This window comes from Skermanella stibiiresistens SB22 (assembly GCF_000576635.1).
Lineage (GTDB): Bacteria > Pseudomonadota > Alphaproteobacteria > Azospirillales > Azospirillaceae > Skermanella > Skermanella stibiiresistens.
Window position 1 is genome coordinate 1 of the sequence record NZ_AVFL01000025.1, and the last position, 57671, is coordinate 57671.

At 66.4% G+C, this 57671-nt stretch carries 53 protein-coding genes and 1 other RNA gene (1 of these 54 running past the window's edge); 45 read left to right on the forward strand and 9 right to left on the reverse strand.

Translation table 11 applies throughout. The annotated features are described in order from the left end of the window. Positions 1-3169, reverse strand: a 3169-nt coding sequence (locus N825_RS36955; protein WP_051513151.1) for a PAS domain S-box protein, incomplete at its 3' end; no start/stop codon positions are given. A gap of 349 nt (positions 3170-3518) precedes the next feature. Between N825_RS36955 and fumC the strand changes: the two genes are divergently transcribed. The 3 genes from fumC (at position 3519) to N825_RS26165 (ending at position 5980) form a co-directional block, all read left to right on the forward strand. Next, entirely contained in the window at positions 3519-4919 is a 1401-nt protein-coding gene (gene fumC / locus N825_RS26155; RefSeq protein WP_037458601.1) for a class II fumarate hydratase, read from the forward strand. A gap of 75 nt (positions 4920-4994) precedes the next feature. Next, positions 4995-5255: a ribbon-helix-helix domain-containing protein gene (locus tag N825_RS26160; RefSeq protein ID WP_051513194.1), complete on the forward strand. Its 261-nt coding sequence runs from the start codon at positions 4995-4997 to the stop codon at positions 5253-5255. Beyond that, positions 5255-5980, forward strand: a complete 726-nt coding sequence (locus N825_RS26165; protein WP_037458755.1) for a DUF599 domain-containing protein — start codon at positions 5255-5257, stop codon at positions 5978-5980. Before N825_RS26160 ends, N825_RS26165 begins: the two co-directional genes overlap by 1 nt. Positions 5981-5982: 2 nt before the next feature. Here N825_RS26165 and N825_RS26170 read toward each other — a convergent pair whose 3' ends face one another. Further along, on the reverse strand, positions 5983-6552 hold the full coding sequence (locus N825_RS26170; RefSeq protein WP_051513153.1) for a GNAT family N-acetyltransferase: 570 nt from the start codon (positions 6550-6552) through the stop codon (positions 5983-5985). 278 nt (positions 6553-6830) lie between these two features. Here N825_RS26170 and N825_RS26175 point away from each other — a divergent pair, with 278 nt between their 5' ends. The 22 genes from N825_RS26175 to lpxC all read left to right on the forward strand — a co-directional run bounded on the left by N825_RS26175 (position 6831) and on the right by lpxC (position 32409). After that, the gene (locus tag N825_RS26175; RefSeq protein WP_037458607.1) at positions 6831-7568 is read left to right on the forward strand and encodes a TerB family tellurite resistance protein; all 738 of its coding nucleotides are present in this window, start codon (positions 6831-6833) and stop codon (positions 7566-7568) included. A gap of 103 nt (positions 7569-7671) precedes the next feature. Further along, a complete protein-coding gene (locus N825_RS26180; protein ID WP_037458610.1) occupies positions 7672-9504 on the forward strand; it encodes an ATP-binding cassette domain-containing protein in 1833 nt (610 codons plus the stop codon). Continuing rightward, positions 9501-10376 (forward strand): DMT family transporter, encoded by an 876-nt coding sequence (locus tag N825_RS26185; RefSeq protein WP_037458611.1) that lies wholly within the window; start codon positions 9501-9503, stop codon positions 10374-10376. The genes N825_RS26180 and N825_RS26185 overlap by 4 nt, the downstream gene beginning before the upstream one ends. Then, a complete protein-coding gene (locus N825_RS26190; RefSeq protein WP_037458613.1) occupies positions 10373-11098 on the forward strand; it encodes an N-acetylmuramoyl-L-alanine amidase in 726 nt (241 codons plus the stop codon). The genes N825_RS26185 and N825_RS26190 overlap by 4 nt, the downstream gene beginning before the upstream one ends. Before the next feature lie 79 nt (positions 11099-11177). Further along, positions 11178-11597, forward strand: an RNA gene (rnpB, locus tag N825_RS36975) — RNase P RNA component class A. A 689-nt stretch (positions 11598-12286) separates the two neighbouring features. Continuing rightward, positions 12287-12613 carry a division/cell wall cluster transcriptional repressor MraZ gene (locus tag N825_RS37565; protein ID WP_198038908.1) on the forward strand — a complete coding sequence of 109 codons (327 nt, stop codon included), beginning with the start codon at positions 12287-12289 and terminating at the stop codon, positions 12611-12613. Positions 12614-12622: 9 nt separating this feature from the next. After that, entirely contained in the window at positions 12623-13582 is a 960-nt protein-coding gene (gene rsmH, locus N825_RS26200; RefSeq protein WP_037458619.1) for a 16S rRNA (cytosine(1402)-N(4))-methyltransferase RsmH, read from the forward strand. Continuing rightward, the gene (gene ftsL, locus N825_RS36965; RefSeq protein ID WP_051513158.1) at positions 13579-14004 is read left to right on the forward strand and encodes a cell division protein FtsL; all 426 of its coding nucleotides are present in this window, start codon (positions 13579-13581) and stop codon (positions 14002-14004) included. The genes rsmH and ftsL overlap by 4 nt, the downstream gene beginning before the upstream one ends. A gap of 23 nt (positions 14005-14027) precedes the next feature. Beyond that, complete coding sequence (locus tag N825_RS26210; RefSeq protein ID WP_245613237.1) at positions 14028-15815, forward strand: peptidoglycan D,D-transpeptidase FtsI family protein; 1788 nt, start codon at positions 14028-14030, stop codon at positions 15813-15815. Next, on the forward strand, positions 15802-17259 hold the full coding sequence (locus N825_RS26215) for a UDP-N-acetylmuramoyl-L-alanyl-D-glutamate--2,6-diaminopimelate ligase (RefSeq protein ID WP_037458622.1): 1458 nt from the start codon (positions 15802-15804) through the stop codon (positions 17257-17259). The genes N825_RS26210 and N825_RS26215 overlap by 14 nt, the downstream gene beginning before the upstream one ends. Further along, on the forward strand, positions 17259-18740 hold the full coding sequence (locus N825_RS26220) for a UDP-N-acetylmuramoylalanyl-D-glutamyl-2,6-diaminopimelate--D-alanyl-D-alanine ligase (RefSeq protein ID WP_037458625.1): 1482 nt from the start codon (positions 17259-17261) through the stop codon (positions 18738-18740). The genes N825_RS26215 and N825_RS26220 overlap by 1 nt, the downstream gene beginning before the upstream one ends. A gap of 12 nt (positions 18741-18752) precedes the next feature. Further along, positions 18753-19838 carry a phospho-N-acetylmuramoyl-pentapeptide-transferase gene (mraY, locus tag N825_RS26225; protein WP_037458629.1) on the forward strand — a complete coding sequence of 362 codons (1086 nt, stop codon included), beginning with the start codon at positions 18753-18755 and terminating at the stop codon, positions 19836-19838. Positions 19839-19842: 4 nt separating this feature from the next. Then, positions 19843-21270, forward strand: coding sequence for a UDP-N-acetylmuramoyl-L-alanine--D-glutamate ligase (gene murD, locus N825_RS26230; RefSeq protein ID WP_051513160.1), 1428 nt, complete (start codon positions 19843-19845; stop codon positions 21268-21270). Then, the gene (gene ftsW, locus N825_RS26235) at positions 21267-22391 is read left to right on the forward strand and encodes a putative lipid II flippase FtsW (RefSeq protein WP_037458632.1); all 1125 of its coding nucleotides are present in this window, start codon (positions 21267-21269) and stop codon (positions 22389-22391) included. Before murD ends, ftsW begins: the two co-directional genes overlap by 4 nt. Then, positions 22388-23548, forward strand: a complete 1161-nt coding sequence (gene murG, locus N825_RS26240) for an undecaprenyldiphospho-muramoylpentapeptide beta-N-acetylglucosaminyltransferase (protein ID WP_063833935.1) — start codon at positions 22388-22390, stop codon at positions 23546-23548. Before ftsW ends, murG begins: the two co-directional genes overlap by 4 nt. After that, positions 23548-24972: a UDP-N-acetylmuramate--L-alanine ligase gene (gene murC, locus N825_RS26245; protein WP_037458634.1), complete on the forward strand. Its 1425-nt coding sequence runs from the start codon at positions 23548-23550 to the stop codon at positions 24970-24972. The genes murG and murC overlap by 1 nt, the downstream gene beginning before the upstream one ends. Then, positions 24969-25925, forward strand: coding sequence for a UDP-N-acetylmuramate dehydrogenase (murB, locus tag N825_RS26250; protein WP_037458637.1), 957 nt, complete (start codon positions 24969-24971; stop codon positions 25923-25925). Before murC ends, murB begins: the two co-directional genes overlap by 4 nt. Beyond that, positions 25922-26842, forward strand: a complete 921-nt coding sequence (locus N825_RS26255; RefSeq protein ID WP_037458640.1) for a D-alanine--D-alanine ligase — start codon at positions 25922-25924, stop codon at positions 26840-26842. The genes murB and N825_RS26255 overlap by 4 nt, the downstream gene beginning before the upstream one ends. Then, positions 26830-27738, forward strand: a complete 909-nt coding sequence (locus tag N825_RS26260; RefSeq protein ID WP_051513162.1) for a cell division protein FtsQ/DivIB — start codon at positions 26830-26832, stop codon at positions 27736-27738. The genes N825_RS26255 and N825_RS26260 overlap by 13 nt, the downstream gene beginning before the upstream one ends. 137 nt (positions 27739-27875) lie before the next feature. Then, positions 27876-29144, forward strand: coding sequence for a cell division protein FtsA (gene ftsA, locus N825_RS26265; RefSeq protein ID WP_037458642.1), 1269 nt, complete (start codon positions 27876-27878; stop codon positions 29142-29144). 181 nt (positions 29145-29325) lie between these two features. Further along, positions 29326-31179, forward strand: a complete 1854-nt coding sequence (gene ftsZ, locus N825_RS26270; RefSeq protein ID WP_037458645.1) for a cell division protein FtsZ — start codon at positions 29326-29328, stop codon at positions 31177-31179. A 309-nt stretch (positions 31180-31488) separates the two neighbouring features. Then, entirely contained in the window at positions 31489-32409 is a 921-nt protein-coding gene (gene lpxC / locus N825_RS26275; RefSeq protein WP_037458647.1) for a UDP-3-O-acyl-N-acetylglucosamine deacetylase, read from the forward strand. Between the two features lie 82 nt (positions 32410-32491). On the opposite strand, the gene N825_RS26280 is transcribed toward lpxC, so the two are convergent. Then, positions 32492-33166, reverse strand: a complete 675-nt coding sequence (locus N825_RS26280; protein ID WP_084165080.1) for a sugar transferase — start codon at positions 33164-33166, stop codon at positions 32492-32494. A gap of 406 nt (positions 33167-33572) precedes the next feature. On the opposite strand from N825_RS26280, the gene N825_RS40460 reads away from it, so the two are divergent. The 4 genes from N825_RS40460 (at position 33573) to N825_RS26300 (ending at position 36082) form a co-directional block, all read left to right on the forward strand. Then, a complete protein-coding gene (locus tag N825_RS40460; RefSeq protein WP_281174382.1) occupies positions 33573-33761 on the forward strand; it encodes a type II toxin-antitoxin system RelE/ParE family toxin in 189 nt (62 codons plus the stop codon). Positions 33762-33815: 54 nt separating this feature from the next. Further along, the gene (locus tag N825_RS26290) at positions 33816-34121 is read left to right on the forward strand and encodes a helix-turn-helix domain-containing protein (RefSeq protein WP_037458649.1); all 306 of its coding nucleotides are present in this window, start codon (positions 33816-33818) and stop codon (positions 34119-34121) included. A gap of 181 nt (positions 34122-34302) precedes the next feature. Then, entirely contained in the window at positions 34303-34887 is a 585-nt protein-coding gene (locus N825_RS26295; protein WP_037458651.1) for an NADPH-dependent FMN reductase, read from the forward strand. A gap of 85 nt (positions 34888-34972) precedes the next feature. Then, entirely contained in the window at positions 34973-36082 is a 1110-nt protein-coding gene (locus N825_RS26300) for an S-(hydroxymethyl)glutathione dehydrogenase/class III alcohol dehydrogenase (protein ID WP_037458653.1), read from the forward strand. Positions 36083-36159: 77 nt separating this feature from the next. Here the strand turns inward: N825_RS26300 and N825_RS26305 are convergent, their stop codons facing one another. Beyond that, the gene (locus N825_RS26305; RefSeq protein ID WP_037458655.1) at positions 36160-36498 is read right to left on the reverse strand and encodes a hypothetical protein; all 339 of its coding nucleotides are present in this window, start codon (positions 36496-36498) and stop codon (positions 36160-36162) included. Positions 36499-36672: 174 nt separating this feature from the next. Here N825_RS26305 and N825_RS26310 point away from each other — a divergent pair, with 174 nt between their 5' ends. Continuing rightward, the gene (locus N825_RS26310) at positions 36673-37116 is read left to right on the forward strand and encodes a hypothetical protein (protein WP_037458657.1); all 444 of its coding nucleotides are present in this window, start codon (positions 36673-36675) and stop codon (positions 37114-37116) included. Between the two features lie 43 nt (positions 37117-37159). On the opposite strand, the gene N825_RS26315 is transcribed toward N825_RS26310, so the two are convergent. From N825_RS26315 to N825_RS26325, 3 genes are all read right to left on the reverse strand, one after another. Further along, positions 37160-38170: a Tim44 domain-containing protein gene (locus N825_RS26315; protein WP_037458659.1), complete on the reverse strand. Its 1011-nt coding sequence runs from the start codon at positions 38168-38170 to the stop codon at positions 37160-37162. Positions 38171-38232: 62 nt separating this feature from the next. Then, positions 38233-38568, reverse strand: a complete 336-nt coding sequence (locus N825_RS26320; protein ID WP_037458661.1) for a hypothetical protein — start codon at positions 38566-38568, stop codon at positions 38233-38235. A 105-nt stretch (positions 38569-38673) separates the two neighbouring features. Next, positions 38674-38916, reverse strand: coding sequence for an RNA polymerase sigma factor region1.1 domain-containing protein (locus N825_RS26325; protein ID WP_037458662.1), 243 nt, complete (start codon positions 38914-38916; stop codon positions 38674-38676). A gap of 293 nt (positions 38917-39209) precedes the next feature. On the opposite strand from N825_RS26325, the gene N825_RS26330 reads away from it, so the two are divergent. Then, positions 39210-40550, forward strand: coding sequence for a GntP family permease (locus tag N825_RS26330; protein ID WP_342666050.1), 1341 nt, complete (start codon positions 39210-39212; stop codon positions 40548-40550). A 10-nt stretch (positions 40551-40560) separates the two neighbouring features. Here the strand turns inward: N825_RS26330 and N825_RS26335 are convergent, their stop codons facing one another. Continuing rightward, positions 40561-42459 (reverse strand): sigma-54-dependent Fis family transcriptional regulator, encoded by a 1899-nt coding sequence (locus N825_RS26335; protein WP_037458667.1) that lies wholly within the window; start codon positions 42457-42459, stop codon positions 40561-40563. A gap of 206 nt (positions 42460-42665) precedes the next feature. Here N825_RS26335 and N825_RS26340 point away from each other — a divergent pair, with 206 nt between their 5' ends. From N825_RS26340 to N825_RS26395, 12 genes are all read left to right on the forward strand, one after another. Beyond that, positions 42666-43709 (forward strand): NAD(P)-dependent alcohol dehydrogenase, encoded by a 1044-nt coding sequence (locus N825_RS26340; protein WP_037458670.1) that lies wholly within the window; start codon positions 42666-42668, stop codon positions 43707-43709. 10 nt (positions 43710-43719) lie between these two features. Next, positions 43720-43962, forward strand: coding sequence for a CDGSH iron-sulfur domain-containing protein (locus N825_RS26345; RefSeq protein WP_037458671.1), 243 nt, complete (start codon positions 43720-43722; stop codon positions 43960-43962). Further along, positions 43952-44287 carry a hypothetical protein gene (locus N825_RS26350; RefSeq protein ID WP_157619550.1) on the forward strand — a complete coding sequence of 112 codons (336 nt, stop codon included), beginning with the start codon at positions 43952-43954 and terminating at the stop codon, positions 44285-44287. The genes N825_RS26345 and N825_RS26350 overlap by 11 nt, the downstream gene beginning before the upstream one ends. After that, positions 44284-44466 (forward strand): hypothetical protein, encoded by a 183-nt coding sequence (locus tag N825_RS26355; RefSeq protein ID WP_037458677.1) that lies wholly within the window; start codon positions 44284-44286, stop codon positions 44464-44466. Before N825_RS26350 ends, N825_RS26355 begins: the two co-directional genes overlap by 4 nt. 426 nt (positions 44467-44892) lie before the next feature. Beyond that, the gene (locus N825_RS26360) at positions 44893-46557 is read left to right on the forward strand and encodes an aromatic/alkene/methane monooxygenase hydroxylase/oxygenase subunit alpha (protein WP_037458679.1); all 1665 of its coding nucleotides are present in this window, start codon (positions 44893-44895) and stop codon (positions 46555-46557) included. A gap of 86 nt (positions 46558-46643) precedes the next feature. Beyond that, positions 46644-47702 carry an NADH:ubiquinone reductase (Na(+)-transporting) subunit F gene (locus N825_RS26365; protein ID WP_037458681.1) on the forward strand — a complete coding sequence of 353 codons (1059 nt, stop codon included), beginning with the start codon at positions 46644-46646 and terminating at the stop codon, positions 47700-47702. A gap of 32 nt (positions 47703-47734) precedes the next feature. Continuing rightward, a complete protein-coding gene (locus N825_RS26370; RefSeq protein ID WP_051513165.1) occupies positions 47735-48853 on the forward strand; it encodes an aromatic/alkene monooxygenase hydroxylase subunit beta in 1119 nt (372 codons plus the stop codon). A 28-nt stretch (positions 48854-48881) separates the two neighbouring features. Then, complete coding sequence (locus tag N825_RS26375) at positions 48882-49238, forward strand: MmoB/DmpM family protein (RefSeq protein ID WP_037458682.1); 357 nt, start codon at positions 48882-48884, stop codon at positions 49236-49238. Positions 49239-49309: 71 nt separating this feature from the next. Then, positions 49310-50368: an amidohydrolase family protein gene (locus tag N825_RS26380; protein WP_051513167.1), complete on the forward strand. Its 1059-nt coding sequence runs from the start codon at positions 49310-49312 to the stop codon at positions 50366-50368. Between the two features lie 5 nt (positions 50369-50373). Continuing rightward, on the forward strand, positions 50374-51192 hold the full coding sequence (locus N825_RS26385) for a metal-sulfur cluster assembly factor (protein ID WP_051513168.1): 819 nt from the start codon (positions 50374-50376) through the stop codon (positions 51190-51192). Then, a complete protein-coding gene (gene groEL, locus N825_RS26390) occupies positions 51180-52817 on the forward strand; it encodes a molecular chaperone GroEL (protein WP_037458683.1) in 1638 nt (545 codons plus the stop codon). Before N825_RS26385 ends, groEL begins: the two co-directional genes overlap by 13 nt. A gap of 225 nt (positions 52818-53042) precedes the next feature. Beyond that, positions 53043-54986, forward strand: coding sequence for a sigma-54-dependent Fis family transcriptional regulator (locus tag N825_RS26395; RefSeq protein WP_084165081.1), 1944 nt, complete (start codon positions 53043-53045; stop codon positions 54984-54986). On the opposite strand, the gene N825_RS26400 is transcribed toward N825_RS26395, so the two are convergent. Then, the gene (locus N825_RS26400; protein ID WP_245613238.1) at positions 54980-55633 is read right to left on the reverse strand and encodes a trimeric intracellular cation channel family protein; all 654 of its coding nucleotides are present in this window, start codon (positions 55631-55633) and stop codon (positions 54980-54982) included. The two genes, N825_RS26395 and N825_RS26400, sit on opposite strands and share 7 nt — an antisense overlap. 100 nt (positions 55634-55733) lie before the next feature. Here N825_RS26400 and N825_RS26405 point away from each other — a divergent pair, with 100 nt between their 5' ends. Together N825_RS26405 and N825_RS26410 are read left to right on the forward strand one after the other, a co-directional pair. After that, positions 55734-56939 carry a Bcr/CflA family multidrug efflux MFS transporter gene (locus N825_RS26405; protein ID WP_084165083.1) on the forward strand — a complete coding sequence of 402 codons (1206 nt, stop codon included), beginning with the start codon at positions 55734-55736 and terminating at the stop codon, positions 56937-56939. 49 nt (positions 56940-56988) lie between these two features. After that, positions 56989-57671, forward strand: the 5' portion of a protein-coding gene (locus tag N825_RS26410) for an acyl-CoA dehydrogenase family protein (protein WP_157619551.1). Its footprint extends 481 nt past the window's final position; only the first 683 of its 1164 coding nucleotides appear in the window; its start codon is at positions 56989-56991; its stop codon lies off the right edge, out of view.

Consider the following 57671-nt stretch of genomic DNA (forward strand, 5'->3'; position numbering starts at 1 on the left):
GGTTGTCCGCTCCCACCGCCCTGGCGAGATCGGCCAGCTTGGCGGCCATGCAAGCCGTCGGCCCGACGGGAACGCCGCCAAGCGTCCGCCGCGCCGCCCCCTCGCTCCGGTCGACCAGATCGATGATCACGGCGGAGAGCTTGGCCCACTCGATCGGCTTGGTCAGGAACCCGTCGAGACCGGCGCTGGCGTAGGCGTCACGATTCTCGGGTAGGACATCGGCGGTCAGGGCCACGATCGGCACCGACCGGAAGGGCTCCTCCAGTTCGCGGATGGCGCGGGAGGCGGTCGGCCCGTCCATCACCGGCATCTGCATGTCCATCAGCACGATGTCGAACCGCTCGGCCGACGCCGCTTCCAGCGCGCGCTGTCCATTCGCCACCGCCTCGACCGAATGGCCCATCCGCTGAAGTCCGGTCGCGATCATCATCCGGTTGATGTCGCTATCCTCGGCCAGCAGCACCCGGCATTTCCGCGCCGCCATCGGAACCGCCCGGCGCTGCGGAGCCGAGGCCGTCGGGGCGGCGACGGACTCCTCCGCCCGGATGGTGAAACGGAAGGTCGAACCCGCCCCGGGGGCGCTCCTGACGCCGATCGTTCCACCCATCGCCGTCACCAGCCGCCGGCAGATCGCCAAGCCCAGGCCCGTACCGCCGAACCGGCGGGTGGTCGAGTTGTCGGCTTGCACGAAAGCCTCGAACAACCTGCCTTGCTCATCCTCGCTCATGCCGAGGCCGCTGTCGGCGACCTCGAAGGCCAATGACAGGCCGCCCCCGGCGGGCGTGAGGGACTCGCGTCCTGCGCGCACCGTGATCTGCCCGCGCTCGGTGAACTTGATCGCGTTGCCGACCAGGTTGAACAGCACCTGCCGAAGCCGGGTAGGATCGCCCCTGACCTCCGTCGGCACCCTGCTGTCCACCGTCACGTTCAGCGCCACGCCCTTTTCCGACGCCCGCGCGGCGAACAGCCGGGCGACCTCGTCGATCACCTCGCGCGGCCGGTACTCGATCGTCTCCAGCCTGAGCTGCCCGGCCTCGATCTTCGAGAAGTCCAGGATGTCGTTCAGGATGTTCATCAGGGTGCCGGCCGATGTCCGGAGCACCTCGGCGAAGCCGCGCTGCTCGTCGGGAAGGGGGCCGCCCAGCAGCAGGTCGATCATGCCGAGCACGCCGGTCATCGGCGTGCGGAGTTCGTGGCTCATCATCGCCAGGAACTGGGACTTGGCGTTGTTGGCCGCCTCGGCCCGCAAGCGCTGCTCGTCGGCATCGCGGCGGGCGCGCTCGAGTTCGTCCTCGAAGCGCTTGCGGTCGGTCACGTCGATGGCGGTGACCTGCAGCGCCGGCTGGCCCATCCAGTCCACCACCCTCCCTTGGACATCGACCCAGATGACGGCGCCGTCCTTCCGCAAATGCGGCTCGCGGGCGACCAGACCGTCCCGATCCGATCCATCCATCAGCGCGGGCAGCCCGGCGACGGCTCCGGCGCGCCGATCCTCGGCCAGCAGCGGCAACAGGGAGGATAGGGCCATCACCTCGTCCGCCGTTCCATAGCCATGGATACGCGCGAAGGCGCCGTTGACGAAGAGCGGGCGGAAATCGCGATGGATCACGATGCCCTGGATCGAACCTTCGATCAGGTCGCGAAACCGCGCCTCGCTGGCGGCCTGCGCCCTTTCCGCCTCCCGCCACTCGGTGATGTCGACCGTCGAGCCGATCAGCAGCTTCCGGTCACCCAGTTTCTCGACATGCTTGTGGGTCAGCAGCGTCCGCGTCTGGCCGCCCATGTCCATGTCCACGACCGTGTTCAGCGGCGGGGCCCCTTCCAGCAGCCGCAAGTCCTCGGCATCCAGACGGTCGGCGATCGGTTCCGGCAGCAGATCCTGAGCCGTGAGACCGATCAGGTCGGCTTTGCCACGGTTGACGGAATCCGCGAAATGCCGGTTGAACAGGATCAGGCGCCTGTCCTCGTCCTTGACGAAGACGTTCACCGGGATGGCGTCGAGGATCGCCTCGGTCAGTTGCGCCTGCTCGCGCAGCCTGCGCTCCTGGTCCTTCATCCAGGTGATGTCGCTCCGCGTTCCGACGACGCCGCCGTCGCGCGTCCTGCGCTCCTCGATGCGCAGCCAGCGGCCATCATCCATCCGCCGCTCGATCCGCTCTCCCGGATGTTCGTGGATCGCCAGGCGGTCGGCGACCCAGCCATCGATGCCGCCGGGGTGCTGGCGGATCTCGGTCGGGTAGCGCGCCTCGGCGTAGGCCCTCAGGATCTCGGCGAAGGTTCGGCCCGGCGCCACGGCGGCGGGCTCCAGGTCGTAGATGCGGCGGTAGCGTTCGTTGCAGATCACCAGCCTGTCATCGGCGTCGAACAGGACGAAACCGTCCGGGATCGCCTCGATCGCCTCGCGCAGCCGGTGTTCCGCTTTGCGGGCCGCTTCCTCCGACAGTTTCTGCCGGGTGATGTCGGTATGGGCGCCGACCATCCGCACGCTCCTGCCCTCGGCATCGAGAACGTGGATCGCGCGGCTGTAGATGTAGACGAGATGGCCTTGCTTATGCCGGAACCGCTGCACCGCGGCGAAATCCTCGCGGCGGCCGGCGTTGTAGTCCTCGACCATCCGCAGCGCGGCATCCCTGTCCTCGGGCAGGATCAGGCCGCCCCAGGCCTCCAGCGTGTTGGGGATCTCATGATCCTCGTAACCCAGCTGCGCCTTCCACTGGGAGGAGAACCAGATCCTACCAGTCCGCAGGTCCCAGTCCCAGATACCGTCTCGGCCGGCCCGAAGCGCCAGCGTCAGCAGTTCGCGGTTGTCCAGCAACTCGCGCTCGACCGTCTTCGACTTGGAGACGTCGGCGAAGCCGACGCAGAAGCCGTCCCCCACCCGGACGGCCCTGATCCGGAACCAGAGCTGGATCCCGTCGTGATCGTACCAGCGCTCGCTTTCCCAGGTCTCGCCGGTCTCGACGACGCCGACATAGGCGTCGAACAGCCCGTCGGCCCTGTTGCCGGGCACCACCTCCAGGAGACGGCGTCCGATCAACTCCCCGGCGGGGCGCCCGACGATCTCGGCCCCCACCGCGTTGGCGAGCAGCCATTCGAAATCCACGATCCCGCCATCGGCGCCCCGCACCGCGCGGAAGGACATCAGCCCGATGAAGGCGCCATCGAGCATTCCCCGTATCAGGAGTGCCTGATCCGGGGGTTCCGAGGGAACGCCTTCCAAAGGATCGCTCGGCTTCACTTGATGCATTTTCCCAATGGAACGCCCTGATGCTTCGTGAACGGCGGCCTCGATATCTTGGGCTCTCCACCACCACGCGCGGGATGCTACCTCAAAAGGCTAGGGCCGGGATAGATCTAGTGTCATCGTGTCAACATCCAAATCGATCGGGACCCCGAAATGGTGGTGCGGCATAAGCTGATGACTGATATCCGCCAATCCCAGACCGCTTGTTCCAGGGCGAGGCTGTGGTAAAACCCCGGTCAATCGATGAAACCACGCCTCCCGGGGGAACCAGTCCATGGCCGACAAGCCAGCGTTTCGCACCGAATCCGACAGTTTCGGTCCCATCGAAGTCCCCGCCGACCGCTATTGGGGCGCGCAGACCCAGCGATCGCTGCACAACTTCAAGATCGGCGGCGAGCGGATGCCTCCTCCCATGGTGCGGGCGCTGGGCATCCAGAAGAAGGCCGCCGCCATGGCCAACATGTCGCTGGGCGTGCTGGACGACAAGATCGGTCAAGCCATGCTGGACGCGGCGGAGGAGGTGATCGAGGGCACGCTGATCGACCATTTCCCGCTGGTGGTCTGGCAGACCGGTTCCGGCACCCAGACCAACATGAACGCCAACGAGGTCATCTCCAACCGCGCGATCGAGATCCTGGGCGGCGAGATGGGGTCCAAGAAGCCGGTCCACCCGAACGACCACGTCAACATGGGCCAGTCGTCCAACGACAGCTTCCCGACCGCCATGCACATCGCCGCGGTCGAGCAGGTCCACCATGAGCTGATCCCCTCGCTCGAGCACCTGCATTCGGCGCTCGACGGCAAGGCCAAGGAATTCGCCGAGATCGTCAAGATCGGCCGCACCCACCTCCAGGACGCGACGCCGCTGACGCTCGGCCAGGAGTTCTCGGGCTACGTGACCCAGGTCGCCTACGGCATCGAGCGGGTCAAGGGCATCCTGCCGCGCCTGCTGCAACTGGCCCAGGGCGGCACGGCGGTCGGCACCGGCCTGAACGCCAAGAAGGGCTTCGCGGAGGAGTTCGCCGCCAACGTCGAGCGGATCACCGGCCTGCCCTTCGTCACGGCGCCCAACAAGTTCGAGGCGCTGGCCGCCCACGACGCCCTGGTCGAGGGATCCGGCGCGCTCAACACGGTGGCGGTGTCGCTGTTCAAGATCGCCAACGACATCCGCCTGCTGGGCTCCGGCCCGCGTTGCGGCATCGGCGAGTTGAGCCTGCCCGAGAACGAGCCCGGCTCGTCGATCATGCCGGGCAAGGTCAACCCGACCCAGTCGGAGGCGATGACCATGGTCTGCGCCCATGTCATGGGCAATCACACCGCGATCACCTTCGCCGGCGCCAATGGCCATTTCGAACTGAACGTCTTCAAGCCGGTCATCATCTACAACTTCCTGCAATCGGTCCGGCTGCTGGCCGACGCGGCGCGCAGCTTCACCGACAACTGCGTGGTCGGAATCGAGGTCAACACCGACCGCGTCACCAAGCTGATGAACGAGTCGCTGATGCTGGTGACGGCGCTCAACCCGCATATCGGCTACGACAACGCGGCCAAGATCGCGAAGAAGGCGCACAAGGAGGGCACCACCCTGGTCGAGGCCGGCGTGGCGCTCGGCCTTCTGACGCCGGAGCAGTTCGACCAGTGGGTCCGCCCGCTGGACATGATCGGCCCGCGCTGACACCAACGCGCCGCCCATCCGAAACGGGGCGGGCGGCGCTTTCTTGCATCCGCCATCGGGCGGCCGGGAGCGATGATGGACAGCGCGATCAGGAAACGCTCGGTCACCATCGCCGGCCATCCCACCAGCGTCTCGCTGGAGGCGGCCTTTTGGGACGCGCTCAAGGATATCGCGGCGGCGCGCGGCGTGTCGATCAACGCGCTGATCGAGGCGATCGACGAGGGACGCGGCGGCAACCTGTCCAGCGCCATCCGCGTCTTCATCCTCGCCGAAGTGATCAAGACCGCCGGGCCCGGCGCGGCCTCCCCCTCCACCGGACTTCCCAAGGGGGAATGATGCCAGTCGACATCTCGATCCCCGATCTGACGGCGCTGTGCCTCTTCCTGGTCGCGTGGTGCGGCTACACCTTGATCATGGACCATCTCGCCAGCCGGCTTTCCGATCGCTTCGGAGGGGTCAACCACCATCTCAAGCTGCTGCGCGGCGAGTGGATGAGGCGGATGCTGGAACGCGAGAACAGGATCATGGACACCGCCCTGGTCGGCCACACGATCCACTCCGTGACCTTCTTCGCGTCGACCTCGATGCTGATCCTGGCCGGTCTGGTGGGCTTGCTGGGCTCGGTCGAGGCGGCGCATGGCATGCTCAGCCAGTTCAGCTTCGCCAGCCCGGTGACGCGCGAGTTCTTCGAGTTGAAGATCCTGCTGCTGTTCGGGATCTTCATCTTCGGCTTCCTCAAGTTCACCTGGGCGATCCGGCAGTACAACTATTGCTGCGCCATGATGGGCAGCGCCCCGATAGCGCCGCTGGCCCCGGACGATCTCGACGCCTACGCCAAGGAGATCGGACACGTGCTGACCCTGGCCGGAGCCAGCTTCAACGGCGGCTTGCGCGCCTACTATTTCGCGCTGGCGGCCCTGACCTGGTTCGTTGGGCCGTACCCGTTCATGTTCGCGACCTTGTGGGTGATCCTGGTCCTGCTTCGCCGCCAGTTCGTCTCCCGCACCTACCACGCGATGCGCCGCCACGCCGAGAAGCTGGAGGATCGGGGCGGGCGGTGATCCTACGCGACGGCGGATACCGGGTCGGAGGGCCCGGCCCGCCACTGGTCGAGCACGCCATCGACCACGGCCGAGCCGCTGTCGAGCGCCTCCTGGAGCAGGCTCATCTGACTGGGCCATGGCAGCTCGATCCGGCCGGTGACCTCGCCATGCTCCGAATCCAGTTTACCCAGGAACTTGCGGACGACGGCCTGCATGCGGCGGTTGCCGATCAGGCAGATCAGGACGAGGCGGCGGATCGCGCGGTTGCGGGCGACGGTCAGGATGCGGCGGACCACCCCCGATCCCAGCCCCTGGTTCTGGAAATCCCGCTCGACGCTGACCGCCAGTTCGCCCTCGCCCGGCCAGACCTTCGGTTCGGTGCGCAGTTCCGCGACCGCCCTCAGTTCGCCCCGCACGAAGCAGCCCACCATGATCGTGAAGCGCCAGTCGATGCCCTGGCAATGGACGGCGATCGACTCGTCGGTCTTGAAGCCGCAGAACCGCGAATAGCGGTCGTTGGACGACAGCCTAAGAAGATGGTCGCGATAGGCGCGGAGGTCGGTGGGAAGCAGCTTGCGATAGACCGTCATGGACGTTTCTTTCGTGGAGTCGACGCGATGAACGCCTTGATCCCCGAGCCTTCCCTTCCCCGTCGCGGGACGCCCGCCACTCGCGCGGAGGCGTCTCCAGCATAGCCATTGGTGTGATCACCGCCACTATATTGCACTGCAGCAAACGCTTTCAAATCTCATGTGTTGCACCGCGGCGAAAAAAGGGCATCCGGTGGCGACGATGTCACAGTTGGCGTCGGGCGGATCGATGGTTATGCTCGGTCATATCGCCAGCCGCCGGATCGTCGATCATCGTCATGAGCATTTGGGGGAAAATCCTGGGTGGAGCCGCCGGCTTCGCCGTCGGCGGACCGATCGGTGGCCTGCTCGGCGCCGTCGCGGGTCACGCGGTCGATCTCTACCGCGAGGAGGAGACCGAAACCGACGCCACCCAGCAGATCGCCTTCACCATCGGCGTCATCGTGCTCAGCGCCAAGATGGCGAAGGTCGATGGCATGGTGACCCGGCACGAGGTCAACGCCTTCAAGCAAGTCTTCAGCATTCCTCCCGACGAGATGAGGAATGTCGGCCGCATCTTCGACATGGCGCGGCGCGACAGTCAGGGATGGGAGCCCTACGCGCGGCAGATCGCCAAGCTGCTGGCCGACCGGCCCGCCGTGCTGGAGGACCTGCTGGACGGCCTGTTCCACATCGCCCGCGCCGATGGCGACCTGCGCGAGGCGGAGATCGGCTACCTCCAGGGAATTTCCAAGGTGTTCGGCTTCTCCGACACCGATTTCCTGCGCATCCGGGCCTGCAACGGCTGCGCTCCCCAAGACGACGCCTATGCCGTACTCGGGCTGACGCCCGCGGCGACCGACGACGAGGTCAAGGCGGCGCACCGCCAACTGGTCCGCGATCACCACCCCGACCGGCTGATCGCGCAGGGGCTGCCGCAGGACTTCGTCGATATCGCCACCGACAAGCTGGCGGCGATCAACGCCGCGCATGACCGCATTCGCAAGGAGCGCGGCGTGGTGATGGAAACCGCGTGACGCGCGGCCACGCCGTCAAGTCCCCCTTCCCTGTTTCCTAGCCCCTGCCTTGCTGACTTAGCGCTTGCCGAAAGGGGGGGTATCACCTTTATAGCTTCCGGTCATGGCTCCTAATCCTCCCCTGGTCGCGCTGATGGGCGCCACGGTCACTTTCGGCGGTCTGCCGGTGTTCGAGAAGATCGATCTCGGCATCGCGCGCGGCGAGAAGGTGTGCCTGGTCGGTCGCAACGGCAGCGGCAAATCCACCCTCATGAAGCTTCTCGCCGGCCTGATCCGACAGGACGACGGCGAGCGCTTCCTCCAACCCGGCACGCGCGTGGCCTATCTGGCGCAGGATCCGTCCTTCGCCGGCTACGCGAACGTTCACGACTTCGTCGCGGAGGGACTGCCCCCTGACGATCAGGACGCGCTGCACCGGGTCGACGCCGTGCTGGATCGGCTGCAACTGGTCGGCGACCGCTCCCCCGCCAACCTGTCGGGCGGCGAGGCGCGCCGGGCGGCGCTCGGGCGCGCGCTGGTCTCCAACCCCGATGTCCTGCTGCTGGACGAGCCGACCAACCACCTCGACCTGCCGACGATCGAGTGGCTGGAGGGCGAGTTGCAGGCCTATCGCGGCGGTTTGCTGCTGATCAGCCACGACCGCGCCTTCCTGTCCAAGCTGTCGCGCCGGACGCTATGGCTGGACCGCGGCGGCATCCGCGAGACCGAACGCGGCTTCGCCGAGTTCGAGGTCTGGCAGCAGGAGGTCTTCGCGTCGGAGGAGATCGCCGCCCACAAGCTCGACCGCAAGATCGCCGCCGAGACGCAATGGATGCGGGAAGGCATCAGTGCCCGGCGGACCCGCAACATGGGCCGCGTCCGCGCCTTGACCCAGCTCCGCACCGACCGCGCCGAGCGGGTGCGCGGTGGCCAGCAGGTCAAGCTGGGGGTCGCCGAGGGCGAGTCGAGCGGACGTCTGGTGATCGAGGCCGAACACATCGTCAAGGGCTTCGACGGGCCCGAGGGCCGGCGTGAGGTCGCCAAGGACTTCTCGACCCGCATCCTGCGCGGCGACCGGGTCGGCCTGATCGGCCCCAATGGCGCCGGCAAGACCACGCTGCTCAAGATCCTGACCGGCCAGATGCCGCCGGACGCCGGAACGGTGCGGCTGGGTGTCAACCTGCAGCCGGTCTATTTCGACCAGCGGCGCGCGGCGCTCGACCCCGACGCCACGATCCACCAGACGCTCTGCCCGTTCGGTGGCGACAGCGTCAATGTTGGCGGCACGTCGCGCCATGTCGCCTCCTACATGAGGGACTTCCTGTTCGACCCGCGCCTGAAGGACACACCGACCCGGGCGCTGTCGGGCGGTGAGCGGAATCGGCTGCTGCTGGCGACCCTGTTCGCCCGACCGTCGAACCTGATGATCCTCGACGAGCCGACCAACGACCTCGACATCGACACGCTCGACCTGCTGGAAGAGGTCCTGAGCGACTACGACGGCACGCTGCTGCTGGTCAGCCACGACCGCGACTTCCTCGACCGTCTGGTGACCTCGGTGATCGCGGTGGAGGGTGTCGGAGAGGTCCAGGAATATGTCGGCGGCTATTCCGACTACGCCACCCTGCGCCGCCAGAAGGCCGGCGCCGAGGCCGACACCGCCAAGGCGCGGCGGAAGGAAACCGCCCCGCCGCCGGGCGAGGCCAAGCAGCGGCGCAAGCTGAGCTACAAGCTCCAGCGCGAGCTGGATGGTTTGCCGGAGCTGATGGACGGGCTGAACAAGAAAATCAAAGCGGCCGAGACCAAGATGGCCGACGCCGATTTCTTCAGCCGCGATCCCACCGGGTTCCAGAAGACCAGCGAGGGCATGGGCAAGCTCCAGGCTGAATTGGAAGCCGCCGAGGAACGTTGGCTCGAACTGGAGGCGATGCGGGAAGAACTGGAAGCTTCCTCTTGAGCCCTCGCGATGTCGTCCTGACCTTGTTCGTGATGGTCATCTGGGGCGTCAATTTCGCGGTGGCCAAGTACGGCCTGCGCGAGTTCTCGCCGATGCTCCTGATGTGCCTGCGCTTCGCCATGGTGGCGGTGATGCTGGTGCCTTTCGTCAGGATCCCCTGGGGCCAGATGAAGGGCATCCTCGTCCTATCGGTCCTGCTGGGAGGTTTGCACTTTCCCCTGATGTTCACCGGATTGACCAAGGTCGACGCGGCGGCGGCCTCGATCGCGATCCAGCTCCAGGTGCCGTTCTCCTCGCTGCTGGCGGCGTTGCTCTACAAGGACAAGCTGGGCTGGCGGCGTGGGTTGGGCATGGCGATCTCGTTCGCCGGCGTCATGGTGATCGCGGGCGAGCCCCGCGCCATGGGCGGTGGCTTCTACCTGGGGCTGGTGGTGATCGCGGCGCTGATCTTCTCGGTCGTCAATATCCAGATCCGGCGGATCGGCTCGATCAGCGGCTTCGCCCTCAACGGCTGGATGGCGGCCCTCGCGGCGCCGCAGTTGCTGATCGTCTCGCTGCTGACCGAGACGGGCCAGATCGAGATGATCCGATCCTCCACCTGGGTTGGCTGGTCGAGCATCGCCTATATGGCCATCCTGGTCACGATCGTCTCCTACGCCATCTGGTATCGCCTGGTCCGGCGCTACCAAGTCAACCAGACCATGCCGTGGACCCTGCTCGTCCCGGTCTTCGGCGTGCTGTCGGGAATCCTGATGCTGGGCGAGCCGCTGACCCCGGCCATGATGGTCGGCGGCACCCTGACGCTGATGGGCGTCGCGGTGATCATGATCCGCAAGGTCCCCAAGCAGAACCAGAACCAGTCGGCGACATGACCCTCCCGCCCACCCCCCGCTCGCCTAACCACGGCCCCCGTCCGGACGGCGTCCCCGTCGACATCCTGCTGGTCCACTACACCGGCATGCCGACGGGCGCCCTGGCGCTGGAACGGTTGTGCGACCCGGCGGCGCAGGTCAGCGCCCATTACCTGGTGGACGAGGACGGCACCGTCTTTTCCCTGGTCCCGGAGGACAGGCGCGCGTGGCACGCCGGCGTCGGCTTCTGGCGGGGCGAGCGCGACATCAACAGCCGGTCGGTTGGGGTGGAACTGGTCAATCCCGGTCACGAATGGGGATACCGGCCCTTTCCGGCCACCCAGATGGACGCCTTCGCCGATCTGGCGCGGGGGATTTTGGATCGGCATGGGATTTCGCCCCACCGGGTGCTCGCCCACTCCGATATCGCCCCCTCGCGCAAGGAGGACCCCGGCGAGCTGTTCGATTGGCGCGGTCTGGCGGCCCGGGGGATCGGGTTCTGGCCGGAGCCCGACGCCCGCGACGAAGGACCGGGTTACGCCTTCGCCGAAGCCCAGACTCTCCTGGCCCGGTTCGGCTATGAGGTGCCGGCGACCGGCGTTCCGGACGCTCCCACACGGGTCGCCGCGACCGCGTTCCAGCGGCGCTTTCTGCCGGATCGTCTGGGTTTCGGTTTGGATGGCGCCTTCATGCGGATGCTAAGGGCGGCGGTGCGGCAAACGGACGCCCTCGATCGCCGCTGAGGTGAGGCTGATCGAAATTGGACGCCTCGGCCTTGCAATTCTGTTGCATCGCACTCGCCGAGTCCCTAAGTTCCGGCCGCCAGGTGGCTGGATGGCCGCTTCCCATGGGATCCCATGGGGAGAGGAAAGTCCGGGCTCCACGGAAATACGGTGCCGGGTAACGCCCGGCGGGGGCAACCCCAGGGAAAGTGCCACAGAAAGCAAACCGCCGGCCCCATTCCAAGGCTTGTCCCTGGAGTCGGTCGGCAAGGGTGAAAGGGTGCGGTAAGAGCGCACCGCGCGCTCGGCAACGAGGGCGGCACGGTAAACCCCACCGGGAGCAAGACCGAATAGGGGCGACAGGGTGTCAAAATCCAGCGCATTTCCGCGCCGTCGCCCGGGTTGGTCGCGTGAGGCGTCCGGTAACGGACGTCCCAGATGAATGGTCATCCACCGCGGCTTTCCGGGCGACCGGATAGCATGGCGGGGACAGAACCCGGCTTACAGGCCGCCTGGCACCCAACGTATTTAAGAAAAAGCTAATTCAACCAAATGTACGCCACAGGCGTCTTTGGGATTTCGTGGGTCCAGGGTTGGGACAAAGGTGTGACGTAGCGGGATAACCCTGTGGACAAGCTGTTGATGACTCCTTGGACAGCTTTCCGAAGGGTCATCCGCATAACCGAGTCGTACATTGATTCAAGGACTCGCCCCCTCCACCCTCCCCTTTGTTATAGGAACAAATAGTGAACAGAATTAATTAATGGGCTTAAGATTAACTTGATGTTTAGGTTTTGCCCACCCCCTCGGAACCACGCAATCCAACCTTGAATAAACACGAACGCAGTAGCGAAATTTCTTGATTCCAAAGGCCAATTACTGGCAACGGCATTGACTGCCCATGAAAACCCATGGTATCCCATACTCACCCAAGCTACTGGTTTGGCACCCATAGGGCGTACCTCCCTGGGGCGTCCTAGCCAAAGCGAAGGTGGTGCGGCTCCGATTGATTGGACCGCAGGGCTCGAGGGTTAAATGGCCATCTTCTTGTCCTCATACTTGAACAAAGTCGACAAGAAGGGCCGGGTGTCGGTGCCGGCTTCGTTTCGTGGCGTGCTGGCCAAGGACTCCCCCGAAGGCGTTGCGACCAGTGTCATCGTGTTCCGCTCCCTACAGTTTTCTGCACTCGAAGCGTGTAGCCCGGAGCACATGGACAGGCTGGCTGAAACTCTCGATCAGATGGACATCACGCCCGAGGAGCGTGACCTGTACCAGGTCGCCATCTTCGCGGACTCGGTCCAGCTCCAGATCGACGGCGAGGGCCGCGTCCTGCTGCCCCAGGACCTGATGGACTTCACCGGCATCACCGAGCAGGCGTCGTTCGTCGCGAACAACAAGACGTTCCAGATCTGGGAGCCGTCCGCCCACGCCGCCCGCCTGGAAGAGGCGCGCCGGCTCAGCAGGTCGGCGGGCCTGTCGCTCAGCACCATCAACCTGTCGGGCCGCAGGCCCGCCGCGGCCCCCGCGAAGGAATAGGAGGACGGCATGGCATCCACGCGCGAACACATCCCCGTCCTTCTCGACGAGGTGGTGGCGGCCCTGGCGCCCCGCGACGGCGGCGTCTACGTCGACGGCACCTTCGGTCGCGGCGGCTACGCGCGCGCCATCCTGGCCGCCGCCGATTGCGTCGTCTGGGGCATCGACCGCGATCCGGCGGCGATCGCGGCCGGCGCCGCCCTGGCGGCCGAGTTCCCGAGCCGGCTCAACGTCGTCGAGGGTCCATTCGGCGAGATGGACAGCCTGCTGCGCGACGCCGGCGTCGAGGGCGTCGACGGCGTCACCCTGGATCTCGGCGTGTCGTCGCCGCAGATCGACGACCCGGCGCGGGGTTTCTCGTTCCGCTCCGATGGGCCGCTCGACATGCGCATGGGAAATCATGGGATGACGGCGGCCGACGCGGTCAATTCCATGGCCGAGGACGATCTCGCCAACGTGATCTTCCGGCTGGGCGAGGAGCGGCTTTCACGCCGCGTGGCCCGGGCGATCGTCGCGGCCCGGACCGAGACCGCGATCGAACGGACCGGCCAGCTCGCCGACATCGTCCGGCGCGTCGTCCCGAAAAGCCGTGACGGCATCGATCCGGCGACCCGGACCTTCCAGGCGCTCCGCCTTCACGTCAACGACGAGATGGGCGAACTGGAGCGCGGGCTGGCGGCATCGGAACGGCTGCTGCGTCCGGAGGGACGCTTGGCGGTGGTCTCGTTCCACTCGCTCGAGGACAGGCAAGTCAAGGAATTCCTGCGGCTAAGGTCGGGCAACGCCCCGGCCCCGTCGCGTCACGCACCGGTTGGACAGGGAGCCGAGCCGGCCCCCTCGTTCCGCCTGCTCACCCGCAAGCCCGTGACACCGGGCGACGCGGAACTCGTCAACAATCCCCGCGCGCGGTCAGCACGGCTGCGCGCGGCCGAACGCACGAAGGCACCGGCCTTCGAGGAGGCAGCATGATCAGCAAGTCCACGGTGATCTGGCTCGGTCTGGCGGGCCTCGCGAGCGGGGCGTTGTTCCACACCAGCTATAGGGTGCAGGCGCTGGGCGACGATCTATCCGGCCTCAACCGGGCGATCATCCACGAGCAGGAGGCCATTCAGATCCTGAAGGCCGAATGGAGCTACATGAACGATCCGACCCGGATCGAGGAGATGTCGCGCCGGCATCTGGTGCTCGGGCCGACCACGGCCGATCAGATGCTGGCCTCGGTCGACGCCATCCCGAAGCGCCTGACGCCATTCGACCCCAACGCGCCGCATGGCCCGGCCCTGGTCGCCGGAACCACCGTCCCGATGCCGGCGCGGAAGCCGGGCGGCGTCTCGCCGGCGAGCGTGCCCGCCGGGTCGGTCGTTCTCGCCACCTACAAGGTCGCCCAATGAACCAGGGCCGCCCAATGAGCGACATGCGCGCCTCCCCCCACGAGCGGATGACCCACCAGGGACAGACGCCCCGTCAGGATCACGCATACCCCGACCATCCGGCGGCCCCGTCACCCGAGGCGCGCTTCGCGGAACCGCGCGCGAAGGGCCGCGCCGCCCACGCGCTGGAGCAGGCCCGCGGCCGGCTGATGGTGACGGTCGCGGTCTTCGCGCTCGCCTTCGCCGCCGTCGGCGTCAAGCTGGTCGACGCCACGGTGATGAGCCAGGGCGGCGACACCGGCCTCGCGCAGGCGGCGTCGGCCCACGCCATCCCCGCCAGCCGCGCCGACATCATCGACCGCAATGGCGTGCTGCTGGCCAGCTCACTGGCGACCGCGTCGCTGCACGCCGATCCCAAGCTGGTGATCAACCCGGTCGAGGCGACCCAGAAGCTGGTCTCGGTCCTGACCGATCTCGACTATCAGGACACCCTGTCGAAGCTGAGGAGCGACAAGCGATTCGTCTGGCTCAGGCGAAACCTGTCGCCGCGCGAGCACTACGAGGTCAACCGGCTGGGAATTCCCGGCCTGTACTTCCAGCGCGAGGAACGCCGGGTCTACCCCAACGCCAACCTGACCGCCCATGTCGTGGGATTCACCGGCATCGACAACAACGGCCTGATGGGCATCGAGCAGTCGTTCGACAGCCGCCTGCGCTCGTCCAGCGAGCCGGTGCAGCTGTCGCTGGACGTCCGCCTTCAGCATCTGGTAAAGCGCGAGCTCCAGGCCTCCGTGGACGAATTCCAGGGCTTGGGCGGCGCCGGCATGATCATGGATGTCAAGACCGGCGAAATCCTTGCGATGGTCTCCCTGCCCGACTTCGACCCGCACGCGCCGACCAACGACGAGAACGCCCGGTTCAACCGCAACACGCTCGGCGTGTACGAGATGGGCTCGACGTTCAAGATCTTCAATTCGGCCCTGGCGCTGGACTCCGGCAAGATCCGGATGGGCGACAGCTTCGACGCGACCAAGTCGATCCGTGTCGGACGTTTCTCGATCAGCGATTCCCACGGCAAGAACCGCTGGCTGACCGTTCCCGAGATCTTCAAGTATTCATCCAACATCGGTTCGGTGCGGATGGCGCTGGAGGTCGGCACTCCGGCCCAGCGGGCGCTGATGGAACGTTTCGGCCTGCTGAAGCGCTCGCCGGTCGAACTCCCCGAGGTTGGCACCCCGATGGTGCCGCACCCCTGGCGGGACGTCAGCACGATGACCATCGCGTTCGGCCACGGCTTGTCGGTCAGCCCGGTCCAGATGACGTCGGCGGTGTCGGCCGCGATCAATGGCGGCGTGCTGCACCCCGCCACTCTGCTGAAGCGCGCACCCGGCACCGAAATTCCCGGACAACGCGTAATTTCGCCACAAACCTCGGACCAAATCCGCCGTCTGATGCGTCTGGTGGTGACCGAAGGCACGGGTTCGTCGGCGGCCGCCCCAGGCTATCTGGTCGGCGGCAAGACCGGCACGGCCGAGAAGGTGAGCGGGCGTGGTGGCTACGCGAAGAAGGCCCTGTTGTCGTCGTTCGTCGCCGCCTTCCCGATCAACGATCCGCGTTATCTGGTGATGGTGATGATCGACGAGCCGAAGGGCAACAAGCGCACCTTCGGCTACGCCACCGCCGGCTGGGTCGCGGCACCGCTGGCCGGTCGGGTGATCAAGCAGGTCGGGCCCTTGCTGGGCATCAACCCGATCGACGAGAACCGGCCGGACATCCGCAACGCGACCGAAATCCATCTTGCCCCCAGGGGAAGCACCCTTGCGTCTTACTGACCTCGTCTCCTCCGAAGCGACCCCATCCGTGCCGTCCCAGGCCCGCGATCCCCTGATCGCGGGCCTGACGAGCGATTCCCGCGCGGTCAAGCCGGGTTTCCTCTTCGCGGCGCTGGCGGGCGGCAAGGTTGACGGCGCGGCCTTCGTGGCCGAGGCCGTCGCCAAGGGGGCGGTCGCGATCCTGGGAGCGCCCGGCACGAAGGCGCCGGACGGCGTGCCGGTGATCGAGGACGCGAACCCGCGCCGACGGCTGGCCCTGATGGCGGCCCGCTTCTTCGGTCGTCAGCCGGCCCATGTGGCGGCGGTGACCGGCACCAACGGCAAGACCTCGACCGTGCAGTTCGCCCGCCAACTTTGGACACTTCTCGGGAACAAGGCGGCCAGCCTCGGCACGCTCGGCGTCACGGCGCCGGGAGTGGAGAAATACGGTTCGCTGACCACGCCCGACACGGTGTCGCTGCACCAGGTCCTGGCCGAACTGGCGGACGCCGGTGTCGATCACCTCGCCCTGGAGGCGTCGAGCCATGGGCTGGACCAGTACCGCCTGGACGGCGTCAGGATCGAGGCGGCGGGCTTCACGAATTTGTCACGCGACCACCTGGACTACCACGGTAGTATGGAGGCTTACCTCGCGGCCAAGTCGATGCTGTTCGACCGCGTCCTGCTCCCCGGCGGGACGGCGGTGCTGAACACGGACGCGCCCGAGTTCAACCCTCTGTCAGAGCTGTCTTCCCGGCGTGGTCACCGCCTGATCGGCTACGGCACCCAGGCGAAGGAACTTCACGTGCTCGATCTGACGCCCCTGCCCCATGGACAGCGCCTGAAGCTGGCCGTGTTCGGCCGGGTCCACGACATTCACCTGCCACTCGCCGGGCGCTTCCAGTGCATGAACGCGCTGTGCGCGCTGGGCTTGGCGATCGGCGCGGGCGCCCAACCCGACGAGGCGGCATCCGCCCTGGAGAAGCTGGACGGTGTCCGCGGCCGGCTGGAGTTGGTCGCCACGCACCCCTCGGGCGCTCCCATCTACGTCGATTACGCCCACACGCCGGACGCGCTGGAAACCGTGCTGACCGCGCTACGGCCGCACGCGAGGAAGCGGCTGGTGGTGGTGTTCGGCTGCGGCGGAGACCGCGACCGCGGCAAGCGCCCGGTGATGGGCGGTTTGGCCCATCGGCTGGCCGACCGCGCCATCGTCACCGACGACAATCCGCGCACCGAGGTGGCGGCGGAGATCCGCCGCGAGGTGATGGCCGGCTGCCCATGCTCCGAGGAGATCGGCGACCGCGCCGCCGCGATCCGCGCCGCGATCCGCGAGCTGGACGAGGGCGACGTGCTGGTGATCGCCGGCAAGGGTCACGAGCGGGGCCAAATCGTCGGCACCGAGGTCCGGCCTTTCGATGACGCCGACGAGGCCCGCGAAGCCCTGCGGGAGATGAGGGTCTGATGACGCGTACCGAACTCCCCGTCCTATGGACCGCCGGTGACACGGCGGCCGCCACCAACGGCACGTCCCAAGGGCCCGACTGGAACGCCACTGGCGTGTCGATCGACAGCCGCACCGTCAATCCGGGCGACTTGTTCATCGCGCTGTCCGGTCCGAATTTCGACGGCCACGCCTATGTCGCCAGCGCCTTGGCCGCTGGTGCCGCCGCCGCCGTGGTCTCCCGCCGGCCGGATGGCGTCGCCGCCGACGCGCCGCTGGTCCTGGTCGAGGACACCTTCGCCGCCCTCCAGGATTTGGGTTCGGTGGCGAGGCTGCGGTCGAACGCCCGGATCGTCGCCGTCACCGGCTCGGTCGGCAAGACCAGCACCAAGGAGGCGCTCGGGACCTGCCTCGCGGCGCTGGCCCCGACCTTCGCCACGGTCGGCAGTCTCAACAACCATTGGGGCGTGCCGCTCAGCCTCGCGCGGATGCCGCCAGATTGCACCTACGCCGTGTTCGAGCTGGGCATGAACCACGCCGGGGAGATCGGGCCGCTTTCCCGGCAGGTCCGTCCCGACGTGGCGGTCATCACCAACATCGAGGCGGTCCATCTGGCCCACTTCGCCTCGGTCGAGGCCATCGCGGACGCCAAGGCCGAGATCTTCGAGGGCATGGCGCCCAACGGCGCGGTCGTGCTCAACCGCGACAACCCCCACTACGCCCGCTTGGTCGCCGCCGCCCGGACCCGCGGCCTGTCCCGCGTGCTCGGGTTCGGCAAGGCGGACGACGCGGCGGCCCGGCTGACCGACTGCTCGATCCACGCGACGTGCAGCGCCGTCACGGCGGTGATCCTGGGCGAGACGCTGCGCTACTGCCTCAGCCTGCCCGGCCGCCATCACGTGACGAACAGCTTGGCCGTGCTGCTGGCGGTCCACGCGCTGGGTGGCGATGTCGCGGCGGCGGCCCGGGCGCTGGCGACCTTGAAGCCGATCAAGGGCCGCGGCGTGCGCCGCCGCGTCCAGTTGGCCCAGGGTGCGGCCACCGTGATCGACGAGAGCTACAACGCCAGCCCGGTCTCGATGGAGGCCGCCTTCCAGGTGCTCGCCAAGAGCGATCCCGGCGTCGGCGGCCGCCGCATCGCCGTGCTGGGCGACATGCTGGAGCTTGGCGAGCGCGCCCCGCAGCTTCACCTCGCCTTGGCCGAGCCGCTCAAGGCGGCCGGCGCCGATCTGGTGTTTTGCTGCGGCCCCAACATGAGGCGCCTGTTCGACAAGCTGCCCGCCGCGGCGCGGGGCGCCTGGGAGGAGACCAGCGCCGCCCTGGCGCCCCGGCTGGCGGCGGCGGTGCGGGCCGGCGACATCCTGATGGTCAAAGGGTCGCTGGGCAGCAGGATGGCGCTCCTGGTCGAGGCCGTCGCGGCGCTCGACACCTCCTCGACCTCCACCAAACCTTCAACCGAGACACCCAAAGACGAGGCGGCACGCGCCGCACGGCAGGGCTGAGGCGACCTATCGATGCTTTACCACCTGCTGTTTCCCCTGGCGGATGATTTCATCCTCTTCAACCTGTTCCGGTACATCACGTTCCGGACGGGCGGGGCGATCCTGACCGCGTCGGTCATCAGCTTCGTCTTCTTCCCCACCCTGATCCGCTGGCTCAAGAGCAAGCAGGGCGAGGGCCAGCCGATCCGCAGCGACGGACCGGAGACCCACCAGAAGAAGAAGGGCACGCCCACCATGGGCGGGCTGATGATCATGATCGCGGTCATGATCAGCACCCTGCTGTGGGCCGATCTGACCAACCTGTTCGTCTGGGTCGTCCTGATGGTCACCCTCGGCTTTGGCTTGATCGGCTTTGGCGACGACTTCCTCAAGCTGACCAAGCGCAACACCAAGGGCCTGCCGGGCAAGCTCAAGCTGGCCGGACAGATCGGCATCGGCGGCGCCGCGGCGCTGATCCTGGCGATCTTCGCCCGGGACACCGTGTCCCACGGCTTGGCCGTGCCGTTCATGAAGGACCTGCTGATCGACCTCGGCTGGTTCTTCGTGCCGATGGCGGTGTTCGTCATGGTCGGCGCCAGCAACGCGGTCAACCTGACAGACGGGTTGGACGGGCTGGCGATCGTGCCGGTGATGATCGCGGCCAGCTGCTTCGGCCTGATCGCGTATCTGGTCGGCAACATCGTGTTCGCCAACTACCTCCAGATCCACCACGTTCCGGGCACCGGCGAACTGGCGGTGTTCTGCGGCGCCATGGTCGGCGCCGGGCTGGGCTTCCTGTGGTTCAACGCTCCCCCCGCCATGGTCTTCATGGGCGACACCGGGTCGCTGTCGATCGGCGGGGCTCTGGGGGCCATCAGCGTGATCACCAAGCACGAACTGGTGCTGGCGATCATCGGCGGGCTGTTCGTGCTCGAGACCGTCTCGGTGATCGTCCAGGTCACGTCGTACAAGCTGACCGGCAAGCGCGTGTTCCGCATGGCGCCGCTGCACCATCACTTCGAGAAGAAGGGCTGGGCCGAACCGACCGTCGTGATCCGCTTCTGGATCATCGCCGTCGTGCTGGCGCTGGTCGGCCTGTCCACCCTTAAGCTGCGGTGACGGCATGATCGACCTCGGCCACCTCAAGGGAAAACGCTACGCGGTGATGGGTCTCGCCAAGTCGGGACTGGCCACGGCCCTGGCCTTGCGCGACAGCGGCGTCGAGATCCTGGCCTGGGACGACGGCGAGTCCGGCCGCGCCGCCGCGGCGGCATCCGGCATCCCTCTGACCGACCTCAGCACCGCCGACTTGACGGGTGTCGAGGCGCTGCTGCTGTCGCCCGGCATCCCCCACACCTTCCCCAAGCCCAACGCCGTGGCGGCGCGGGCCAAGGCGGCCGGCATACCGATCATCGGCGACATCGAACTGCTCCAGGGCGCCCAGCCCAAGGCGGCCTATGTCGGCATCACCGGCACCAACGGCAAATCGACCACGACGGCGCTGATCGGCCACATCCTGGCTCTGGCCGGCCGCCGCATCCAGGTCGGCGGCAATCTGGGCACCCCGGTGCTGAGCTTCGAGCCGCTGGGCGAAGGCGGCATTTACGTGCTCGAGATGTCGTCCTATCAGCTGGAACTTGCGCCGTCCGTCTCGTTCAACGTGGCGGTCTTGCTCAACGTGACGCCCGACCATCTGGACCGGCACGGCGGCATGGATGGCTACATCGCGGCCAAACGCCGGATTTTCCAGCACCCCAAGCGCTCGCACACGGCGGTGATCGGCGTCGATGACGAGCATTGCCGGGCGCTGTTCGACGAGATGGAGCACACGGTCGACAGCTCGATCATCCCGATCTCCGCCGAGCGGCCGACCAAGGGCGTTTACGTCCTGGACGGCAAGCTGTTCGACGGCGGCACGGAACCGGTGATCGACCTGAGCGATGTCGCGGCGCTGCCCGGCCGCCACAACTGGCAGAACGCCGCCGCGGCCTTCGCCGCGACCCGCGCCTGCGGCGTGCCGCTGGAGATGGTGCTCCAGGGCCTGCGGACCTTCCCCGGCCTCGCCCACCGCCAGCAATTGGTGGCGGTGCGGGATGGCGTGAGGTTCGTCAACGACAGCAAGGCGACCAACGCCGATGCCGCCGCCAAGGCGCTGGTCTGCTACGACGCAATTTATTGGATCATCGGCGGCCTGCCCAAGGAGGGCGGCCTGGACGGGCTGGAGCCCTTCATGCCACGGGTCCGCCACGCCTTCGTGATCGGACAGGCGTCGGCGCTTTTCGCCGCATGGCTGGATGCCCATGGCGTCGCGCACACCGAATGTGCTGTTCTGGAGAACGCCGTCCCCGCCGCCGCCAGAATGGCGCGAGCCGACGCGTCGCCGGGCGCCACCGTGCTGCTGTCGCCGGCCTGCGCCTCCTGGGACCAGTTCAAGAGCTTCGAACATCGGGGCGAGGTCTTCACCGATCTCGTCGCGAACCTTGTGGATGCGAACCCTGTGGATCCCAGCCTTGGGGATGATGACGTGGTGACGAAGGAAATCGCGGGATGACCGCTTTCGCCCGGACCGACCATTCCATTTTCGGCCGCTGGTGGTGGACCGTCGACCGCTGGACGCTCGCCGTCCTGGCCGTCCTGATGGGCATCGGCATCGTGCTCGTCCAGGCGGCGAGCCCGGCGGTCGCCGAGCGGATCGGGCTGGACAACTTCCACTTCGTCCAGCGTCACATCCTGACGCTGATCCCGGCCTGTCTCGTGATGGTCGGGGTCTCGCTGATGACGCCGCGTGGCGTTCGGCGCACCGCCGTCATCAGCTTCATCTTCTTCACGATCCTGCTGGCGCTGACCCTGGTGGTCGGGTTCGAGATCAAGGGCGCCCGGCGCTGGATCCACGTGCCCGGCCTGTCGATCCAGCCGTCGGAATTCGTCAAGCCGACCTTCGCCGTGGTCGCCGCCTGGCTGTTCGCCCATGGCCGCACGTCCGAGCGTTTTCCCGGCGCCGTCATTTCGATCATGCTTTACCTGATGGTCGTGGGATTGCTGATGATGCAGCCGGACCTGGGCATGACCTTCGTCATCTCGATCGTCTGGTTCGGCCAGTTCTTCCTGGCTGGCCTGCCGATCATCCTGGTCGCCATCCTGGGCGTGCTGGGCATCACCGGGCTGGTCGGCGCCTACATGCTGTTCCCGCACGTGTCGAGCCGTATCGACCGCTTCCTCGACCCGGCGGCGGGCGACAACTATCAGGTGACCCGCTCGCTGGAGGCCTTCCAGAACGGGGGCGCATTCGGTACCGGCCCCGGCCAGGGAAGCATCAAGATGATGCTGCCCGACGCCCACGCCGACTTCATCTTCGCCGTGGCCGGCGAGGAGATGGGCCTGTTCTGGTGCCTCGTGCTGATCGCCCTGTTCGCCTTCATCGTGATCCGCGGCTTCATGCGGGTGATGCGCGACGACAACCTGTTCATCATGCTGGCTGTCACCGGCCTGCTGACCCAGTTCGGCCTGCAAGCCTGGATCAACATGGCGTCCAGCCTGCACATGATGCCGACCAAGGGCATGACGCTGCCCTTCATCAGCTATGGCGGATCGTCGCTGGTGGCCCTGGGCTTCGGCATGGGCATGGTGCTGGCGCTGACCCGCAAGCGGTTCGGCGGCGGAGACGGCACATGACAGCTTCCCTGATCTGCCTCGCCGCCGGCGGCACCGGCGGGCACATGTTCCCGGCGGAGGCTCTGGCCCGGGAACTTCTGGCCCGCGGCCACCGCGTCGTGCTGGTCACCGACCGGCGCGGCAAGGCGTTCGGCGAGGCGCTGCCCGAGGTCGAGGTCCACCGCATCCGAGCGTCCAGCTTCGGCAGCGGCGTCATCGGCAAGTTGAAGGGCGCGATCGAGCTTGGCTTGGGGGCCCTACAGGCGCGCCGGCTGATCGCCGCCCTGAAGCCGGATGTCGTCGTCGGCTTCGGTGGCTATCCCTCCGTCCCGACCGTACTGATGGCGCAGCGTGCCGGTATCCCGACCGTGCTGCACGAACAGAACGCCGTGCTCGGCCGGGCCAACCGGATGCTGGCGCCCGGTTCCGCCCGAATCGCCACCTCCTTCGCGACCGTCTCGGCCGTCAAGCCGAGCGACCGGGGCAAGCTGACACTGACCGGCAATCCGGTGCGAGCCGGCGTCACGGCGGTCCGCGACCTGCCCTATCCCCCGCTGGAGCCGGGCGGCGAGCTTCGGCTGCTGGTGGTCGGCGGCAGCCAGGGTGCCCGGGTCTTCAGCGAGATCGTGCCGGAAGCCCTCGCCCTACTGCCCGAGGTGCTCCGCCGCCGCATCCGGATCGCCCAGCAGTGCCGGCCCGAGGATCTGGAGACCGCCAAGGCGGCCTTCGCCACGGCCGGCGTCGACGCCGAGCTGTCCAGCTTCTTCCGCGACGTGCCGGACCGTCTGGCGGCCTGCCATCTGGCGGTCTGCCGGGCCGGCGCCTCGACCGTCGCGGAACTGGCCGCCGCCGGGCGTCCCGCCGTGCTGGTGCCCTATCCCTTCGCGATGGACGATCACCAGACCGCCAACGCGCAGGCGGTCGCCGATGCCGGCGGCGCGTGGTTGATGCCCCAGCCGGCCTTCACCGCCAAGGCGCTGGCCGATCGGCTGGAAGCCCTGCTCGACCTCCCCGCCACGCTGACCAAGGCGGCGGAGGCGGCCCATGGCCGCGGCGGCGCCGACGCGGCGTCGCGACTGGCCGACATCGTCCTTGGCGCCGTGAAGGGCGCCGCATTCCCCAATGGCGACCGGCCCAGGGCCGGCGCCGACCGTTACTCCACCGAGGCCGCCGAATAATGAGAGCCCTGCCCCTGTCCATCGGGACGATCCACTTCGTCGGTATCGGCGGGATCGGCATGAGCGGCATCGCCGAGGTCCTGCGCAACCTGGGCTATTCCGTGCGTGGATCGGACATCGCCGACAGCGCCAACGTCAAGCGCCTGCGGGCGCTCGGCATCCCCGTCGAGATCGGCCATCGCGGCGGAAATCTGGCCGACGCGTCGGTCGTCGTGATCTCGTCCGCCGTCAAGAAGGACAATCCCGAGGTCGTCGCCGCCCGCACGGCGCTGATCCCGGTGGTCCGCCGCGCCGAGATGCTGGGCGAGCTGATGCGCCTGAAGTGGTCGATCGCGATCGGCGGCACCCACGGCAAGACCACGACCACCAGCATGGTCGGCACGCTGCTGGAAGGCGCCGACATGGACCCGACCGTGATCAACGGTGGCATCATCAACGCCTATGGCACCAACACCCGGCTGGGCGCTGGCGACTGGATGGTGGTCGAGGCGGACGAGAGCGACGGCACCTTCACCAAGCTGCCGGCGCTGATCACGGTGGTGACCAACATCGACCCCGAGCATCTGGACCACTACGGCACCTTCGACGGCGTGCGCGCCGCCTTCGACAGCTTCGTCCAGAACATCCCGTTCTATGGCTTCGCGGCGCTCTGCATCGATCACCCGGAGGTCCAGGCGATGATCCCCCGGGTGGCCGACCGCCGCATCGTGACCTATGGCTTCAGCCCGCAGGCCGATGTCCGCGCGATCGACGTCAGGACCGGCACCGACGGCGCCCATTTCAACGTGGCGCTGAGCGACCGCGTCGCCGGCGAACCGCGCGTGATCGAGGGCATCCACCTGCCCATGTTCGGCCTGCACAACGTCCAGAACAGTCTGGCCGCCATCGCGGTCGGCAACGAGATGGGCATCGATGGCGACAAGATCCGCGCCAGCTTCGCCCGCTTCTCCGGCGTCAAGCGCCGCTTCACCAAGACGGGCGAGAGCGGCGGCGTGACCGTGATCGACGATTACGGCCACCATCCGGTCGAGATCGCCGCCGTGCTCAAGGCGGCGCGGACCGCCGGCACCGGCCGGACCATCGCGGTCGTCCAGCCCCACCGCTACAGCAGGCTGCACAGCCTGTTCGAGGACTTCTGCGCCTGCTTCAACGACGCCGACACCGTTCTGGTGGCCGACGTCTACGCCGCCGGCGAGCAGCCGATCGAAGGCGCCGACCGCGACGGCTTGGTCGAGGGTCTCCGCATGCGCGGCCATCGCCAAGTGCTGCCGCTGCCCTCGGCCGAAGCCCTGCCCCGGATGGTGCGCGAGTTGTCCCAGCCCGGCGACTTCGTCGTCTGCCTGGGCGCCGGCAATATCACCGCCTGGGCCAACGCGCTGCCGGGCGAACTCGACAAGCTCGCCGCCAGCGGGGGACGGGCATGAGCGCCGCGCTGGAAATGGCACACGCTTCCCACTTGATCGACCGCCTGCCCGTCCCGCGCGGACGGCTGACGGCCAACGCCCCGCTGGCGACCGTCACGTGGTTCCGTGTCGGCGGCCCGGCCGAGGTGATGTTCAAGCCGGCCGACGCCGCCGATCTCGCCGACTTCCTGGCGGGCTGCCCCGTTGACGTGCCGGTGACGGTGATCGGTGTCGCGTCCAACCTGCTGGTGCGCGACGGCGGCGTGCCCGGCGTCGTGATCCGGCTCGGCCGCGCCTTCGCCGATATCGTGGTGGACGGCGTGGAGATCCATGTCGGCGCCGCGGCGCTCGACCTCAACACCGCCATGGCGGCGCGCGACGCCGGCCTCGCCGGGCTGGAGTTCCTGTCGGGCATTCCCGGCACGATCGGCGGCGCGCTGCGCATGAACGGCGGCGCCTATGGCCGCGAATTGTCGGATGTCGTGGTCTCGGCCACCGCCGTGGACCGGCGGGGCCGCGGGCATGTCCTGGACCGCGACGCGCTCGGCCTGACCTATCGGCACTGCGCGGTGCCCGAGGACTGGATCTTCACCGGCGCCACTCTGCGCGGCGAACCCGGCGACCGGGCCGCCATCGCCCACAAGATGCATGAGATCGCCACATCCCGGGCGGATAGCCAGCCGGTGCGGGCGCGGACGGGCGGCTCGACCTTCGCCAACCCGCCGGGCGAGAAGGCCTGGGCGCTGATCGACCGCGCCGGCTGCCGGGGATTGATGATCGGCGGCGCGCAAGTGTCGGAGAAACACTGCAACTTCCTGCTCAACCTGGGCACCGCGACCGCCGACGACTTGGAATCGCTGGGCGAGGAGGTCCGCCGCCGGGTCCACGAGACGTCCGGCATCGAATTGCGCTGGGAGATCCGACGCATCGGCGTCCCGGCGTCCGTCAAACCCTCGGTGGGGAGCCAGCCATGACCGAGCACGTCGCCGTCCTGCTGGGCGGTTGGTCCGCCGAGCGCGAAGTGTCGCTGGTCAGCGGCGCCGCCGTCGTCAAGGCGCTGCGGGAGCGCGGCTACCGGGTGACCGGGATCGACGTCAGCCGTGATCTCGGCGCCTTGCTGGCCGCCCTGACACCGCGCCCGGACGTGGTTTTCAACGCGCTGCACGGCCGCGGCGGCGAGGATGGCACGATCCAGGGCGTGCTCGACATCCTGGGTCTTCGCTACACCCATTCCGGCATGCTCGCCTCCGCCATCGCGATGGACAAGAGCGCCACCAAGCGGTTGCTCGAAGGCGTCGGCATCCGGTCGCCCAAGGGCATGGTCGCGACGCGCGAGCAAGTCCTGGCCGGCGACATCATGCCAGCCCCCTACGTCTTGAAGCCCAACAACGAAGGCTCCAGCGTCGGCATCCAGATCGTCCGTCCCGGCGACAACCGCGATCCCGTCAACGCCGAGGGGTGGCAGCACGGCGAGACGGTGCTGATCGAGCAGTACATCCCGGGTCATGATCTGACGGTCGGGGTGATGGGCGACCGCGCCCTGGCGGTGACCGAAATCCGGCCCCATTCCGGGTTCTACGACTATTCGGCCAAGTACACCGACGGACTGGCTACGCACTTGATACCGGCCCCGGCGCCTCAAGCCGTTCTGGACGAGGCCATGCGGATGGCCGTCCTCGCCCATCAGACCTTAGGTTGTACAGGGGTCAGCCGCAGTGACTTCCGATGGGACGATGCAATTAAGGATAGTTCCGGAGTTTATTTCCTAGAAATTAACACACAGCCGGGTATGACCCCCTTGTCTTTGGTCCCCGAGCAGGCGGCGCACTTGGGTATGTCGTTCGCGGACCTGGTCGTCTGGATGGTGGAGAACGCCGTATGTCACGCTTGAACAAGCAGACCCTGTGCGCGCCTCGCGACCTCCGTGCCCGCACGGTGGAGCGCGCGCGCGACGCCACCCAGAAGGCGACCGAGAAAGCCAATCGCCGGCGCTCAACGCCGCGGTGGATGGAGAAGGCGTTGCGCGTCGGCCTGATCGCCCTGCCGGTGATCGCGGTGGGCGGAGCCGGAACCTGGGCCTATCAGACCGGCTGGTTCGGCACCCTGGCCGACCGCGCGACCGCCGCCCTGATCGACCTGACCGTCGACGCCGGGCTCGAGGTTCAGGAAGTGCTGGTCGAGGGCCGCAACGAAACCGACCGCGACGCCGTCATGGCGGCGATCCAGGTCAAGCGCGGCGACCCGATCATGAAATTCGATCCCGAGATCGCGCGCGCTGATCTGGAGCGGCTGCGCTGGGTCGCCAACGCGACGGTCGAGCGCCGGTTGCCCGACACCGTCTTCGTCAGGCTGGACGAGCGTCGGCCGATGGCCTTGTGGCAGCGGGACGGCAAGCTGGCCCTGATCGACCGTGACGGCGAGGTTCTGACCGAGCGCGAGCTGGGCCGCTACAACAACCTGCTCCAGATCATCGGGGCCGACGCTCCCAAGCACGCCCAGGAACTGCTGGGCCAGCTCGGCACCGTCCCGGCCTTGTACAAGAGGGTGACCTCGGCCAGCCGCATCGGCGGCCGCCGTTGGGATCTGCACTTGTCGAATGGCGTCACGGTGCGCCTGCCGGAAAGCGACATCGGCGGCGCCCTGCAACATCTGGCCGAGCAGGAGGCCAGACAATCGGTGCTCGACCGGGACATCGTCGCGGTCGATCTTCGCTTGCCGGACAGGCTGGTGATACAAACCTCGACGGCGGCGGCACAACGGCGACGTGTACCCGAGGAAAAGATCTAAAGACTGGACGACCCACTACCAAAGAGGTAACACATACCAAATGCAGTAGCGCAATCGCTGTTTGAAATACTGTATCTTGGGATGTTAAAGTGAATATTGTGGTAGGCAAAGGCCTGAAGGGGACTGCGAGCGAAGTGATGGCCTTCAACGGTGGCAAGAAAGTAAAGCGCCCAGTGCGCGGCGGGGTAATCGCCGCGCTTGATGTCGGCACAACCAAGGTCTGCTGCTTCATCGCGCGGGTCGAGGATGGCGGCGCCTTGCGCATCATTGGGATAGGCCATCAGATCTCCCGCGGTCTGCGGGCCGGGACCATCGTCGACATGGACGCGGCGGAGCAGGCGATCGGCACGACCGTCCACGCCGCCGAGCAGATGGCGGGCGAGACGATCCGCGAGGTCCTGGTCAACCTGTCCGGTGGCCAGCCGCTGTCCCACACGATCAATGTCGAGATTCCGCTCGGCGGCCACGAGGTCAACGACAACGACGTGCGCCGGGCGCTGGGCCAAGCCCGCCAGTTCCAGGGCGCCAGCGACCAGGAGCTGATCCACTCCCTCGCGGTCGGCTATGCGATCGACGGCAATCGGGGGGTCCGCGATCCGCGCGGCATGTCCGGCGACAAGCTGGGCGTCCAATTGCACACGGTCACCGCCGGATCGAGCGCGGTCCGTAACCTGACCACCTGCATCGCGCGCTGCCATCTGGAGGTCGAGAGCTTCGTCGTCTCGCCCTACGCCGCCGGTCTGGCGGCTTTGGTCGAGGACGAGATGGAACTTGGCTGCACCCTGATCGACATGGGCGGCGGCACCACGACCATCTCGGTGTTCGTCGAGGGCAAATGCGTCTACACCGACTGCGTGCCGGTCGGCGGCGGCCACGTTACCAACGACATCGCGCGCGGATTGACGACACCGGTGGCGCACGCCGAGCGGATGAAGACGCTGTACGGCAGCGCCATCGCCAACGTCGCCGACGAGCGCGAGATCATCGACGTTCCCCAGGTCGGCGAGGACGAGCCCGCCCAGGCCAACCACGTGCCGAAGTCGCTGCTGGTCGGCATCATCCAGCCTCGGCTGGAGGAGATCTTCGAGTTGGTCCGGGCCCGGCTGGAAGTCAGCGGCATGGGCAAGGTGGCGGGCCGCCGCGTCGTCCTGACGGGTGGCGCCAGCCAGCTTCCGGGAACCCGCGAACTGGCCCAGCTGATCCTGGACAAACAGGTCCGGCTCGGCCGGCCCATGCGGATCGACGGTCTGGCGGAAGCCACCGGCGGACCGGCCTTCTCCACCGCGGCGGGTCTGCTGGCCTTCGCGGTCCAGAGTCACGCGGAACTGCCCGGCTTCAGCGCCGAGGCGGAACCGCCGAAGCATCTTTGGGGACGTGTCAACCTCTGGCTCAAGGAGAACCTATGAACCGGGGCCAGGAGCAGTCGACCAAGCGGAACAGCGCGCCGCGCGGGTGCCGGGACAGGGATGCCCGAGCCCGCGAAAGCGATGACGGAATCAGCGGGCCGGTCACGGCCGGTGGGCGTGAACACGAAATTGAATTCATTCAAATGAATTCGGGCGAACTCGAAGGGAACTGGAGGCTGTCATGATCAATCTCAGCATGCCGGAAATCGAAGTGGATCTGCGGCCGCACATCACGGTGTTCGGTGTCGGCGGGGCTGGCGGCAACGCCGTCAACAACATGATCAAGTCGAATCTGGAAGGCGTCGAGTTCGTCGTCGCCAACACCGACGCGCAGGCGCTCAAGGGCGCGCTCGCGGAGAAGCGCCTCCAGCTCGGCACGACGATCACCCGCGGCCTGGGCGCTGGTTCGCGGCCGGATGTCGGACGCGCCGCCGCCGAGGAGCAGCTGGCCGAGATCATGGGCTACCTTGAAGGCGCCAACATGGTCTTCATCACCGCCGGCATGGGCGGTGGCACGGGGACCGGAGCCGCTCCGGTGATCGCGCGGGCGGCCCGCGAGCAAGGCATCCTGACCGTCGGCGTCGTGACCAAGCCGTTCCACTTCGAGGGCGCGCACCGCATGCGCCTCGCCGAGTCCGGCATCAACGAGCTCCAGCAGTTCGTCGACACCCTGATCATCATCCCGAACCAGAACCTGTTCCGGATCGCCAACGAGAAGACGACCTTCGCGGACGCCTTCAAGATGGCCGACGACGTGCTGCATTCCGGTGTGCGCGGCGTCACCGACCTGATGGTGATGCCCGGCCTGATCAACCTCGACTTCGCCGACATCCGGTCGGTGATGACCGAGATGGGCAAGGCCATGATGGGCACCGGCGAGGCGTCCGGCGAGCGCCGCGCGATCGACGCCGCCGAGGCGGCGATCAGCAACCCGCTGTTGGACGACGTGTCCATGAAGGGTGCCCGCGGCGTCCTGATCAACATCACCGGCGGCATGGACATGACGCTGTTCGAGGTCGACGAGGCGGCCAACCGCATCCGCGACGAGGTCGATCCCGACGCCAACATCATCTTCGGTTCGACCTTCGACCAGGATCTCGACGGCCGCATGCGCGTGTCGGTGGTCGCCACCGGCATCGAGGCGGAGAAGATCGCCCACCCGCGTCCGGCGGCCGCCAGCAATGCCGGTCTCAGCGTCGTCGGCGGCGGCCGCAAGGGAATGCCGGCCGCTCCCGCTCCGGCCGGTCTCGCCGCGCGCGCCGACAGCCGCCAGCCGACCGACTACCACCACACGCTGGTCGCGGCCCCGCTGCATCCCGGCGCCACCCAGGGTCACCTGAACCAGGGCCATCCCGCGCAGGGCGGCTACCCCGGCCAGGGCTTCGCCGGGCAGGCGCCGCAACAGCACGCTCCGCAGGGTCACGCGCCGCAGCAGCACGCCCCGCAGTCTCACGCCCCCCAGGCACACACCATGGTCGGCAACACGGTCCGGACCGTCGAGCCCCAGCACCACCACTACGCCGAGCAGCATCCGACCGAGCAGGTTCCGGCGCCCGCGCCGCAGGTCGAAGCACAGCAGGTCCACCACCAGACGGACCTGTCGGCACCCCAACGTGGCCGCGAACCCGAGCGGGTCACCGGTCCGCTGCGCGGCCAGAACCAGGATGGCGTCTTCATCGCTCCACGGCCGGCCGAGTCGGGCCAGCGTCCGCAGAGCCCGACGCTCAACACGGAACGCTACATGGCACCGTCGGCGGCCCTGCCCGAGGCGGCTCCGAGGAAGCGTGGCAGCTCCCTGTTCGAGCGGGTCACCGGAATCGGCCGGCGGATCATGGAAGGCGGCGAGCCGGAGCAGCAGCAGCCCCGCCAGGCGCCGCAGCCGCCCGCCCCAACGGTCGGCGTCAAGCAGGCTCCCGCCCCGGTGGCGCAGCAGCCACGTCCGGCACCCGAGCCGATGGACCGCCCGGTCAAGATGAGCCACGCGGAAGAGGAGATGCTGGACATCCCGGCCTTCCTCCGCCGCCAAGCCAACTAACGGACGCCCTTCCCTTCCGGCTGGAGAGACCAGCCGGAAGGTTCGACATGGAAAGAACCCCAGCCCGCGCGGTTGGGGTTTTTTCTTTGGCGAATGTTCCTTCGAACACTACTGGATGTGATGGCGATCACTCGAGGACTATCCCGCACCTGCGTAACAATCCGTAACAAAGAGTGATTTGTGCTGTCGCGCGTGGCTTGTTAGGTATTAGTCGTGGGTGACACCCACGACAGCGAAGTGCTCATCGAAGTATTGCCCACACGCCGCATAGCAGGTAATCAAGTGTCCGAACAAAGCCAGAATAACGAGATGACTTTTCAGCAGACGCTGAAGAACCCCATCAATTGCACCGGCATCGGCCTGCATTCGGGGTCAAAGGTCTCGATGTGCCTGAAGCCGTCGGATGTGAATACCGGCATCGTGTTCGTCAGGACCGATCAGCCAGCCGATCGCGCGACCGTCCGGGCCGACTGGGACCGGGTGACCGACACGCGCCTCTGCACGCTGATCTCCAACGACGCCGGCGTTACGATCGGTACGATCGAGCACCTGATGGCCGCCCTGCGTGGCTGCGGCATCGACAACGCGGTGATCGAGCTGAACGGCCCGGAAGTTCCGATCATGGACGGCAGCTCCGCCCCCTTCGTGTTCCTGATAGAGTGCGCCGGCATCCAGCAGCAGGACAAGCCACGCCGGTTCATCAAGATCCTCAAGCAGGTCACCGTCGGCGATGGCACCAAATTCGCGACCTTGACGCCGTCGCCGGTCACCGGCTTCAGCTTCGAGATCGACTTCGCCAGCGCCGCGATCGCCCGCCAGGAAGGCTACGTCAAGCTGGGCAACGGCGCGTTCAAGGCGGAACTGGCCCGGGCGCGCACCTTCGGCTTCCTTCAGGAGGTCGACCAGATGCGCAAGCTTGGTCTGGCTCGCGGCGGTTCGCTCGACAACGCCATCGTCATCAATGGCGACAAGGTGTTGAACGAGGGTGGCCTCCGCTTCACCGACGAGTTCGTGCGTCATAAGATCCTCGACAGCATCGGCGACCTGTATCTCGCCGGCGCCCCGATCATCGGCCACTTCCACGGCTGCCGCTCGGGTCATGCTTTGAACAACCAGCTCCTGCGGGCGCTGTTCGCGGACGAGACCGCCTGGACCTATGTCGACGCCGACGAGATCGGCGCGTTCCCGGCGGACTGGATGGCGGTCGAGAAGGTCGCCGCCGTCGCCTGAACGAAGGTTTGATCGGTCGGGTGGATCAAGGCGCCGGGAGGGTTTTTCTCCAGGCGCCTTTTTTCATTCCGGAGCAAGATCGTCAGACGCCGTCTGCCTTGATGACCACGACCACGGTTCGCCACAGGATGGTCAGGTCCTGCCAGGGCGAATAGGCCTCGACATAGGCGACATCGAACCGGATGCGATCCTCGAAGGTGGTTCGGTGACGACCGGAAACCTGCCACAACCCGGTGATCCCCGGCTTGACCCGGGCGATCGTCGTCCCCGCCCAAGCATAGGGCGCGAGTTCCCTCGGGATATAGGGACGCGGACCGACCAAGCTCATGTCGCCGACCAGCACGTTCCATAGCTGCGGCAGTTCATCCAGGCTCGACCGCCGCAGGAAGCTGCCCAGCCGTGTGACGCGTGGATCATCGCGCAGCTTGTGGTGCCGCTCGTATTCCAGCCGCAGTTCCGGGTCGGCCGCCAGCATGTGTTCCAGCCGCGCCTCGGCGTCGACATGCATGGTGCGGAACTTCAGCGCCATGAACGACCCCGCCCCCACTCCCTGTCGCCGCTGCCGAAACAGCGCCGGCCCTTGGCTTTCCAACCTGACCGCCAGCCCGATCATCAGCAGAAGCGGCGCCAACGCCGCCAGCAGCGTGACGGCCACCAGCAGGTCGAACCCGCGCTTGACCAAGTCATAGCCCGGCGCCGGCAGCACCGGCGCGGAACCGTTCATCGGGAGAGCTATGGGATGTTGTCGGCTGGACATGGGGATCTCTCCGATGAGCGTGTCGTTTCTGGATCGTTAACCACACTCTACCGACCGAAGCGGAGCGCCGCTGTGAAGCGGCTTACACGACATGACCGTCATTTTCGGCGATCTTTCCTTGCCAGCATCGCGTATCGGTTGAATTTTCCAAGTATTTGATTATAAGCAGCCTTAACCGCATTCGGCGGTATGCCATACAACGAGCCTGTATCAAAAAAGATACGCAAAGTTCTTGATTTCCGCGTTTAGGAGGCGCTTCATGGTGTCAATGCGTCTCTACGCACGCTTCTACAGAAGCGGTTCGGGTGCGGAACCCGTCCGTGACTGGATCAAGAGCATGAGCAAGGAAGATCGACTGTCTATTGGTGAGGATATCAAGAAGGTGGAGTTTGGCTGACCAGTTGGCATGCCCACATGCCGGCCAATGGGAAATGGATTATTCGAGGTCCGCACAAGGTTAAACAACCGTATTGCTCGTATCCTTTTCTGTGTGAAGGATGGAAGTATGATTCTACTACACGGTTTCTATAAATCGACACAAACCACCCCAGCAGCCGACCTTGATTTGGCTCGAGAGCGCATGGGAAATCTCTGAACGCCGAGATAGCTCACATCAACTGGTAAATCGCAACGATAGGGCATCAGCGTCATGGAACCGGAAAATCCACACATCGGATCATCACTCGATGATCTGTTGGCCGAGGATGGAACGCTGGCCGAGGTTAATCAACGCGCGATCAAAGCGGTGCTGGCATGGCAGATAAACCAAGCGATGGAAGAAAAAGGCCTCACGAAGACGGCCATGGCCGAACGCATGAACACCAGTAGGGCGGCACTTGACCGGTTGCTCGACCCCGCCAATCCCTCGGTCACGCTCGCCACACTCGACCGCGCCGCCAGCGTGCTTGGAAAGCGATTGGCGATCGATTTGGTCGATCATATACCTCCACGATAGAATCGAGCGAGCATCGGCCCCTCCGAACCGGCCAGGCCCATGCGCCAATCCGAGGAGCCCGAGCATGGATCGTTCGGCGGCGATGTCTTGTTTCCCATCGGCGCCCATCGTGTAGGCTGGCGATCTCCCGGCCCACGATCCCTGATCCTCTCGGCATCGATCTTCTCGGAAGGAGCCTTCAATGACCGACCAGCAGACACCGCTTCGCGTCGTCGGGATTTCCGGCAGCTTGCGCAAGGCCTCGCTCAACAGCGCGTCGCTGCGGGCGGCGCGCGATCTGGCGCCGCCGGATATGGCGATCGATATCTTCGACATCGCGGACATCCCGCTCTACAACGACGACATCAGGACGGAAAACGGCTATCCCGAGTCGGTTCAAGCCTTCCGCGACGCTTTGAAAGCCGCCGACGGCGTGCTGATCGCGACGCCGGAATACAACTACTCCATACCCGGCGTGCTCAAGAACGCGATCGACTGGGCGTCGCGCCCGCCGGAACAGCCATTCGACGCCAAGCCGATCGCCATCATGGGCGCCAGCCCGGGCGTTCTTGGGACATCCCGTGCCCAATATCACCTGCGCCAGTGCTTCGTGTACCTGAATGGATTCGTCATGAACCGGCCCGAGGTGATGATCGGGCAAGCGAATTCCAAGTTCGATCCCGAAGGGAAACTGACCGATCAAGGGACGATCGATTTCCTCAAGGGCTTCCTCGTCACGCTCGCCGACCATATACGCTACCACCAACGTGCTAAATCAAGGCATTAGACGGTTGGATGGTTGACCTCTCCGGACGAATGGTCAACGATCGCCGCACAAGGGATAGAATGTCTCGGTTGGGAGGGATGAACTAATGGACGTACGCGCTGCCGTGGCCTTCGAGGCCGGCAAACCGCTCAGCATTGAGACAGTACAGTTGGAAGGCCCGCGAGCCGGCGAAGTGCTGGTCGAGATCAAGGCCACCGGCGTCTGTCACACCGACGCCTACACTCTTTCCGGCGCCGACAGCGAAGGCAAGTTCCCGTGCATCCTCGGCCACGAGGGCGCCGGCATCGTGGTCGATGTCGGGCCGGGAGTCACCAGCCTGAAGAAGGGCGACCACGTCATTCCGCTCTACACGCCGGAATGCCGCCAGTGCGAGTACTGCCTCAGCCAGCGGACCAACCTGTGCCAAGCGATTCGCGAGACGCAGGGCCGTGGCGTAATGCCCGATGGCACCAGCCGGTTCTCGCTCAACGGCAAGCCGATCTGGCACTACATGGGCACCTCGACCTTCGCCAACTACACCGTGGCGCCGGAAATCGCGCTCGCCAAGATCCGCGAGGACGCCCCGTTCGAAAAGGTCTGCTACATCGGCTGCGGTGTCACGACCGGCCTGGGCGCCGTGATCTGGACCGCCAAGGTCCATCCGGGCGCCAATGTGGTCGTGTTCGGCCTGGGTGGCATCGGGTTGAACGTCATCCAGGGCGCCCGCATGGTCGGCGCCAACATGATCATCGGCGTCGACCTGAACAATGGCCGCCGTGAGATGGCCGAGAAGTTCGGCATGACCCACTTCGTCAATCCGAAGGAGATCGGCGGCGACATCGTGCCGTACTTGGTCGAACTGACCAAGGGCGGCGCCGACTACACCTTCGAGTGCATCGGCAACATCAACACGATGCGCCAGGCGCTGGAGTGCTGCCACAAGGGTTGGGGCATCTCGACCATCATCGGCGTGGCTCCCTCGGGTGCCGAGATCTCGACCCGGCCGTTCCAGTTGGTCACGGGGCGGGTGTGGAAGGGCAGCGCCTTCGGCGGCGCCCGCGGCCGCACCGACGTTCCGAAGATCGTCGACTGGTACATGGACGGCAAGATCAACATCGACGACCTGATCACCCATGTCGTTCCTCTGGAGCAGATCAACGATACCTTCGACCTGATGCACGAAGGCAAGTCGATCCGTTCGGTCGTGACCTTCTAAACCTGAAGGCTCGGGAAAACAAAACGCCCGCGCGTCGATCGACGCGCGGGCGTTTTGTCTTTCAAGACACCGTCGCCTCAGATGCCCGAGCGTCCCGGCCGTCCGCGGGGAGGAAAGCGGCTGGATGTCGACCGCAGCTCCTGCCGCGTTCCCGTGTCGTCGTCATCGTCGGAATTGCGCGCCGACTGGCGCTCCCGCTTGTTTTCCGCCTCGGCGCTGGCGATCGTCGCCTCCATCTCCCGAATTCGCTCCTTCAGGGGAGCGATCACCGATCCATCTGGCTTGCGGGCGATGAACTGTTCCAGATCGTGCCTCAGCCTGGCGAGTTGGCTCTTCAATAGCGGCACATTGGGTTTGGCGTTGGGATTGGGCTTGCCACCTCCAACACGGTAGGCTTGCTCCTCGTATTTGCTCACGGTATCCCTCCTGGTTCGACCCAACAATACACGGGGATCGTCCGGTATACCATCCCACACGAAAGAGACATGCTAAGGGCCGGTGGGAGGCGTCTCGACCTACCGTAAGATGCTTTGACCCCTGGGTCACGAGGTTTAGGCTGCCGATCTTCCCAAGACGCCCGGAGGCGTGACATGACGGACCTGGATCCAGACGCCCTGCTGACTCCAAAGGATATCCACGAGTTGATCGAGGAGAAGGAACGGAAACAGGCCCGCGAGGCCATGGAGGCGCGCAAGCATCTGGCATTGGAACAGGAACATCTGCACGCGGCATTCCTTGAGCGGGAACTTCTGCCCGACGTCAAACACCGTTTCTCAACGGCGGTTCGGAAGGCGGTTGAACGTGGGGACAAGGAGTTGATGATCCTCCATTTTCCCAGTTCATGGTGCACGGACGGCGGACGCGCCATCAACAACACCGAGCCGGAATGGCCGGAGACCCTGACCGGCTACGCCAAGCGGGCCTATGACTTCTTCGAAGCGGAACTCGCCCCGGTGGGTTATCGGCTGTCCGCCCAGATCCTGAGCTTTCCAGGCGGCCTGCCGGGGGATGTCGGCATCTTCGTCAAATGGTGAGGGGAAGACCGGCGGACGCCAGCCTTCCCCCGCCGCGGTGTTATCAGGCCTGCTGAACGGCCGACAGGACCCAGCCGCCGCCAGCGGGACGCTGGAAGGTCCAGACCTCGACCGCCTCGACCGGCTTGGAGCGGTCGCCGTCGATCACGGCGTCGTCGCTCCGCTGGACGGTGTAGTCGACCAGCGAATAGCGCAGCGCGACGGTGGCATAGTCGACCGCACCCTCGCGCCACGATTCGGCCAGATCACCCTGGACCAGCTTGACGTCCTCGATACGGTTGACGACACCGCGCGCGGCGTTGGCGTCCAGTTCCTCGGTGAAGTACGAAATCACCTCGGGAGTCGTCAGCGACCGCAGCGCCGCCTTGTCCTCTCGGCCATAGGCGGTCTGGATCTCGCGCAGCAGCCGCTCGAACGACTCATAGTCGCTCGGACCGATGCCGACGCCATCGACGCCCTTGGGGGTCGTGGCCGGCCGGGCGGCGCGCCCGCCTCCACCCATCATTCCGCCCAGGGGACCACCCATCGGCCCGCCCTGCGACCGGGGAGGAGCGCCGTCGCGGTTCAACGGAGCCCCCGCCCCGGCATAGGCTGGCCGGTTGCGGCTCTTGAAGAAGCGCACCGCCATCCAGATCAGGCCACCGATCAGGGCCACCTGGAGCAGAAGCCCCAGCATCGAGGCGAAACCACCCATGCCGCCGAGGAAACCGCCGCCCAGCAGCATACCGATCAGACCGGCGCCCAACAGGCCGCCGGCCAAGCCGCCGAAGAAGCCGCGGTTGGCGGGAGCGCCGGGCCGCTGCATGCCGGGAGCGCCGGGTTGGGTCGCGGCGGGACCCGCCGCCGGCCGGTCGGTGGCCGAGCGCTGCATCGGGGCCGCCGCGTTGGGCGCCGTGGTGGTCGTGGCGGGCGCGTCATAGGTTCGGGCGCCGCGGCTGCCGAAGCTGCCTCCCTTGCCGGGACGGGCTTCCACCACCGAGGTCGCGGCGAGCGTCAGCACCGCTGCGAGAACGACGAGCGCCTTGCCGCGCCGGGACTTTGTGATCTGTGTCATGACCTGCTTCTATGAGGGTCTTGTTATTCGTAGCCCCCTATATGGGTCTCGTGACCGAGATTTCAGCGCTTGAATATGCCATCGCGCGCCGACGAGGCCTGCCGAGCCAGATCGGCCCGCCACTCCCAGTAGCTGGCGCCGGTGTCGGCGATCTCGCCAAAGCCACGCGCGGGCCTCGTCCGCTCCGAGAAAGGATCGCTCGGGGGCAGTGACGATCCCAGCAATCGCCGGTCATCCGGCAGCGGCGTCAGGTTGCCGGTATGATTCGGCGCCCCGAAAGCATCCTGATAGGTATCGTAGGGTGTCACACCCTGGGCGAATGCTGGCGCGGGAATCGAGGTCGGAGGAATCAGGAACAGGACAAGGCCACACAGGGCGTGGCGGACTGGCATGGGCATGGAGACGCCTCCGGATTTCGCTACCCGAAGCCTAACCCGCCGGTCCGCCTCAGCCATCGGACGCGCCGGAGGTATCGCCCATGACCCCCGAACCCCATCGACGGGTCAAAGGGGATAGATCACCCTATCGTCGTTCAACAGACGGAAGTCGCCGCTCCCAGGGGGCGAACGCGTCAGGACGATGCTGACACCCCTGCTCCGCAAGGTGTCCAGCACGTTGGCGACGGCATCGATGTCGCAGTCCGCGATCGGCAGCAACCTGTTCAACTCCCCGATCGTGACGCAGCCCTGCCGACGGCCGATATCAAGCAGCCTCAACAGCGGAAAACTACGGTCAACCGTGGCCATGACAGGATCTCCACCCTCGTTACAGTCAAGCGATTCAACACGTTAACCATGATTTTGTCGCGTCCGCCGTCCACAAGCCCCCTCTCCTTATGGATTAGACTTCGCCAAATGATCACCAACAGGCGCGTCGACTCATTTGATTCGGACGGTCCGCGTCGATAGAACCGCGCAAAATCATCTCAGGGGAAACTCCCATGGTTGGGCTTTTCGGCATCATTTTATCTCTCGTATTGCTTATGTATTTGGCATACAGAGGCATCACCGTACTCATCCTGGCGCCTTTGCTTGCCGTCATGGCGGTTTTGTTCGCGGGCGATCTCCCTCTGCTGGCGACCTACACCCAGGTCTTCATGACCGCGGCCGGCCGGTTCGTGACGACGTATTTCCCGCTCTTCCTGCTCGGCGCCCTGTTCGGCAAGCTGATGGACGACAGCGGCTCCGCCCGCGCCATCGCCCATTGGATCGTCCAGAAACTGGGAGCGGAGCGGTCGATCCTCGCGGTCGTGCTCGCCTGCGGTATCCTGACCTATGGCGGCGTCTCGCTGTTCGTGGTGGCTTTCGCGGTCTATCCGATCGCGGTGGCGCTGTTCCGCGAAGCCGAGATCCCCAAGCGGCTGATACCCGGCGCCATCGCGCTGGGCTCCTTCACCTTCACCATGACGGCGCTGCCCGGCACGCCCGCGATCCAGAACTTGATCCCGATGCCCTATTTCGGCACCGACGCCTTCGCGGCGCCGGGACTGGGCATCATGGCCGCCGCGATCATGCTGGTCGGCGGAACGGCGTGGCTGGGCTGGCGCCACCATCGCGCCCACGCCGCCGGTGAAGGTTATGGTAATCACGCCGACGATCCGGCCACCGCGTCCGGCGTGAGCCCGCGCCCGCGTTCGGTGGGCGCCATGGCGATCGACCAGGAGGAGGTCGGAGCTCCCGGAATCCTCGTCGCCGTCCTGCCGATCGTGCTGGTCATCGCGCTGAACTACGTCTTCACCAACCACCTCATCCCGACCTGGGACACCGGATATCTGGCGGAGCCAAAATACGGCGCCACCACCGTCAACAAGGTCCAGGGCACCTGGGCCATCATCATCGCCCTGGTGATCAGCAGCGTCGCGGTCGCCGCCCTCAACTGGCGGGTGCTGCGCGACCGGATCGCCTCCTCGATCAACGACGGCGCCATGGGCTCGCTGCTGCCGATCTTCAACACGGCGTCGGAGGTCGGCTATGGCGCGGTGATCGCGTCACTGGCGGCCTTCGCCATCCTTCGCGACGCCGTGCTCAACCTGTCGCCCGACAACCCGCTGATCTCGCTGGCGGTCGCGGTCAACGTGCTGGCCGGCGTGACCGGCTCCGCATCCGGCGGCATGAGCATCGCGCTGGAAACGCTGGGCGCCACCTACGCCCAACTCGGCCAGGCGGCGGGCATCAATCCCGAACTGCTGCACCGGGTCACCGCGATCTCGTCCGGCGGCTTCGACGCCCTGCCCCACAACGGCGCCGTCATCACGCTGCTGGCGATCTGCAAGCTGACCCACCGCCAATCCTATGTGGACATCCTGGTGGTCGCGGTCGCGATCCCGGTCACGTCGCTGATCGCGGTCATCACCTTGGGAACGATGCTCGGCTCCTTCTGACACGCCGGTTCTAACGCGAAGAGGCCTCGGGGCGTCCCCGCAGCTTCTTGTAGACGGTGTTGCGGGTGACACCCAGGATTCGGGCGGTTTCGGCCACGTTGCCACCCGTCCGCTCCCAGGTCGCCACCACCCGGTCGATCACCGCGCGCTCCAGCGTCGCTTCCGCTCCGGGGCCGCCCGTTCCGCGCGCGGTCCCGCCGTCATCGGCGAGGTCGATCACGCCGCCCACGCCCGCCGCGATCGCCAGCCGGGTCAGGACGCCGCGCAACTCGCGGATGTTGCCGGGCCAGGGGCGCTCGGCCAGAGCCGCCACCGCCGCGTCGGTCAGGCGGGCGCCGGGGTCGATCGCCCGCAGCAGGTGCCGGGCGACCGCCGCGAAATCCGCCCGGCGCGCCAGCGGCGGCAGTTCCACCTCCACCGTGTTCAGACGGTAGAACAGATCGGCACGGAACCTCCCGGCCGCCACGGCCACCTCCAGGTCCACATTGGTCGCCGCGACCAGCTGGACATCCACCTTGGAGCGGGCGCCACCGCCGACCGGGCGGATGGTCCAATCGTCCAGCAGGCGCAGCAGGATGCTCTGCAACTGGACCGGCATGTCGCCGATCTCGTCCAGGAACAGCGTGCCGCCATCGGCCTCCGCGACCAAACCCCGGGCGCCGCCGCGCCGCGCCCCCGTGAAGGCGCCCTCGGCGTAACCGAACAGTTCGGCCTCGACCAGACTATCCGGCAAGGCGGCGCAGTTGACCGGAACGAAGGCGCCGGGACGGCCGCTGGCGCGGTGGGCGTGGCGGGCGACCAGCTCCTTGCCGGTCCCGGTCGCCCCCCGGATCAGGATCGGCACCGCCCGCGCCACCGCTCCCGAGACCTGCCGCAACGCCGCCGCCACGGCCGGGTCCTCGGCCACGAAATCAGTCACCCAATCGGCCCGCGCGACGGGAGCCCGCGCCTTCGCCTCCGGTGCCCGCCGTTCCTTCCCCGCGTGGATCGGACACGCTTGGCGCAGGTTGTCGATCGCGACGACATAGCTGCTGCCCTCATGGTCCTCCAGCCGCACCCGCTCGCGCCGGTGTCCCTCGTCCAGGAACTGGTTGAAACCGGTCCGGAACAACTCCGCGAAGTGATGGCCCGGCCGCGCCGGCAAGCCTTGCAGGAAGAACTCGGCTTGCCGGTTGGCCGCCAGCACCCGGCCCGACCCATCGACCGCCAGCAGACCAGCGCTCAGGGTCCGCAGGTATTCGGCCCTGGTGTGGAAGATCAGAACCAGATCATTCCGGTGAGCCTCGCGGAACAAGCCATTCTCGATCTGGCGCACCGACATCTTGACCAGCGCCATGGTGTGCCGCTGGCGCGACCGGCAATCGCTCGACGCGTCCAGCACCGCCGCGACATCGCCCGTCGGTCCGAAGATCGGCACCGCGTTGCAGGTCAGCCCGCCATGGATGGTGAAGAAGTGTTCCGCCCCATGAACCGTCACGGGCGCCCGCATCCCCGCCGCCAGTCCCAGCGCGTTTGTCCCTTGCGACAGTTCTCCCCACAGCCCCCCGGCTCGGATGTTCTTGGCGTCCGCCGTGGTGCGGAAGGTGTCGTCGGTGATGGTGTCGAGCACCATCCCATCGGGATCACCCAGCGCTATCATGAAGTTGGAGCCGGAAATCTGGTGATAGAGGTTGTGCATCTCGGCCAGAGCCAGCCGGCGCGTCACCTCGTACCGCTCCCGCGCTTGGCGCAGGATGGCCTCGTCGACGTGGATGACCTCCGGCGTTCGGTGCGGCTCCAATCCCGCCTCCAGGCAACGGTCCCACGACCGCAGGATTTCCGGGGCGAGCAGTTCCGGCGAGGCGATCCCACGATCCTGAAGGGCGATCCGAGCCAGTCGCAGGCGCTCGGCGGGTGACAGAGATCCCATGTCCCGTTCCTCCCCTGGTGACCTGTCATGTGCAAGTCTTGAACGCCGAGGGTGTGGGCGGACGTTGATTATGTAAACACCCAATTCCGGCGAGCCCGGCGCGACGCCGCCGATTTCCGGCGTTTTCACATCTGGCACGCCGGTTGCCTTGTCCCTCCCAGGTTCATCCAAGAAACCAGACGACAGAAGACAAGGGAGGATCATCCATGAAGGCGGCCGTGCTGTACGAATTCGACCCCTCGCTCACCAGTCCCCAATATGTCCGCTACGAGGAGGTTCCCGATCCCCGGATCGAGAAGACCACCGACGTGATCGTCCGCATCGGCGGAGCCGGCGTCTGCCGCACCGATCTGCACATCGTCGAGGGCATCTGGCGCGACAAGGCCAATGTCCAGCTTCCTTACATCATGGGGCACGAGAACGCCGGCTGGGTCGAGGAGGTCGGCTCTGGCGTCGAGGGCATCAAGGTCGGCGATCCCGTCATCTGCCATCCCCTGGTGACCAGCGGCCATTGCCTCGCCTGCCGGCGCGGCGACGACATGCACGCGACCGACAGCAAGTTCCCCGGCATCAACACCAATGGCGGCTACGCCGAATACCTGCTGACCGGCGCGCGGTCGCTGATCAAGCTGCCGGCCAGCCTGACTCCCAAGGACGTCGCCCCCTACACCGATGCCGGGCTGACGGCCTATCGCGCCGCCAAGAAGGCGTCGCGCCACCTGCTACCCGGCGAGTACGCCGTCGTGATCGGCGTCGGCGGCCTAGGCCATATCGGCGTCCAGGTGCTGGCGGCTTTGTGCGCCGCCGAGATCATCGCGGTCGACCGGTCCGACATGGCGCTCGGTCTGGCCAAGGAGTGCGGCGCCCATCATCTGGTGAAGTCCGACAGGACCGAGGTCGACCAGATCCTGGCACTGACCGGCGGGCGCGGGGCGGAGGCGGTGATCGACTTTGTCGGCGAGGGCGACGCCGTCGCCAAGGGGCTCGCCATGACCCGCAATGGCGGCTTCTATTACATCGTCGGCTATGGCGGGAAGGTCGAGATCCCGACCATCGAGATGATCACCTCGGAGAAGACCATCGTCGGCAACCTGGTCGGGACATATCCCGAACTGGTCGAGCTGATGGCGCTGGCCGACCGCGGCTTGGTGAAGCTGGCGACCCGCGAGTACCGGCTGGAACAGGCCAACGAGGCGCTCCACGACCTGCACCATGGCAAGGTCAAAGGCCGCGCCGTGCTGATCCCTTGAAAGTGCGGATATGAACATCGAACCGGAAGTCGCCCAGGCCGGTCCCTATGAATGGGAAGTGGAGGAAGGCGATCTGGTGTTCTGGTGCCGCTGCGGTCGCAGCGGCACACAGCCGATCTGCGACGGCTCCCACGCCGGCACCGGCATCAGCCCCATGGGGTGGAGGGCACCCGGCACCGGGACCATCTTCCTGTGCGGCTGCAAGCGAACCGGCAACCCGCCCCTGTGCGACGGCCACCACAATGACCTCTGACCGGACTTCCGACCGCGACGACCCGTTCCAAACGCTTATGGCCGAACGCTACGCCATCGTGGCCAAGCTGACCGAGTTGAATTCCGCGCAACTCTCTCGGGAGGGCCGGCGCGCGGGCGTCGAGTTCGAGATGGAGCACTGCCGCCAACTCCTGGAGGCGGGACCTTCTTCCGAACACGCCGCCCGCCTCGCCGACCTGGAGCGGGAGCACCGCGACGTCCTGGAGCAGACCAAGAGGATCGAGGCCGAGCGCGAGGCCCTGATCGAGCAACTGGAAGACATCGTCAACCGATTGAACGACCCGCAGGAAGGAAGAAGCCCATGACCGCCAACCCGGCGTCCGACGAGGAAGCCTCCAAGGACGAATTCTTCAAACGCCTCGCCGACCTGTCCCAGGAGATGATCGCCGCCCATGGCGAGGACTTCACTATGGGCGCCCTGATCCTCGGCGCCCGCTACATCGCGGAGAAGAAGGCCAAGCCGGCGGAGGTCGCGGGGAAGTGAGTGGCGCGAAGCGGGGACGACCAAGCCGGTGACGACCGCCCCAACCGACCCGTTTTGAAACACCGTTCACGGCCCCGCCGTCCCACAAAGGGACAAAGCCCTTAGGTCACGTATGGGAAACCTTGAAAAACGCCAGCAACCACAAGCCCTTCAAGGTCCACAAAGAGTTGGCACACCCCTTGCTAAGTATTACAGACATAACAATGCACCGCCCATGATGCGGTGCAATAAACAAGGAAGTAGTGCGGGAAAACGGTCCTGACAGCGGTGCCGCGGAGTATTTCCGCATCCCAGGCGGCGGACACGTTCTGGGACGTCAAGGATCGCCAACCCAAGCTCGACTCATGCCGGCCAGAGAAGCCGGCCAAGGCGGAAATCTGTCATCCAACAAGATTCCATGCCAACAAAGAAGCCAGGGAGTAGACAATGCCTGACGGTTTGACGCTCAACAAGATCATCGCGCAGAAGGGCATCAGCATCGGCGAGGCGGCGCGCCGGGTCGCGGATCTCGGCTGGACGCCATCCTACGTCCAGGAGGCCATGACCTTCCCGACCGACTACAAGATCTCCAAGGCGCCCAAGGACCCCATGAAGCAGGTGCTGCGCTCCTACTTCCCCATGCAGGAGGAAAAGGACAACCGGGTCTACGGGGCACTCGACGCGGCGCTGCGCGGCGACATGTTCCGCAACGTCGAGCCCCGCTGGGTCGAGTGGATGAAGCTGTTCCTGGCGATCATCCCGTTCCCCGAGATCTCGGCCGCGCGCTCCATGGCGATGGTCGGACGGCTGGCGCCTGGCGATGATCTGCGCACCGGGTTCACCATGCAGATGGTCGACGAGTTCAGGCACTCGACCATCCAGATGAACCTGAAGAAGTGGTACATGGAGAACTACATCGACCCGGCCGGGTTCGACATCACGGAAGCCGCCTTCGGCAAGTGCTACGCGACCTCGATCGGCCGCCAGTTCGGCGAGGCCTTCGTCACCGGCGACGCGATCACCGCCGCCAACATCTACCTGACCGTCGTCGCCGAGACCGCGTTCACCAACACGCTGTTCGTCGCCATGCCGTCGGAAGCCGCCCGCAATGGCGACTACGCGCTGCCGACCGTCTTCCTGTCAGTCCAATCCGACGAGAGTCGCCACATCGGCAACGGCCACTCGCTGCTGATGTCGATCCTCAACAACCCGGATAACCACCAGCTCCTGGAACGCGACCTCAAATACGCGTTCTGGCAGAACCACGCGATCGTCGACGCCGCCATCGGCACCATCATCGAATACGGCACGACCAACCGCGACAAGAACAAGGAGAGCTACGCCGAGCTGTGGCACCGCTGGATCTTCGAGGACTATTACCGGACATACATGCTGCCGCTGGAGAAGTACGGCATCAAGATCCACCACGACGACGTCCACGAGGCGTTCGACCGGATCGTCAAGAAGAACTACGTCCACAAGGTCGCCCAGTTCTTCTCCGCCGGCTGGTGGGCCAACTTCTGGCGCATCGAGGCGATGACCGAGCGGGACTTCGAGTGGTTCGAGCACAAGTATCCCGGCTGGTACGACGAGTTCGGCGCCTGGTGGGAGAACTACGCCAAGCTCAGCAAGCCCGGCAACCCGCCGATCACCTTCGTGGACACCGGCTACGTCTATCCGCACCGCTGCTGGTCCAACCTCGTTCCCTGCCTGATCCGCGAGGACATCGTGGTCGACGAGGTCGACGGCGAGATCTTCACCTATGGTCACGAGGTCGACCGCTGGACCCACAAGGTCGCCTTCCAGGGCGAGTACCAGGGACGCCCGACCCCGGCGATGGGCCGCTTCAGCGGCCACCGCGAGTGGGAGAGCATGTATCACGGCTGGGATCTGGCCGACGCGATCAAGGACATGGGTTTCGTCCGCCCCGACGGTAAGACCCTGATCGCCCAGCCCCACCTGTCGTTCGAGGAGAAGGACATGTGGACCCTGGACCATGTCCGCGGCTACGAGATCAAGAGCCCCCTGATCACGCTGCGCGGCATGACCCCGGAACAGCGCGACGCCCACATCGCCGAGTACAAGAAGGGCTTCAAGGTCCACAAGATCTGACGCCTCAAGGGGAAAGGGGGAGCGCCGCCAAGGCGCTCCCCGCCTCCGGTCCGCCATGGCCGGAAACACGTCCAGGGGAACCGCACATGACCCAGAACCCGTTGGCCGCCCGCGCGGTCCATACGGTCCTGTTGCAGCCCGCCGGCATCGAAATGGAGGTCGAGGAAGGGGAAACCGTTCTCGATGCCGCGTTCCGCCAAGGCATCTCCCTGATGCACGGCTGCAAGGAAGGACAATGCTCAAGCTGTAAATGCGTGCTGGTCGATGGCGACGTCGAACTGCTGAAATATTCCACCTTCGCGCTGTCCGAGATGGACCGCGACACCAACCACATCCTGCTGTGCCGCACGCTCGCCTATAGCGACATCGAAGTCGAGTTGCTGAACTACGACGAGGACCTGCTGTCGCGCAGCATCGCGGTCAAGGACTTCGCGGCCCGGCTGACCGCCATCGTCCCCTTGACCCACGACATCTTCCGCCTGGAACTCGAGATCGAGCAGCCGCTGAAGTTCTGGGCCGGCCAGTATGTCGACATCACGGTGCCCGGCAAGGGCGTCACCCGCTCGTTCTCCATGGCGAACCCGCCCAGCGATCCCCGGCGCCTCCACTTCATCATCAAGAAGTATGGCCAGGGCGCCTTCTCGGCCTTGCTGGATGGCGCCCTCAGGGTCGGTGACCCGCTGATGCTGCGGGGGCCTTACGGCACCTGTCTCCGGCGAGAGAACCGCACCGGCCCGCTGGTGCTGGTGGGTGGCGGGTCCGGCATGTCGCCGCTGTGGTCGATCCTCCAGGACCAGATCGGCTGCGGCGAGCCCTCCCGGCCGATCCGTTTCTTCTACGGCGCCCGGCAGGCCCGCGACCTGTTCTACCTGGACCGTTTCGCCGAGTTGATGGACCGCCTGCCCGACTTCCGGTTCGTGCCCGCGCTTTCGGATGCGGCGCCCGAGGACGGGTGGACGGGAGAGACCGGCTTCATCCACGAGGTCGTGCGCCGACATCTGGGCGAGTTGGGCGACGCCTCCGCGATCGACGTCTATTCCTGCGGCCCGCCGCCGATGATCGACGCGCTACTGCCGGTGCTCCAGATCGCCGGCGTCGAGCCGGAGCACACCCACTTCGACAAGTTCACGCCAGCCCTTCGATAAAATAAACCTTCAAAACGGGGAGGATAATGACAATGACCGCACAGGTTCAGGAACCCGAAGTCAAGTCCGGCGCCGCCGGCGCCAAGAAGTTCCCGGGTTGGGACAGCCGCAAATACAACTACTTCGAACCGAAGGGCCGCAAGGCGACCCATTACGAGGACATGACGGTCGATGTCCAGCCCGACCCGGAGCGCTACCTGCTCCAGGACTGGATCATCTCGTTCGCCGACGGCACCCCGACCTATTCCAAGGACTGGACCAAGCTGAAGTCGTCCGACTGGCACAAGTTTCGGGCGCCAGACCAGGAATGGGAGCGGACCCACTACCAGCGCCAGTCCACCATCGTTGGCATGATCAAGAACGTGGTCGACAATGCCCGCAAGTCCGGAGCCCCCGCCCGGTTCGACCCCCGCTGGGTCAAGATCCTGCAAGACCATCTCGGGGCCTACAAGCACGCCGAATACGGTCTGGGCAAGGCGACCATGCAGGCCCAGCGCTACGGCTACACCCAGATGATCAACAACGCCATCCTGACCAACTCCTCGTACAAGCTCAGGTTCTCGCAGGACCTGACGCTATACTTGAGCGAGATCGGCATGGACCTTCCGGTGTTCGACGCCACCGCCGGCAAGACCCATTGGATGGAGGACCCGATCTGGCAGGGTGTCCGCGAGGCGACCGAGGCGGTCATGGGCGCCACGGACTACCTGGAGCAGTATTTCGCGACCAATGTCGTGTTCGAACCCCTGGTCGCCGAACTGTTCCGCAGCGGCTTCATCATGCAGATGGCCGCCGCGCAGAACGACTTCGCGACCCCGGCCGTGGTATCGGCCGCCGAGGCCGATTACGAACAGAACCTCGCCAACTCGGTCGAGCTGTTCCACCTGCTGGCCCAGGATCCCGAGCATGGCGAGGCCAACCGCCAGGTCATGGAAGGCTGGTTGGAGAAACACGGCACGCTTTGCGTCAAGGCGGCCAACCAGTTGCAGCCGGTCTGGTCACAGCCCCGCGTCAAGGTCGCCCAGTTCAACGACGCCCTAGCCGCCGCGTCCAACCGCTTGAAGGCGATCTGCGCCGAGATCGGCATCGAGGTGCCAGCCGCCCTGACCGCGACGACGGCCAACGACACCCAGCCAGCCGCCGAAGCCTGAACAACAAATAAGATAAGGAGAACGAGCCATGAGCGTCGCCCATGACTTCAACATCTTCAAGCCGATGCGGGACCTGACCTTCGAGCACACGATCTCGCACCAGTGCGGCGTCACCATGAACGACAGCGTCGAGGCGCGCTGCATCGCCGAGGTGATGGAGAACAAGCCCGGCATCAAGGTGACCTACATGCCGGCCATGATCCGGATCGACGGCGAAGGCAAGATGGAGTTCAAGATGGACGAGATCACCGAGGCCTTGGGCCGCGAGATGACTCCCCATCTGTTCGAGATCTCCACATCGACCCATTACGGCCGCATGGTCATGATCGACGACAACACGGTCATGCTGTTCGGCAACATGGATGACGCGCTCGAATACACCTGAAAGACGGGATCCTGAACGACTGAACCTGGACGGCGAGTTTTCCACCCATAATAAAAACGGCGGAGGAAACCATGTTCAAGACGGCGGAAGGCGAGGAAATCTTCATCATCGACGGCCATACCCACCTGTGGGACGGCAGCAAGGCTAACCAGAAGAACATCCACGGCGCGCAGTTCATCGACTGCTTCTACGGCTACCACACCGCTCTCAGTCCCAAGGAGTATGTCTGGCCCAAGGAGAAGTTCGACAATTATGGCGCCGAGACCATGTACAACGACCTGTTCGTCGACGGCTACGACGACATGGCGATCTTCCAGCCGACATACCTCAAGGACTTCTACGTCAACGGCTTCAACACGATCGAGCAGAACGCCGTCCTGAAGGAGAAATACCCCGACCGCTTCATCCTCAACGGCGCCTGGGACCCGCGGGACGGCGAGGCGGGCATCGAGGCCCTGCACGAGCAGGTCGAGAAGTACAAGATCAAGGGCTGCAAGCTCTACACCGCCGAATGGAAGGGCGCCAGCAAGGGCTGGAAGCTGACCGACGAGTGGGCCCAGCGCTACATGGCCGAGTGCGTCAAGCTGGGCGTCAAGAACATCCACGTCCACAAGGGACCGACGATCCTGCCGCTCAACCGCGACGCCTTCGATGTCGCCGACATCGATGACGCCGCCACCAGCTTCCCCGAACTCAACTTCATCGTCGAGCATTGCGGGTTGCCGCGGCTGGACGACTTCTGCTGGATCGCAGTCCAGGAACCCAACGTCTATGGCGGGCTGGCGGTGGCCCTGCCCTTCATCCACAGCCGGCCCGACTACTTCAACCAGGTCATCTCGGAACTGCTGTTCTGGCTGGGGCCGGACCGCCTGCTCTATGGCAGCGACTATGGCATCTGGTCGCCCAAGTGGCTGGTCGAGCGGTTCATGGCGCACGAACTGCCCGACACCATCAAGAAGGACAAGGGCGTCGATCTGAACTTGGAGGCCAAGCGCAAGATCCTCGGCCTCAACGCCGCCAAGCTCTACGACATCGATGTCGCCACCCACCGGGCCCGGATCACCGGCTCGGCCCCCGCCCGCGCGGAGGAGAACACGATGGCCCAAGTCGCCGAAGCCATAGGAGACTGAGGCCCATGTCCACCCCTGCGTTCGCGGACGCCGCTCCATCGAGCGCTGCCCGCGCGGCGGAGGTTTGGGCGAGCCTGGGTTCGGTGACCGACCCGGAACTCGATGAGCCGGTGACGGAGCTTCGCTTCGTCACCGGGATCGAGGTGGACGCGGAGGGCCGCGTCCATATCGGGTTCCGGCTGCCGACCTACTGGTGCGCCGCCAACTTCGCCTTCCTGATGGCCGACGACATGCGCGCCGCCGTGTCGTCGCTCCCCTGGGTCCGGCAGGTCACCGTCGACCTGCGCGACCACATGTATTCCGACACGATCAACCAGGGGCTGGCGCGGGGCCATTCCTTCAAGGCGACATTCGCGGAGGAGGCCGCCGACGAGGACTTGGACGAGTTGCGCCGGACCTTCCGGATCAAGGCCTATCAGCGGCGCCAGGAGGCGGTGATCCGCCACCTGCTCGACCGGGGCTGGGCGGTGACCGACATCCTCGATCTCGACCTGCCCCATCTGGCGACCCTCCCGATCGCCGACCCGGAAACCCTCAAGTTGAGGGACCGCTACCTGGAGATCCGCCGCGAGTGGGGCGGAACCAGCGACAACGCGTTCACGTCGGCCGAAGGCGAGCCGGTCACCCCGGCGACTTTCGGCGAATACCTGTCCCTGCTGCGCCGTGTCCGGATCAACACCGAGTTCAACGGCCACCTGTGCCGAGGGCTGCTTCAAGCCCGCTACGACGACGCCCCGACAGAGGGCGAACCCACCCTGGCCGACTTCATCGCCGGCCGGGTGGCCAAAAGGGAAATGGGAGGACACGACCAATGCCGAAAATGATGCTCCACCACGCCGAGGCCCGCGAGGCGCTTGGCCGGGGTGTCGCCAAGCTGACGCTCGCGGTCCAGGGCACGCTTGGCCCCAAGGGCATGAACGCGATCATCGACCGGCCGATCGGCACGCCGATCGTGTCCCGCGACGGCGTCAGCATCGCCGACGAGGTCGAACTGGAATGCCGATTCGAGAACATGGGCGCCCAGGTCGTGCGGGAGGTCTCCAAGCAGACCAACGAGGTCGCCGGTGATGGCACCACAACGGCCACCGTGCTAGCCAACGCGCTGATCCAGGGCGGCCTGAAGGTGCTGGAGGCCCATGGCAGCCCGGTCGATCTGGTCGCGGGCATCGACAAGGCCGCCGGCGCCGTGATCGAGGCGCTGCGCCGCTCCGCCCATCCGCTATCCGGCCACGTCCAGTTGCAGGCCGTCGCCACCATCGCCGCCACCGATCCGGCCCTGGGTCAGTTGGTCGCCGAGGCGCTTCGCCGCGTCGGGAGCGACGGCATCGTCGAGGTGGCGTTCGGCCCCGGCATCGAGACGACGCTGGAGGTGGTCGAGGGCATGTCGTTCGATCGCGGCTACATCTCCCACCACATGGTCACCGACGTGGAGACCATGCGGGCCGTGCTGGACGACCCGCACATCCTGATCACCGACCAGCGGATAGCCTCCACCGATCAGATCGCGTCGATCCTGACCGAGGTCTCGGCGACCGGCCGTCCGCTGCTGATCATCGCCGACGAATTGGCGCCGGAGGTCGTGGTCAGCCTGATGGGGCTCCGCCGGAACGGCGCCGGTCTGGCCGTCGCCGTGAATCCACCCGAGTTCGGCCACTGGCGGAAGGCCATGCTGGAGGACATCGCGATCCTGACCGGAGGACGGGTCATCGCCCGTGATCTCGGCGGCAAGCTGGACCAGGCGACGCTCGACGATCTCGGCTCCGCCGCCCAGGTCCGCGTCGGCCAGAACTTCACCTCGATCATCCGCGGCAATGGCGACGCGGAGATGATCCGCGCCCGCCGCGCCCAGGTGCAGCGCCAGTTCGACGCCGCCCCGCCGAACATCGAGCGCGACAAGTACACCGAACGCCTCGCCAAGCTGACCGGTGGAACCGCCACCATCCTGGCCGGCGGCGCCACGCCCGCCGAGCAGAAGCGCCGCGTCCAACTGCTGGACGATAGCCTCAGCGCCGCCCGCGCGGCTCTGGAGGAAGGCGTCGTGGCCGGTGGCGGAACGGCCTTGATCCAGGTGGCGCCCCAGTTGGACGCGCTCGCCGCCGAGACCAGCGGTGGGGTCGGTGACGGCGTCAGGCTGTTCCAGCGGGCGCTGGCGGCGCCGCTGACCTGCATCGCCGAGAACTGCGGCCTACGCGCCGCCGACATCGTGAGCCGCGTGGCCCAGGCGCCCAAGGGCACCGGCTTCGACGCCCGGACGGCGCAATTCACCGACCTGCTGGAGGTGGGAGTCACCGACCCAGTCAAGGTCACCATGACGGCGGTCCGCAACGCGTCCTCCGCCGCCTGCCTGATCCTGAACACGCACACGCTGATCGCGGACCGCCCCGACGGTGCCGACCCGACGGCGGGACCGGCGCTGGGGGCCGGAGCGGAGAAGCTTGGCAGGCGGTGAGATCCGCCGCTCCCTGCCTGCCGGGGGTGAGACGCACGGGGCTGACCGCCGACCCCGTGCGTCAATCTCGCGAATGCCGCCTGTATTCGAACAGTCGAAGGAGAGGGTAAGAAGATATCATCCGAACTTTATCGTTACCCAAGCAGCCATCACCGTGTAAACTCCAGCGATCCGGATCGCGCCGTTCGAGCACAAAAAAAGATCCGGGCGAGGGAGTGTGAATACATGCCCAAGACAGGAATCGGAGCGAAACAGTCGCCCCGAAGCGCGATCCATGCCGATGAAGCGTCGATCATGCGGGCATGGGAGGATTTCCTCGCCGGAGTGGACGACCAGCCGCCAGTCCGCAACGTGGTGGTCAATTCCTGGCGCCGCAGCCTGGAGAGCGGGGTCGACGCCCATGGGTGCAGCGCGCCGCTCGCCGTCCGGGACGACGGACTGCACCATCTCCGCATCCGCAACCGCGATCTTCTGACCGCCGCCGCCGGCACCCTGGCGGAGGCGATCGACCTGTTCATCGGAACCGGCTCGATCATGCTGGTCACCGATCCGTCCGGCGTCGTGCTGACGACCGTCGGCGACCGCGCCACGCTGGAGGCCGGCCGGGAGATCCATCTGGAACCGGGCGGAAACTGGCAGGAATCGGCGGCGGGCACCAACGGCATCGGCACCGCGCTGATCACCCGGCAGCCGGTCCTGGTCCACGCGTCGGAGCATTTCTGCGCCGGGGTCAAGTCGTGGACCTGCGCCGCCGCCCCGATCCGCGACCCGATCGACGGCTCGCTGATCGGCCTGCTCGACATCTCCGGTCCGCGCCAGACCTTCCAGCGGCACAATCTGGCACTCGCCGTGGTGGCGGCGCGGCAGGTCGAATGGGCGATGGCCGACCAGGCGCGCCAGGAACGCGTCAAGCTGCTGGAAGCCTGCGTCGCCAAGCTGCCGACCTGGGTCGAGGACGGCATCATCGCGGTCGACCGCAAGGGCCGCGTGCTGCACGTCAGCGACCGCGCCCGAACCCTGCTGGAGCACGGCTCCGGCCCGACCCGGCTGGTGCTCGACAAGGAATCGCGGATCACCAGCCTGGACACCACCGGTTGGCCGGCGGAGTGGATGAAGCCGCTGGACGTGGACGGTGAGAACCTGGGCGCCCTGCTGGTGATCCCGGCCAAGCCACGCCGTTCCTCCGCCAAGGTACCGGCGGCGCGTCACGAAGGTGACCCGGGGCGCGACAGCTTCGCCGCCATCGTCGGAGCCAGCCCAGCGGTTCGCGTCGCCGTGGATCGCGCCCGGCGGCTGGCGGGACGGCGGGCACCCGTCCTGATCGAAGGTGAGACCGGCACCGGCAAGGAGTTGTTCGCCCGCGCCATCCATGGCGAGAGTGCGGTATCGCCATCGGACCCGTTCATCGCGTTCAACTGCGGCGCCGTCTCCAAGGAGTTGGTCGCCAGCGAGTTGTTCGGCTATGTCCGCGGCGCCTTCACCGGCGCCGCGTCGGAGGGCCGCCTTGGCCGCTTCGAACTGGCGGATGGCGGAACACTATGTCTGGACGAGATCGGCGAGTTGCCGCTCGACCTCCAGCCCTACCTGCTCCGCGTGCTGGAGGAGGGCATCGTCTACCGTGTCGGCGACAGCGAGCCCCGGCGCGTCAACGTTCGGCTGATCGCCATGACCAACCGGAACCTGCGCGACGAGGTCGCGGCGGGCCGCTTCCGGCAGGATCTGTTCTACCGGATCAGCGTCACGACCGTCCGCATCCCGCCGCTCCGCGATCGGGAAGGCGACACCGATCTGCTGGTGCCGCACTTCAACCAACTCCTATCCCGCCGCCACGATCTCCCACCCAAGAGGTTCGAGCCCGCCGTGCTGGACGCGCTGCGCCACCATTCCTGGCCCGGCAACGTGCGCGAACTCCGAAACGTGGTCGAGAGCCTGCTGTTGATGAGCGACGAGGACACCATCACCGTCGCCGACCTGCCGCCCGACATAGCTCCCCCGGCCCCGGCCGAACCCGCCGCGGGCAACAAGCTCGAGACGCTGGAACGCCAAGCGATCGAGACCACCATCGCCGCCCATACCGGCAACTTGACGACCGCCGCCAAGGCGCTCGGCATCTCCCGGACGACGCTGTACCGCAAGATGGAGCACTACGGGCTGGAGCGGTATCAATAGTCGCGGCCGGCCCGCGCCTTGTAGACCGGCAGCGAGACGCCGAACGCGATGCCGACCGCCCGGATCCCGAAAGCGGTCAGGAACCCCGCGACCTGCGCCCAGATCAGCCCGGCACCCGTCAGCGCCAGCATGACATCCACCAGGGCTCCCGCCGCCGCGGCCGTGGCGTAGATCTCCTTCCGAAGCACCAGCGGCACCTCGGCGCACAACACGTCGCGGATGATGCCGCCGAAGGTCGCCGTCATGACCCCCATGATCACGGCGACCGGCAGCGGCGCCCCGGCGTCCAGCGCCTTCTCCGCGCCCGTCACGCAGAACAGCGCCAGCCCGGCGGCGTCGGCCCACAGCAGCGCCTTGTAGCGTGATTCAAGGAAGGGAGCCGTGAAGAACAGCAGCACCCCGGCGGCGATGCAGATCAGCACGTATTCCGGCGACGCGATCCAATAGACCGCACCCTGTCCCAGCAGCAGGTCCCGAATGGTGCCGCCGCCGATCCCGGTGACGGTCGCGATCAGGCAAAACCCGACGATATCCATCTGCTTCCGCGATGCCGTCAGGGCACCGCTGGCGGCGAACACGGCGACCCCGCACAGGTCCAGCCAGTAAATACCGCGCAACTCCAGCCATTGGCCCCACCATTGGCTCAACGCACATCTCCCATGCCGATGGTTACAAAGCATACCTTCTATACACGGGCATCCTTTGGTGAGAAGCTACGCCAACTATTTCCGCCAAGCAGAAGATTCAATGACCTCGTTGTCAGAAGGACGGGTCCGGCCCGTCAATCCCCATTGGCTGGCCATCGTCCTCAGTTCCCTGATGGCCTTCGCGCCGCTCGCGATCGACATGTACCTGCCGGCGCTTCCCGAGATTGGCCGGGGGCTGAACGCGACCCCCGCGACCGTCCAACTCTCGCTGGCCAGCTTCTTCCTGGGGTTCGGCTCGGGTCAGCTGGTCTGGGGACCGCTCGGCGACCGGTTCGGCCGGCGTAGTCCGATCGTGATCGGCATCGTCATCTACATCGCCGCGTCGTTCGGCTGCGCCCTCACCAACGACGCGGACCATCTGGTGCTGTGGCGGTTCGTCCAGGCTTTCGGCGCCTGCGCCGCTCCCGTCCTGGCCCGCGCCATGGTGCGCGACCTGTTCCCGCAGGACCAAGCCGCCCGCATGCTGTCCCTGATGATGCTGATCATGGGGATAGCACCAATGGTGGCCCCGCTGATCGGGGGACAGATCCTGGTGCTGCTGGACTGGCGGGCGATCTTCTGGGGTTTGGCCGCCTTCGGGCTCGTGGTGCTGCTGGCGCTGTTCTCCATCCCGGAAAGCCTGCCCAGCGCCCAGCGCCGACGCGTCGGGATCGGCGCCATGGTGATGGGCTATCTGAGGCTGCTCGGCAATCGCTCCTACATGGCCTACACGCTGGCCGGCGCGTTCTTCACGGGCGGCATGTTCACCTATATCGCGGCGACTCCATTCGTCTACATCGAATACTTCGGCATCTCGCCGCAGATCTATGGCTTCCTGTTCGGCATGAACGTCATCGGCATGATGGCCTTCAACATCGTCAACCGCAGGCTCGTCACGCTGATCGGATCGGACCGCGCGCTGCTGTACGGCTCGATCGGCTGCGCCGTGTTCGGCGTGGCTTTGGCGGTCCTGGGTGGAACCGGAAGCTTCGGCCTGCTCGGCATCGTGGTGCCCCTATTCCTCTACCTGTCGATGATGGGCTTGGTCGGCGCCAACTCCATGGCGGGCTCCATGTCGGTCATCCCCGGAATGGCCGGTGCCGCGTCCGGTCTGGCCGGAACCGTGCAGTTCGCCCTGGGGGCCCTGGCGAGCGCGCTGGTCGGCTGGCTGTCCGACGGCACGCCCGCGCCCATGGCGCTGGTGATCGGCGGGATGGGCATCTGCTGCGCGCTGTCGGCATTGGCGCTGCCGACCCGGCGGACGTGACGTGACCGGTTCGAATGGAGCTTTCGCACCAGCCAAGCGTTAGGCTGGCATGAACATTCAGACACCCGCTCCGGCGCCGACCCAAGCTTTTCCCCCCATGGCGCCGGAGCGCGTCGCGCGGTTCGCCGCCGCCGTGCCCGGCCCCGTTCCCGAGGACGGTTTTCCCCTGGACGCCATCGAGGCGCTGGAGCGATCCGGGCTGCTGACCGCTCCGCTTCCGGTGGACCAGGGCGGTTGCGGGTTGGGGCTGGTTCCCGGAACGATGCGGGAACTGCTGGACACCCTGCGCGCGGCCGGCCGGATCGACCTCGCGGTTGGGCGGCTCTACGAGGGCCATTGCAACGCGCTCCAGCTGATCCACCATTTCGGCACGCCGGAGCAATGGACCGCCGCCGCCCATGACGCCGCGGCCGGGCACATGTTCGCGGTCTGGAACACGCAGGGCGGTCGCGGCGTCGATTTGTCCGACCGCGACGGCCGACCCGTGCTCGACGGCGAGAAGACGTTCTGCTCGGGCGCCGGCGACATCACCCGGCCGCTGATCACGGTGTCGGCCGCGGGTCAGCAGCCCCGGATGTGCCTGATCCGCGCCGAGGAACTGCCGATGGGCTTCGACCTGACGGCGTGGAAACCGCTCGGCATGGTGGCGTCGAGCAGCGGCGCCATCCGGATCGACGACATGACGATCGAGCCCGCCGACTTGATCGGCCAGCCGGGCGACTACCATCTCCA

Coding starts and splice junctions, on each gene's coding strand:
- N825_RS26365 (WP_037458681.1), top strand. CDS start 46,644: ATGACCCAGAACCCGTTGGCCGCCCGCGCGGTCCATACGGTCCTGTTG.
- lpxC (WP_037458647.1), top strand. CDS start 31,489: ATGACTTTTCAGCAGACGCTGAAGAACCCCATCAATTGCACCGGCATC.
- N825_RS26290 (WP_037458649.1), top strand. CDS start 33,816: ATGGAACCGGAAAATCCACACATCGGATCATCACTCGATGATCTGTTG.
- N825_RS26315 (WP_037458659.1), bottom strand. CDS start 38,170: ATGACACAGATCACAAAGTCCCGGCGCGGCAAGGCGCTCGTCGTTCTC.
- N825_RS26170 (WP_051513153.1), bottom strand. CDS start 6,552: ATGACGGTCTATCGCAAGCTGCTTCCCACCGACCTCCGCGCCTATCGC.
- N825_RS26325 (WP_037458662.1), bottom strand. CDS start 38,916: ATGGCCACGGTTGACCGTAGTTTTCCGCTGTTGAGGCTGCTTGATATC.
- N825_RS26335 (WP_037458667.1), bottom strand. CDS start 42,459: ATGGGATCTCTGTCACCCGCCGAGCGCCTGCGACTGGCTCGGATCGCC.
- murC (WP_037458634.1), top strand. CDS start 23,548: ATGAGAGCCCTGCCCCTGTCCATCGGGACGATCCACTTCGTCGGTATC.
- ftsA (WP_037458642.1), top strand. CDS start 27,876: ATGGCCTTCAACGGTGGCAAGAAAGTAAAGCGCCCAGTGCGCGGCGGG.
- N825_RS26340 (WP_037458670.1), top strand. CDS start 42,666: ATGAAGGCGGCCGTGCTGTACGAATTCGACCCCTCGCTCACCAGTCCC.
- ftsZ (WP_037458645.1), top strand. CDS start 29,326: ATGATCAATCTCAGCATGCCGGAAATCGAAGTGGATCTGCGGCCGCAC.
- N825_RS26220 (WP_037458625.1), top strand. CDS start 17,259: ATGACGCGTACCGAACTCCCCGTCCTATGGACCGCCGGTGACACGGCG.
- N825_RS26175 (WP_037458607.1), top strand. CDS start 6,831: ATGAGCATTTGGGGGAAAATCCTGGGTGGAGCCGCCGGCTTCGCCGTC.
- N825_RS26295 (WP_037458651.1), top strand. CDS start 34,303: ATGACCGACCAGCAGACACCGCTTCGCGTCGTCGGGATTTCCGGCAGC.
- N825_RS26280 (WP_084165080.1), bottom strand. CDS start 33,166: ATGTCCAGCCGACAACATCCCATAGCTCTCCCGATGAACGGTTCCGCG.
- N825_RS26330 (WP_342666050.1), top strand. CDS start 39,210: ATGGCGGTTTTGTTCGCGGGCGATCTCCCTCTGCTGGCGACCTACACC.
- N825_RS40460 (WP_281174382.1), top strand. CDS start 33,573: ATGCCCACATGCCGGCCAATGGGAAATGGATTATTCGAGGTCCGCACA.
- N825_RS37565 (WP_198038908.1), top strand. CDS start 12,287: ATGGACAGGCTGGCTGAAACTCTCGATCAGATGGACATCACGCCCGAG.
- N825_RS26350 (WP_157619550.1), top strand. CDS start 43,952: ATGACCTCTGACCGGACTTCCGACCGCGACGACCCGTTCCAAACGCTT.
- N825_RS26300 (WP_037458653.1), top strand. CDS start 34,973: ATGGACGTACGCGCTGCCGTGGCCTTCGAGGCCGGCAAACCGCTCAGC.
- N825_RS26255 (WP_037458640.1), top strand. CDS start 25,922: ATGACCGAGCACGTCGCCGTCCTGCTGGGCGGTTGGTCCGCCGAGCGC.
- fumC (WP_037458601.1), top strand. CDS start 3,519: ATGGCCGACAAGCCAGCGTTTCGCACCGAATCCGACAGTTTCGGTCCC.
- murD (WP_051513160.1), top strand. CDS start 19,843: ATGATCGACCTCGGCCACCTCAAGGGAAAACGCTACGCGGTGATGGGT.
- murG (WP_063833935.1), top strand. CDS start 22,388: ATGACAGCTTCCCTGATCTGCCTCGCCGCCGGCGGCACCGGCGGGCAC.
- N825_RS26375 (WP_037458682.1), top strand. CDS start 48,882: ATGAGCGTCGCCCATGACTTCAACATCTTCAAGCCGATGCGGGACCTG.
- N825_RS26210 (WP_245613237.1), top strand. CDS start 14,028: ATGCGCGCCTCCCCCCACGAGCGGATGACCCACCAGGGACAGACGCCC.
- N825_RS26395 (WP_084165081.1), top strand. CDS start 53,043: ATGCCCAAGACAGGAATCGGAGCGAAACAGTCGCCCCGAAGCGCGATC.
- N825_RS26180 (WP_037458610.1), top strand. CDS start 7,672: ATGGCTCCTAATCCTCCCCTGGTCGCGCTGATGGGCGCCACGGTCACT.
- ftsW (WP_037458632.1), top strand. CDS start 21,267: ATGACCGCTTTCGCCCGGACCGACCATTCCATTTTCGGCCGCTGGTGG.
- ftsL (WP_051513158.1), top strand. CDS start 13,579: ATGATCAGCAAGTCCACGGTGATCTGGCTCGGTCTGGCGGGCCTCGCG.
- N825_RS26345 (WP_037458671.1), top strand. CDS start 43,720: ATGAACATCGAACCGGAAGTCGCCCAGGCCGGTCCCTATGAATGGGAA.
- N825_RS26405 (WP_084165083.1), top strand. CDS start 55,734: ATGACCTCGTTGTCAGAAGGACGGGTCCGGCCCGTCAATCCCCATTGG.
- rsmH (WP_037458619.1), top strand. CDS start 12,623: ATGGCATCCACGCGCGAACACATCCCCGTCCTTCTCGACGAGGTGGTG.
- N825_RS26320 (WP_037458661.1), bottom strand. CDS start 38,568: ATGCCCATGCCAGTCCGCCACGCCCTGTGTGGCCTTGTCCTGTTCCTG.
- N825_RS26385 (WP_051513168.1), top strand. CDS start 50,374: ATGTCCACCCCTGCGTTCGCGGACGCCGCTCCATCGAGCGCTGCCCGC.
- N825_RS26380 (WP_051513167.1), top strand. CDS start 49,310: ATGTTCAAGACGGCGGAAGGCGAGGAAATCTTCATCATCGACGGCCAT.
- groEL (WP_037458683.1), top strand. CDS start 51,180: ATGCCGAAAATGATGCTCCACCACGCCGAGGCCCGCGAGGCGCTTGGC.
- N825_RS26360 (WP_037458679.1), top strand. CDS start 44,893: ATGCCTGACGGTTTGACGCTCAACAAGATCATCGCGCAGAAGGGCATC.
- N825_RS26310 (WP_037458657.1), top strand. CDS start 36,673: ATGACGGACCTGGATCCAGACGCCCTGCTGACTCCAAAGGATATCCAC.
- N825_RS26190 (WP_037458613.1), top strand. CDS start 10,373: ATGACCCTCCCGCCCACCCCCCGCTCGCCTAACCACGGCCCCCGTCCG.
- N825_RS26355 (WP_037458677.1), top strand. CDS start 44,284: ATGACCGCCAACCCGGCGTCCGACGAGGAAGCCTCCAAGGACGAATTC.
- N825_RS26260 (WP_051513162.1), top strand. CDS start 26,830: ATGTCACGCTTGAACAAGCAGACCCTGTGCGCGCCTCGCGACCTCCGT.
- murB (WP_037458637.1), top strand. CDS start 24,969: ATGAGCGCCGCGCTGGAAATGGCACACGCTTCCCACTTGATCGACCGC.
- N825_RS26165 (WP_037458755.1), top strand. CDS start 5,255: ATGCCAGTCGACATCTCGATCCCCGATCTGACGGCGCTGTGCCTCTTC.
- N825_RS26370 (WP_051513165.1), top strand. CDS start 47,735: ATGACCGCACAGGTTCAGGAACCCGAAGTCAAGTCCGGCGCCGCCGGC.
- mraY (WP_037458629.1), top strand. CDS start 18,753: ATGCTTTACCACCTGCTGTTTCCCCTGGCGGATGATTTCATCCTCTTC.
- N825_RS26160 (WP_051513194.1), top strand. CDS start 4,995: ATGGACAGCGCGATCAGGAAACGCTCGGTCACCATCGCCGGCCATCCC.